Source organism: Nostoc sp., from assembly GCF_036917815.1.
Classification (GTDB): Bacteria; Cyanobacteriota; Cyanobacteriia; order Cyanobacteriales; family Nostocaceae; genus Nostoc.
Genome location: NZ_JBALEK010000102.1, coordinates 57,672 through 115,342, shown reverse-complemented (window position 1 = coordinate 115,342; position 57,671 = coordinate 57,672). Strand labels below are relative to the sequence as shown.

At 41.7% G+C, this 57,671-nt stretch carries 35 protein-coding genes and 3 pseudogenes (2 of these 38 cut by a window edge); 29 read left to right on the top strand and 9 right to left on the bottom strand.

Annotated elements, in window-relative coordinates:
• Window positions 1–791: the 3' portion of a PIN/TRAM domain-containing protein gene (locus V7K97_RS31610; protein WP_334804929.1), read on the top strand. The gene continues 286 nt to the left of window position 1, outside the view; the window shows 791 of its 1,077 coding nt (coding positions 287–1,077); its start codon lies beyond the left edge, outside the window; the stop codon is at window positions 789–791.
• Window positions 792–937: 146 nt separating this feature from the next.
• Here V7K97_RS31610 and V7K97_RS31605 read toward each other — a convergent pair whose 3' ends face one another.
• The 3 genes from V7K97_RS31605 to gloA2 all read right to left on the bottom strand — a co-directional run bounded on the left by V7K97_RS31605 (window position 938) and on the right by gloA2 (window position 2,783).
• On the bottom strand, window positions 938–1,489 hold the full coding sequence (locus V7K97_RS31605; protein WP_334804928.1) for a hypothetical protein: 552 nt from the start codon (window positions 1,487–1,489) through the stop codon (window positions 938–940).
• Window positions 1,486–1,947: a GNAT family N-acetyltransferase gene (locus V7K97_RS31600; protein WP_334804927.1), complete on the bottom strand. Its 462-nt coding sequence runs from the start codon at window positions 1,945–1,947 to the stop codon at window positions 1,486–1,488. The genes V7K97_RS31605 and V7K97_RS31600 overlap by 4 nt, the downstream gene beginning before the upstream one ends.
• 449 nt (window positions 1,948–2,396) lie before the next feature.
• Window positions 2,397–2,783 carry an SMU1112c/YaeR family gloxylase I-like metalloprotein gene (gene gloA2, locus V7K97_RS31595; protein WP_334804926.1) on the bottom strand — a complete coding sequence of 129 codons (387 nt, stop codon included), beginning with the start codon at window positions 2,781–2,783 and terminating at the stop codon, window positions 2,397–2,399.
• 504 nt (window positions 2,784–3,287) lie between these two features.
• On the opposite strand from gloA2, the gene kdpA (V7K97_RS31590) reads away from it, so the two are divergent.
• The 14 genes from kdpA (V7K97_RS31590) (at window position 3,288) to V7K97_RS31525 (ending at window position 20,488) form a co-directional block, all read left to right on the top strand.
• Window positions 3,288–5,033, top strand: a complete 1,746-nt coding sequence (kdpA, locus tag V7K97_RS31590; RefSeq protein WP_334804925.1) for a potassium-transporting ATPase subunit KdpA — start codon at window positions 3,288–3,290, stop codon at window positions 5,031–5,033.
• Between the two features lie 210 nt (window positions 5,034–5,243).
• A complete protein-coding gene (gene kdpB / locus V7K97_RS31585) occupies window positions 5,244–7,382 on the top strand; it encodes a potassium-transporting ATPase subunit KdpB (RefSeq protein WP_334804924.1) in 2,139 nt (712 codons plus the stop codon).
• Window positions 7,383–7,388: 6 nt separating this feature from the next.
• Window positions 7,389–7,658, top strand: a complete 270-nt coding sequence (locus V7K97_RS31580; RefSeq protein ID WP_334804923.1) for a potassium-transporting ATPase subunit F — start codon at window positions 7,389–7,391, stop codon at window positions 7,656–7,658.
• Complete coding sequence (gene kdpC, locus V7K97_RS31575; RefSeq protein ID WP_334804922.1) at window positions 7,658–8,296, top strand: K(+)-transporting ATPase subunit C; 639 nt, start codon at window positions 7,658–7,660, stop codon at window positions 8,294–8,296. The genes V7K97_RS31580 and kdpC overlap by 1 nt, the downstream gene beginning before the upstream one ends.
• A 345-nt stretch (window positions 8,297–8,641) precedes the next feature.
• Window positions 8,642–8,938, top strand: a complete 297-nt coding sequence (locus V7K97_RS31570) for a TrkA C-terminal domain-containing protein (protein ID WP_334804920.1) — start codon at window positions 8,642–8,644, stop codon at window positions 8,936–8,938.
• A gap of 50 nt (window positions 8,939–8,988) precedes the next feature.
• On the top strand, window positions 8,989–9,387 hold the full coding sequence (locus V7K97_RS31565) for a hypothetical protein (protein ID WP_334804919.1): 399 nt from the start codon (window positions 8,989–8,991) through the stop codon (window positions 9,385–9,387).
• 51 nt (window positions 9,388–9,438) lie between these two features.
• The gene (gene kdpA / locus V7K97_RS31560) at window positions 9,439–11,139 is read left to right on the top strand and encodes a potassium-transporting ATPase subunit KdpA (protein WP_334804941.1); all 1,701 of its coding nucleotides are present in this window, start codon (window positions 9,439–9,441) and stop codon (window positions 11,137–11,139) included.
• A gap of 37 nt (window positions 11,140–11,176) precedes the next feature.
• Window positions 11,177–11,713: a pentapeptide repeat-containing protein gene (locus V7K97_RS31555; RefSeq protein ID WP_334804918.1), complete on the top strand. Its 537-nt coding sequence runs from the start codon at window positions 11,177–11,179 to the stop codon at window positions 11,711–11,713.
• Window positions 11,714–11,727: 14 nt separating this feature from the next.
• On the top strand, window positions 11,728–11,982 hold the full coding sequence (locus tag V7K97_RS31550) for a DUF7219 family protein (protein ID WP_334804917.1): 255 nt from the start codon (window positions 11,728–11,730) through the stop codon (window positions 11,980–11,982).
• A gap of 83 nt (window positions 11,983–12,065) precedes the next feature.
• A complete protein-coding gene (locus tag V7K97_RS31545) occupies window positions 12,066–13,526 on the top strand; it encodes a hypothetical protein (RefSeq protein WP_334804916.1) in 1,461 nt (486 codons plus the stop codon).
• A 390-nt stretch (window positions 13,527–13,916) separates the two neighbouring features.
• Complete coding sequence (gene pabB, locus V7K97_RS31540; RefSeq protein WP_334804915.1) at window positions 13,917–16,079, top strand: aminodeoxychorismate synthase component I; 2,163 nt, start codon at window positions 13,917–13,919, stop codon at window positions 16,077–16,079.
• 621 nt (window positions 16,080–16,700) lie between these two features.
• A complete protein-coding gene (locus V7K97_RS31535; RefSeq protein WP_334804914.1) occupies window positions 16,701–18,437 on the top strand; it encodes an iron uptake porin in 1,737 nt (578 codons plus the stop codon).
• 536 nt (window positions 18,438–18,973) lie between these two features.
• Window positions 18,974–19,777 carry an SDR family NAD(P)-dependent oxidoreductase gene (locus tag V7K97_RS31530; protein ID WP_334804913.1) on the top strand — a complete coding sequence of 268 codons (804 nt, stop codon included), beginning with the start codon at window positions 18,974–18,976 and terminating at the stop codon, window positions 19,775–19,777.
• A gap of 342 nt (window positions 19,778–20,119) precedes the next feature.
• Window positions 20,120–20,488, top strand: coding sequence for a hypothetical protein (locus V7K97_RS31525; RefSeq protein ID WP_334804912.1), 369 nt, complete (start codon window positions 20,120–20,122; stop codon window positions 20,486–20,488).
• Between the two features lie 331 nt (window positions 20,489–20,819).
• Here V7K97_RS31525 and V7K97_RS31520 read toward each other — a convergent pair whose 3' ends face one another.
• A complete protein-coding gene (locus V7K97_RS31520) occupies window positions 20,820–21,656 on the bottom strand; it encodes an LssY C-terminal domain-containing protein (protein ID WP_334804911.1) in 837 nt (278 codons plus the stop codon).
• Window positions 21,657–21,843: 187 nt separating this feature from the next.
• On the opposite strand from V7K97_RS31520, the gene V7K97_RS31515 reads away from it, so the two are divergent.
• Together V7K97_RS31515 and V7K97_RS31510 are read left to right on the top strand one after the other, a co-directional pair.
• Window positions 21,844–22,893: a J domain-containing protein gene (locus V7K97_RS31515; RefSeq protein WP_334804910.1), complete on the top strand. Its 1,050-nt coding sequence runs from the start codon at window positions 21,844–21,846 to the stop codon at window positions 22,891–22,893.
• A gap of 377 nt (window positions 22,894–23,270) precedes the next feature.
• Window positions 23,271–23,537 (top strand): Hsp20/alpha crystallin family protein, encoded by a 267-nt coding sequence (locus V7K97_RS31510; RefSeq protein ID WP_442936926.1) that lies wholly within the window; start codon window positions 23,271–23,273, stop codon window positions 23,535–23,537.
• A 165-nt stretch (window positions 23,538–23,702) separates the two neighbouring features.
• Here V7K97_RS31510 and V7K97_RS31505 read toward each other — a convergent pair whose 3' ends face one another.
• Window positions 23,703–24,098: a hypothetical protein gene (locus V7K97_RS31505; protein WP_334804909.1), complete on the bottom strand. Its 396-nt coding sequence runs from the start codon at window positions 24,096–24,098 to the stop codon at window positions 23,703–23,705.
• Window positions 24,099–24,277: 179 nt separating this feature from the next.
• A complete protein-coding gene (locus tag V7K97_RS31500; protein ID WP_334804907.1) occupies window positions 24,278–24,760 on the bottom strand; it encodes a sunset domain-containing protein in 483 nt (160 codons plus the stop codon).
• Between the two features lie 68 nt (window positions 24,761–24,828).
• Here V7K97_RS31500 and V7K97_RS31495 point away from each other — a divergent pair.
• The 3 genes and pseudogenes from V7K97_RS31495 to V7K97_RS31485 all read left to right on the top strand — a co-directional run.
• Window positions 24,829–25,020: pseudogene (locus tag V7K97_RS31495) on the top strand (IS4 family transposase); the annotation flags it as partial.
• Window positions 25,021–25,239: 219 nt separating this feature from the next.
• Window positions 25,240–25,437 (top strand): annotated as a pseudogene (locus V7K97_RS31490) (DNA-binding response regulator); the annotation flags it as partial.
• A gap of 101 nt (window positions 25,438–25,538) precedes the next feature.
• Window positions 25,539–25,895 (top strand): Spx/MgsR family RNA polymerase-binding regulatory protein, encoded by a 357-nt coding sequence (locus V7K97_RS31485; protein ID WP_334804906.1) that lies wholly within the window; start codon window positions 25,539–25,541, stop codon window positions 25,893–25,895.
• Between the two features lie 331 nt (window positions 25,896–26,226).
• Here V7K97_RS31485 and V7K97_RS31480 read toward each other — a convergent pair whose 3' ends face one another.
• The 3 genes from V7K97_RS31480 to V7K97_RS31470 form a co-directional block, all read right to left on the bottom strand.
• The gene (locus V7K97_RS31480; protein ID WP_334804905.1) at window positions 26,227–27,534 is read right to left on the bottom strand and encodes an MFS transporter; all 1,308 of its coding nucleotides are present in this window, start codon (window positions 27,532–27,534) and stop codon (window positions 26,227–26,229) included.
• An 11-nt stretch (window positions 27,535–27,545) separates the two neighbouring features.
• Window positions 27,546–28,667 (bottom strand): PepSY-associated TM helix domain-containing protein, encoded by a 1,122-nt coding sequence (locus V7K97_RS31475; RefSeq protein WP_334804904.1) that lies wholly within the window; start codon window positions 28,665–28,667, stop codon window positions 27,546–27,548.
• A 110-nt stretch (window positions 28,668–28,777) separates the two neighbouring features.
• Entirely contained in the window at window positions 28,778–31,462 is a 2,685-nt protein-coding gene (locus tag V7K97_RS31470; protein ID WP_334804903.1) for a TonB-dependent siderophore receptor, read from the bottom strand.
• Between the two features lie 677 nt (window positions 31,463–32,139).
• Between V7K97_RS31470 and V7K97_RS31465 the strand changes: the two genes are divergently transcribed.
• The 9 genes and pseudogenes from V7K97_RS31465 to V7K97_RS31425 all read left to right on the top strand — a co-directional run.
• The gene (locus V7K97_RS31465) at window positions 32,140–32,298 is read left to right on the top strand and encodes a hypothetical protein (protein ID WP_334804902.1); all 159 of its coding nucleotides are present in this window, start codon (window positions 32,140–32,142) and stop codon (window positions 32,296–32,298) included.
• 153 nt (window positions 32,299–32,451) lie between these two features.
• Window positions 32,452–35,967, top strand: coding sequence for a condensation domain-containing protein (locus V7K97_RS31460; protein ID WP_334804901.1), 3,516 nt, complete (start codon window positions 32,452–32,454; stop codon window positions 35,965–35,967).
• A 40-nt stretch (window positions 35,968–36,007) separates the two neighbouring features.
• Window positions 36,008–36,919, top strand: coding sequence for a hypothetical protein (locus V7K97_RS31455; protein ID WP_334804900.1), 912 nt, complete (start codon window positions 36,008–36,010; stop codon window positions 36,917–36,919).
• Between the two features lie 36 nt (window positions 36,920–36,955).
• A complete protein-coding gene (locus V7K97_RS31450) occupies window positions 36,956–37,996 on the top strand; it encodes a TauD/TfdA family dioxygenase (protein WP_334804899.1) in 1,041 nt (346 codons plus the stop codon).
• A gap of 30 nt (window positions 37,997–38,026) precedes the next feature.
• Complete coding sequence (locus tag V7K97_RS31445; RefSeq protein WP_334804898.1) at window positions 38,027–46,843, top strand: non-ribosomal peptide synthetase; 8,817 nt, start codon at window positions 38,027–38,029, stop codon at window positions 46,841–46,843.
• A 38-nt stretch (window positions 46,844–46,881) separates the two neighbouring features.
• A complete protein-coding gene (locus tag V7K97_RS31440) occupies window positions 46,882–47,646 on the top strand; it encodes a class I SAM-dependent DNA methyltransferase (protein WP_334804897.1) in 765 nt (254 codons plus the stop codon).
• An 80-nt stretch (window positions 47,647–47,726) separates the two neighbouring features.
• Window positions 47,727–50,984, top strand: a complete 3,258-nt coding sequence (locus V7K97_RS31435) for a non-ribosomal peptide synthetase (RefSeq protein WP_334804896.1) — start codon at window positions 47,727–47,729, stop codon at window positions 50,982–50,984.
• A 26-nt stretch (window positions 50,985–51,010) separates the two neighbouring features.
• Window positions 51,011–53,719, top strand: a pseudogene (locus tag V7K97_RS31430) (type I polyketide synthase); the annotation flags it as partial.
• 424 nt (window positions 53,720–54,143) lie between these two features.
• Window positions 54,144–57,671, top strand: partial view of an amino acid adenylation domain-containing protein gene (locus V7K97_RS31425; protein ID WP_334804895.1) — the 5' portion only. Its footprint extends 1,752 nt past the window's final position; the window shows 3,528 of its 5,280 coding nt (coding positions 1–3,528); the start codon lies at window positions 54,144–54,146; its stop codon lies beyond the right edge, outside the window.

Sequence of the window (57,671 nt, the reverse complement as noted above, 5' to 3'; positions counted from 1 at the left end):
CCCCACTATTTTTGCTACCTATACCGGCGGATTTTGGATTTATTAAACCACTAGTGGCAGTTGTCGGCAGTATTATCCTCTCCGTCACGGGGATGAATTTGGCGGATACCCACGGGCGAGGCTTATTGCGCTTTATTAATCCTAACACCGTCGAATCGATGGTTGTGGAAGGAACGCTAAAACCCGCCAATACCAAAGTTTTAGACACCAGTTGCATTATCGATGGTCGCATTGAAGCCTTACTAGAAACAGGGTTTTTAGAAGGGCAAATTCTCGTCCCACAGTTTGTCTTGCAAGAACTCCAACAAGTAGCCGATGCTAGCAAAGACCAAAAACGGGTGCGGGGAAGGCGAGGGTTAGAAATTCTTAACCGCATTAGGGAAGATTATCCCGATCGCATCCTAATTAATGGAGTTGATTACGACGATATTCCCACAGTAGATGCCAAGTTAGTGCGCTTTGCCCAAGAAATTAGCGGCACACTGCTAACCAACGACTACAACTTGTCTAAAGTCGCTAGTGTTCAGAAAGTACCTGTTTTAAATGTGAATGATTTAGTGAATGCCGTCCGTCCCAGTTATTTACCTGGTGACAACCTGGATTTGAAAATTCTCAAGGAAGGCAAAGAACCCAGTCAAGGTATTGGCTACCTAGATGACGGTACAATGGTAGTCGTTGAAGAAGGCCGCAATTATGTGGGTGGTGAACTGCGAGTAGTAGTCACCAGTGCTTTACAAACTACAGCCGGAAGAATGATTTTTGCCAAACCCCAAGCTTCAGCTTTGGCGTGAAGCAATGGGATGTTTAATTCGAGTGACATTTAGTAATCGGTGCAGGTTGACTGCACCGATTATTTATTGATTTGACTAAGGAGACTCACTTGCCTGTAAATACTGCAACTGCTCAATTGATAACCCTGTGACTCTGCCAATCTGTTCTAATGGCATACCAGTATTAAATAGATTTCTTGCCACTTCAACGAAGAGGCAGGGGGCAGGGGGCAGGGAGCGGGGGGGAATGACCCCTGACTCCTGCCGTGTAGCGGAGCGGAACATGGGTCTGAGTCCCCCACTTCTATTAAGTGGTTCTCGTTCAGGTGGGGTCGAATCCCCCTTTCTGTTCCTTCTCCCCAGCTAAGAGCTCCCTGCTCCCCTGCCTCTTTTTCAAGTAAAGCTTCAGCTTTGCCTTCTTCTAAAATATCTTGATAAATCACTGACTCGCGCATAATATCTGACCTCAAAACTCGAAGGGTAACCTCTTTGTCTAATACTAAACCAGCTAAAATCGCTGTGGAAGCAGCAATATTACTTTGATTTCTTGATTCTGTCTCCTCCGACTGTAGCAGAATTAGGGCATCAGCCCGAATGGGTTCGAGAGATAATTCTTTTGGACTTAATTCGGTTAAAGTGATGGGTTCGCCTAATAACCAAGTGGCGAAGTCACTGGAGAAGTTTTCAGCTAAAAATTTGCAGATATTGTCAAAATTCACAGGTATTTTTCCATTACATAGTTTTGAAACCAAACTCCCCGCCGTTCTACTTGCTGTTCCCTGACTATGCTAAATCCCTTATTTTCAAAAAATGGCTTTGCAGTAATACTCGCTTCTGTATATAGCCGTTTAATTCCTCGGAATTTGGCAGTATTTTCTATATGAGTTAAGAGTTTTGAGCCAATGCCCTTTCTTTGGTATTTGCTATGACAATAAAAACAATCAATGTGACCATCGGGTTCTAATTCTCCAAACCCAACTATCTCACCATTATTTTCTGCAATGTAGGGAAGCTTGGCTTGTAATCTTTTCTGCCAAACTTCATAATCCATACTTTCCGGTGCCCAAGCATTGACTTGTTCTTGAGTATAATCGCAAATATTGATTTCATGAACTGTATCGTAAAACAGCTTCATTATTATCTTAGTATCAGATAGTCTATATTCTCTAACGCTCATATAGCGGTTCCCATTCAGATGCAGTACAAGGTTACATCACGAGGTGTAGGGGCACGGCAATGCCGTGCCCCTACGGGTGTACCTCACCTAAATGATAACTGCTATATTAAAGCCTAAGAGGATGTTTGAAAAGTCCTATTCTTGGCAGCAAAACATTCTAGCTCCCCCTAAATCCACGCCACGTGCTTCAAGTCGGGGAACCGCAAGGGCGCAGTGGCTCCCCGATAAATTGGGGGACTTTGATTCTTCCCCCAATTTATCGGGGAGCCAGCGCGGTCTTCTCCCAAGGGGAGACGCTAAAAGCGATAGCGCCGGCGGCAAGCGAGTCCGCGTTCGCTTTTAGCGTCTCGTAGAGAGCGTCTGGGGTCTCCCCAAGTAGAGCGACTGGCGTGGGTTAGGGGGGATCAATCAGTGCCAAAAGTCACAGTGAAACACTTTTCAAACAACCTCTAATGTTCATAAATCTCTAATGGCAAATTATCAGGGTCTTTAAAAAAAGTAAATTTCTTACCTGTAATTTCATCAACTCTGATATTCTCTACTTCTAACCCTTTTGATTTTAAATAAAAAACAGTTTGCTCAACATCATCAACTTGAAAAGCAAGATGCCTTAAACCACAAGCCTCGGGTTTACTAGCCCGTTCTGGAGGATTAGGGAAAGAGAATAGCTCTATTTGAGCATTCTCTGCGACTTTTAAATCTAATTTATAAGAATTTCTCTCGGCACGAAAAGTCTCTTGAATAATCGAAAAGCCTAAAATTTCTACATAAAAATTTTTGGAGCGATCGTAGTCAGAACAAATAATAGCAATATGATGAATAGCAGTAATTTTCATAAATGATATGGAGTTTTATTTAAAAAAAATATTCTATGGTTTTTTACTACTTATTAATAAGTTTATTTAATAATTCTTTAACCTCTCCTGCATCATTAAAAGCATTGACAAATAAGCCAATAAATACTATGAAAAAAAGATGCTACGCTAGATCGTTACTAGGTGAGCGGGATAAACCATGTATAGTTAGTAGTGTTAACGCTGACTCAAATACTTATTTGTTTAGTATTCAGATGTTCTTATATACTTGCAGATATATATCAAGATAAACGCTCTGAAGATTTATGTATATAGAAAAATATATTTCTTATATAGCCTAGTTTAAATATCAATTTATACCTTGTGTTCTTTCACAAAAAGCTTCATGATTGATTGGGAAAGCCCATAATTCTAGGTTAGTTAGTTAATAATGATGCCGATATACTTCATAAACTTTTTCGATTCATAGCAATAAAATATCTGCTCTTAATCTCAAATTTACTCATATTGGAGTTGGATTGACTCATGCTAGAAGGATGGATTCAAATTGGATTAACGCTACTAATTGTAGTAGCAATTACTCCCTTTTTTGGGCGCTACATGGCGCGTGTATTCCTAGAGCAAAGAACTTTTCTCGATGTGATTTTGAATCCCATTGAGCGAGTGCTTTACTCTTTGGTTGGCGTTCAAGCCCAAGAAAATATGACGGGTTGGCAGTATGCGCGAGCAATCCTGTACAGCAATGTAGTCATGATGTTGCTGATTTTCTTCCTGATCGCCAATCAGGGATGGCTACCGCTTAACCCGACCAAGATAGCTGCCCCAACCTGGGATACTATCGTACACACTACCATTTCCTTTATTACCAATACCAACCAGCAGCATTATTCTGGTGAAACCTACTTGAGCTACGGTAGCCAAATGTTCGGGCTGGGCTACCACATGTTCACTTCAGCTGCAACGGGGATAGCAGTAGCGATCGCCTTTATTCGCGGTTTGACTGGTAGATCATTGGGCAATTTCTACGTAGACCTGATTCGCTCAATTACCCGAATTCTACTGCCCATTAGTATTATCGGTGGCATCGTCTTCATGGCCCTTGGTGTGCCAGAAACCTTGGCGGGGCCAGCAGTGTTTCCCACCTTAGAAGACCCGAATGTTAGTCAGGCGATCGCTCTTGGTCCAGTTGCCCATTTTGAAATTATCAAGCAACTAGGAGAAAACGGCGGCGGCTTTTTCGCTGTCAACTCAGCACACCCCTTTGAAAATCCCAACGCATTTTCTAACTTAATTCAGATCGTGGCAATGCTTTCGATTCCCACCTCGCTGATCTATACCTATGGCTTGTTTGCAAATAACATCAAACAAGCCTGGTTACTCTACGGCATGGTCGGTGTAATTTTTCTCGGATTTCTGATTGTCACCGCCATTGGAGAATACAACGGCAATCCGGCTGTCAACACGCTTTTAGGGAGTCAGCAACCGAACCTAGAGGGTAAAGAAGTCCGCTTTGGTTGGGCAGAATCGGTATTATTTGCGGTAAGTACAACTGGCACCATGTGCGGCGCTGTCAACAGTTTCCACGACTCCTTTATGCCCGCCGGTGGTTTTATATTTCTCTCCAATATGTTCCTGCAAATTATGTGGGGTGGACAGGGTACTGGAACAGCTTACTTGTTCGCCTATAGCATTCTGGCGGTATTCGTCACAGGTTTGATGGTGGGACGCACACCAGAATTTTTGGGACGCAAGATTGAAAAGCGTGAAGTCGTCCTTGCTAGCTTCTTAATTTTGCTGGTTCACCCCATCGCCATTTTGATACCGGGGGGAATCGCCTTAGCTTTTCCCGATCAACTCTCAGGTATTAGCAATCCCGGCTTTCACGGATTTTCTCAGGTGATCTATGAATATGCCTCAGCTGCTGCCAACAATGGCTCTGGGTTTGAAGGTTTAGGAGATTCACAACCATCTCCCTTAGCGATCGCCACAGGCACAAAAACTACCGTAACCGCCCTATGGTGGAACCTGAGTACCTGCTTCAGTTTACTGGCTGGACGCTATATCCCCATCATCGGTCTGCTGCTGCTAGCCGATAGTATGTCCCGTAAGCAAGCTGTTCCCTACACAACTGGTACCTTACGAACCGACACCGGACTATTTACAGGCGTTACCGCAGGCGTAATTTTAATTCTGGGCGCACTAACATTCTTCCCAGTGCTAGCATTGGGTCCTATTGGTGAAGCTTTCTTTATCTCCAAAGGTATCGGTTAGAAAGTGGGGAGTGGGGGAGAAATCAATTCAAAATTCAAAATTCAAAATTAAAGAATTTATTTCTGCCTCCTCTTTCCCCATACCCAATACTTCTCTTCTTAGGCTGCGCCAACGGCAACTCTTGGAGACGCTACGCGTAGCAAGATCCCCGGAGGGGTACGCTCAGTACAAGTGCCCAATGCCCCATTCCCAATCCCTAAAATTTAATGTATGCCAACTACTACTGATTCTCCTTCACGTATTCCATCTGGAACTCGTGACTCGCGCAGACACACCCCCAAAGCTGATATGCGGGGACTTTACCAGAGAGCAATTCGTGAGTCATTTGTCAAGCTCGATCCTCGAATTACTGTCAGAAACCCAGTTATGTTTGTTGTTTGGGTAGGGACAATTGTCACCTTCCTTGTTACCCTTAACCCAAATCTGTTTGGCACAATCCATGCAGATATCAACCAACAACGTCTGTTAAACGGGTTAATTACCTTCATTCTCTTTTTCACACTGGTTTTTGCCAACTTTGCCGAAGCTGTAGCTGAAGGACGCGGTAAAGCACAAGCTGATTCACTGAGATCGACGCGATCGGACACGATCGCTAACAAAATTCTCCCCGATGGTTCCATAGTAAAAGTCAATTCTACGGAACTGCGACGGGGCGATTTGGTCCAGGTGGTTGCTAATAACATGATTCCCGCCGATGGGGATGTGATTAAAGGCATTGGCTCAGTGGATGAGTCTGCCATTACTGGGGAATCTGCCCCTGTACTGAAGCAACCAGGTACAGATATTGCCAGTTCGGTGACAGGAGGTACACGCCTACTATCCGACGAGTTGACAATTCGCATTAGTGCTGATCCCGGTCAAGGGTTTATCGATCGCATGATTGCCCTAGTAGAAGGGGCACAACGCACCAAGACTCCCAACGAAATTGCCTTGACGGTATTGCTAGCAGTACTAACACAGGTGTTTTTGATTGTGGTGTCAACAATCCCTCCCTTCGTTGGCTACATTGCGACCTTTATCAGCACAGCCTTTGGTCCTGAGGCAGGAAACAGTTTGCGTGCAGGTGCTAGCGTTGCTATTCTCATCTCGCTACTGGTAGCTTTAATTCCCACAACTATTGGTGGTTTGCTCAGTGCGATCGGCATCGCTGGGATGGACAGAGTTGCCCAATTTAACGTCATCGCTACCTCTGGTCGAGCAGTAGAAGCCTGCGGCGACATCAACACCCTGGTACTGGATAAAACTGGCACGATCACATTAGGTAATCGCATGGCTGATGAGTTTATTCCCTTGAATAACCACTCACTAATAGACGTAGCGCGAGTTTCCCTAGCTGCTAGCTTGTTTGACGAAACGCCAGAAGGCAAGTCAATTGTGATATTAGCAGAAAAGTCTCAAGCTGGGGTAGACTTCAATATCGACAAAGCCGAAGGTGTGGAATTTTCGGCAAAAACCCGAATGAGTGGCACGAATCTACCTGATGGTAAACAAATTCGCAAAGGGGCGGTAGATGCCATTAAAGGGTTTGTCCGTTCTCGTGGCGGCCAGGTTCCTGATGATATCGACGCAGCTTATGAGCGAGTTTCCCGCTTAGGCGGTACACCCTTAGCTGTCTGCCAAGATGCCGATATTTATGGGGTTATTTACCTCAAAGATATTGTGAAACCTGGACTGCGAGAACGATTTGACCAACTCCGCCGCATGGGTGTTCGCACCGTCATGCTTACAGGTGACAACCGAATTACCGCTTCAGTAATTGCCGAAGAAGCTGGGGTTGATGATTTTATTGCCGAAGCGACTCCAGAAGATAAAATTGAGGTGATTCGCTCGGAACAATCTCAGGGTAAGCTAGTAGCAATGACGGGAGATGGTACTAATGATGCACCTGCCCTCGCTCAAGCAAACGTAGGTGTGGCGATGAACTCTGGGACGCAAGCTGCCAAAGAAGCTGCTAACATGGTGGATTTAGACTCTGACCCCACCAAGCTAATTGACTTAGTAACCATAGGTAAACAGTTGCTAATTACCCGTGGAGCATTGACAACATTCTCCATCGCTAACGATATCGCCAAATATTTTGCCATCATTCCCACGATCTTTGCAGCTGCTGGCATCGGCGCACTGAATATCATGGGATTAAAGAGTGCCCAATCTGCGATCATCTCGGCGCTGATTTACAACGCCCTGATTATTCCCGCATTAATTCCGCTAGCACTCAAAGGGGTGAAGTTCTTACCTTTAACAGCAGATCAACTGCTACGTCGCAACATCTTAATCTATGGCCTTGGCGGCATCATTGCTCCGTTTATTGCCATCAAACTGATAGATATTATCCTACCTTTGTCTTAATTGATTATGAAACTCGTTCATCTCCGACGCACTATCGTTGCATCCCAAGTATTAGAAGCAATAACTGAAATCTGGTATCAATGGCGTAGACAAAAGCTACCACTGTATTTGTTCTTGGCGATGTGTTTCAACCTAGTGGTTGCACCTATAGTCTATGCCGCTACTGGTGAAGAACTTTCTCGCAGTCAATCTTGGGGATTGGGATTGTTAGGACTGACGACGCTAGGGCTTTCCATCTATTTATTTTTTGTCATGTTTGTACCGGAGAAATTTTAATGAGTTTTGCACGCGAAGCTAGTAGAGCTGTTCGTTCTACCTTAGTACTCTGGGTAATCGGAGCAATTATTTATCCTTTTGCGATGATTGCCATTGGGCAGACTGTGTTTCCGTTTCAAGCAAATGGTAGTCTACTGAAAAATAGCGCCGGTCAAGTTGTGGGTTCTGCTTTAATTGGTCAACCTTTTACTAGCGATCGCTATTTTAACAGTCGTCCCAGTAGCACCAGCTACAGCACAGCCGATCCCAAAAAAGACGATGGCGGAGTTTTGAAAACTGGAGTTTCTGGTGCTAGTAATTTGGCTCCCAGTAATCCCGCATTACTAGAACGGATCAAAGGTAAAGATGACCCCGATCCCACCAAAAAAATTGAAGGTGACTTGCCTCGTCTGAAAAAAGCAGGTGTGCAGCCCACTGGCGATTTAGTCTACAGTTCTGCTTCCAGCCTTGACCCCCACATTACCCCTGAAGCTGCCGCAGCGCAAATTGCACGAGTAGCTAAGGCGCGGGGAGTTCAGCCGAACCAACTGGAAACTTTGATTTCTCAAAACACCGATGGTCGCTTTCTCGGCATCTTTGGCGAACCTGGAGTTAATGTGTTGAAGCTGAATTTAGCTCTCGATCAGATTAAGAAATAAACGCAGATTACTTACAGCTATTTTCAGTTAAATAGACCACGCGGTAGGGGCACAGCAATGCTGTGCCCCTACGACTGTTCCACATCTAGCAGTCCACCACATCAACATTGCAGGGTAAAATCCTTCTCTCTTCCTCTGTGTTCTCTGCGCCTCTGCGGTTCGTTATTTAACTAAAACCTGTTGGTCTATATCATAACTATATCTCTAAATATATACCTAATTAACTAATCAATAAACATAGTCATATTTGCTTAATACATTTCATATATCCTTAAAATATATCTACAGAAAAACATATTTTTCTTTAAAATATTAGACAATATTATTAGAACTAAAATATGTTTCATGCTAGAAAACAAAAAAGTTTTAGATCCAAGCCTGTTTGGTGTTTTAATCGAAGACAATAGCGTTTACTGCGGTTTTCATTTAGCTGAAATCCAGTTACCTGAGCGATGCGTTTTTGTAGGAATTTTAAGAGAAAGTCAAGTAATTTCAGCAACAGATAATCCGACTATGTTTGCTGGAGACTACATTTTAGCAATAGCAACTCATCCCATGATGATTCCCGCTCTCAAAGTAACTCTCAAGAAAATTCATTCCGTTTACTATTCCCTCAACAATTGCTTACTAGAAGCTGTTTAATTTAGATGAAATTTACGGAATATGAGTTCGATTAACTAAAGGTTTCTAATATGCATACTTCGGAGATTTTCCGACTTGATGTATCAGCCCAAAAAAGTGTTAACCAGTCCACTCTCCTAGAAGCGAACCTGGCGAAGATAACACAGAATGACACAAAAGCACACAACGGAGACATCCCCTTTGTAGCAATATTTTTGGCTCACATTTCCTTCATGATTGTTTGGGCAATGGTCGTTTATCTTGTTTCATCTTTCTCCAAAGCACTAGAAAATCCCTCAGGAAATGCAGCAGAATATAAAGACGAAATAGTAAGCTCCAAACATTTACAGCAATATCCCTGTGAAAACTGCCAGTTTTTTAACAACAACCGTTATCTAAAGTGTGCAGTACAGCCAGCTATTGCTCTCACGAAAGAAGCACTCAATTGCTCTGACTACAGTCCTAAATAGGTGAGTTTCTCGCTACACTATAGCGATCGCTTGATGTCATGCTTACCGATTATGCTCCAAGGTTTTGTGCAAATCTTCCTCACCCTGTTCCTAGTTGTCGTGTCAATACCAATCGTCGGACACTACCTAGCTGAAGTCTTTTTGATGGAAAGAACTTGGCTTGATGCAGTGATGAACCCATTGGAGGGGTTAATTTATCTGCTCATGGGTATTGAACCACAAGAGAGCATGACTGGAAAAACTTATGCGATCGCTGTTCTACTGAGCAATACAGCAATGGCAGTTTTGGCGCTACTACTGCTGATGTTTCAAAGCTTACTACCATTGAATCCCACCAATTTAGGCATACCCACTTGGGACACAGCGTTACACACCACCATTTCGTTTTTAGTTGCTGCCGATTTACAACATTATGTGCCAGAAAGCACAATGTCTTACCTGAGCCAGATCACAGCCTTGGGCTTCTTAATGTTTGTTGCACCTGCTACGGGGTTAGCGGTGGGAATTGCCTTCATTCGCGGCTTAACAGGTAGACAATTGGGCAACTTTTACGTAGATTTGACTCGCTCAATGACGCGAGTACTACTACCCATAGCTATTGTTAGTACGGTGTTGTTGATGTTGGGTGGTGTGCCCGAAACCCTTGCCGGGCCTGTAAATATTACCACCTTAGAAGGAGCAACCCAGGCGATCGCTCGTGGTCCTATTGCCCACTTTGAAAGCATCAAAATGCTGGGTGAAAACGGTGGAGCCTTCTTTGGTGGCAACTCGGCTCATCCTTTTGAAAATCCCAATGGCGGTACAAATTTGGTGCAAGTGGTGGCAATGTTACTGGTTCCTACAGCATTACTTCATACCTACGGCATCTTCATCAGGAACTTAAAACAGAGTCGCCGACTATTGTGGATGGTATTTGCCATTTTTGTCGTCTTAATTGGCGTAACTGCGATCGGTGAATATCAGGGCAATCCCGCCGTCAATGCCCTGCTAGGTAGTCAGCAGCCCAATTTGGAAGGTAAAGAAGTTCGGTTAGGCTGGGCGGAAACTGCGTTATTCGCCATCACCACAACGGCAACCATGACTGGTTCTGCTAACGGTGCCTTCGACTCGCTGATGCCCTCAGGTGGATTTTGTGCTTTGCTCAACCTGTTTTTGCAAGTGATTTGGGGAGCGATGGGCACTGGGGCAGCTTCTTTGGTGGTGTATATGTTGTTGACAGTGTTCCTGACTGGCTTAATGGTGGGACGAACCCCAGAGTTTTTGGGACGAAAAATCGAAAAACGGGAAATTACCCTAGCAAGCGTAATTATTCTGATCCACCCGCTATTGATTTTACTCCCCAGTGCTATTACCCTAGCTTTTCCTGAGCAACTTGCAGGTATGAGCAATCCTGGCTTTCATGGTTTTACCCAGGTGATTTATGAGTATGCATCGGCAGCTGCCGGCAACGGTTCCGGTTTTGAAGGTTTGGCAGACACCCAACCCGCCCCGACTGCCTTGTGGTGGAACCTGACAACAGCATTTACCCTCTGGATGGGACGGTTTATTCCGATCATTGCTTTATTACTGCTAGCAGATAGCCTGGCGTGCAAACAACTTATACCTACCTCAATTGCCACCCTAAATACAGATACCAGACTATTTACGAGCGTGACTGCCGCCACCATTTTAATTCTGGGAGCATTGACATTTTTTCCTGTTTTGGTTCTAGGTCCTGTTGCTGAAGCCTTCCAAATTGCCATAGGAAAATAACTTTTAATTCCTCATTTTTAGACTGGAGTTTGTATTTATGAATCCCCTTTTTCGACTCCTGATTCCGATACCGTTTGTCCTGACTCCCTCCTTAGTTAGCCAAGGTAACGACTTGCTTCGACAGCATGGAATTCAACAGCTTCAAGAAACAAGAAAATGTTTCGGATGTAATTTATCGAAAGTGAATTTTTCCGGGGCAAACTTAGAGCGAGTTGACTTGCGATCGGCAAATCTTCAGGGAGCTAACCTGAAAAATACTAATCTCCGGTATGCAAATTTAGAGTGGGCAGATATTCGGCAAGCAAATCTACAAGGAGCCGATTTAACTGGAGCTATCCTCAAGAATACATTGCTAAGTGATGCTGATTTACAAAAGGCAAACTTGTCAGCATCCAACCTAGAAGGAACCGATTTTAGAAATGCAAATCTTAGTTATGCAAATCTCATGAAAGCTTCAAAAAACCATGATATCCAGGGTCACAATTCTGTCAATTTCTGCGAAACAGTATTACCAAATGGGACTATATCAGGTCGCTGCAATCAGCCCCAAATAAATCAAAAATTCAGCTTGTAATCAGGAGTAAATTAATGCTACAACCAAATGATGAAGATAAAAATCGCTTTCTCTACCCTCGCGATCGCTACCACGGTAAATTTGAGCCAAAGAACTTAGTCTTTAATGCCAACCTCCAAGAGTTTTCTCAAAGAATTAGTTATATTACTAGCTTAGAAACTGGTGGCAAATTATCTCCAGAAGAAGCTTTCAGTAAAATTGAAGCACTTTGGAAACAGTTGGAGGTGAGTAAAAATAAGCTGGGAATTGGTAGCGATCTATCAGTTTAATTTAGTTGACTAATCCTGGATGTAGTGATTGGCTGATCACCTTGAAGTTTTGAAATTTTACTTGAGAAACCTGAACAAATTTTATGAAACAGAAAGAGACGATATTTGTGATTCCGACTCATCGACTGAGAGATGTAGCACAGACCATCGAAAAGTATGACGAGAATTTCTGGGCAAATGGTCATGCTGTAAAAATGATCGTCTTTGATGATTCCAGTATTGCCAACCACGAGAAATATTACCCACTTTTAGAACAGACTAAGACAGTCAATGACTTGTTTTATGTCGGACCTCAAGAGAAAGAGCAATTTATTACATTTTTAAACGAAAGACTGCGCGATCGCAAGCTAGAATCACTAGTCAAAAACTTATTTCGACCCAGCTATGGAGGAAATCGTAACTTCACGCTGATGTATACCCTTGGGCATTTAATGGTTAGTGCAGATGACGATATGCGACCAGATGCATTAATTGAAACTAGCCCAGAATCTTTATCAGGTGATGAAATATGTCGAGGAAAATTAATCAAGTCTAACCAACAAGGTGGCTACGTCCATAAATCTTTTGACTTACTCACGGCTTTTGGTGATGTTTTAGGTAAAAAAGCCAGCCATGTACCAGAAAACTTCGAGGCTGGAGAATTGGTTGTTGATACAGCAATGGATTTAGAAACCAACACCACCAAGGGTTACTTTCGAGAGAACAGTCTGGTATTACAACCAGGGAGAGTATTGAATAATGCCATCGTCAAAATTGCCCAGACTTTTCGCACCGGAACTAATGATATCGATACACTTGATTTTATTCACATGTATCTCAATGATGAAAATCAAATTAGTCCAAATGACCTGAACGATTTTTATATTCTTACTAATTTTAGACCTGTTATTACTAACAAAAACTGGAGAATGGATTGTGGAGTCGCTGGATATGATAATCAGCTAGGTTTACCACCATTTTTTCCCACTCGACTCAGGTTTGAAGATTATATCTATAGAATTTGGATACAGCAAGAGGGCATTGTGGCTGCACACGTTGATGCTGTTCAAAACCATATTAGAAATAACTATATGCGTAATCCTCTCGCTAGTGAACTCTTTAATGAGGAAATATGTAGCCTCCTCAAAAGGAAGATTAAAAGCAGTGTTTATCATCTTGATGACTTGGGAATCAAGTTTGATTATTCTGGCGAGGTGACTTTACAAGACTCTGAGGAAATCCTAGAAAAAATCGCTGCTATCCACAGACAGGTAATCAAAGCCTCAATCTCTGCCCAGAATGAAGAACGTAAGCTATCTCTTCAATTATTTGCTGAGAATTTATCGAGAGTATTTTACGGATTTGAACCAGACTTTTTTCAGCAAAATGTTTCCAGAATTATCGATGATGTCATTAGCCAATTTCACGGTTCTCTAGAAATCTGGCCAACTCTAGTGGAAATCTGTTACTTTTACAAAGATAAAAAGGACTTACCACAAATCCGGGTTAAAAACAAGAAGGTAAAGTCTAGAAATGGCACAAGAGCGAGTGAAATTCTCGTATAAATGCGACCTTTGGCAAACAAGCCATCATTCATGCGGGAAAATTTTCTTAAACCCTTTTCTTTTGAAGATGCGACTATAGAACTTACGCAAAATTACAATATTAGGACTTACGCAAGAAACTTCTTAAACTCCTATTCCTCCGTGTACTCTGCGTCGCGCCAGTTGCTTCTCCCAGGGGGAGACGCTGCGCGAACAAGTCGGGGAACCCGCTAGGGCGCACTGGCTTCTCTGTGGTTCGATTTTCCGTTACCTGTGCGTAAGTCCTGAATATGTAGGGGCAATTCATGAATTGCCCCTAGAACAATAAAGCACAGCCTCACATAGAATTGGTATTATCTAGGTGGTATTCTAGATGCAAAAACCTTCTATGTGCTAGCTAATTGACTATGTATGCAAACGTTAATTATTGATAACTATGACTCTTATACCTTTAATCTTTACCAAATGATTGCCGAGATAAATGGGGAACTGCCTCTGGTAATTCGTAACGATCAGCTTAACTGGGATGAATTGAAAGAAATTGCATTTGACAACATTGTAATTTCACCTGGTCCCGGTCGTCCAGAAAGATCAGAAGATTTTGGAGTCTGCCGGCAAATAATTGAGAATGTGGATGTGCCCTTGTTGGGAGTTTGTCTAGGGCATCAAGGACTTGGCTACTTACATGGTGGAAGAGTGATTCATGCACCGGAAGTTCGACACGGTAGACTCAGTAAAATTTATCATAATAATTCAAAGTTATTCCAAGGTATTCCCAGCCAGTTTTCTGTGGTGCGTTATCACTCATTGTTAGTTGCTGATGAACTACCTGAGTGTCTAGAAAAAATTGCTTGGACTGAAGAAGGATTGGTGATGGGATTGCGTCATCGCCATTTACCTTTTTGGGGTGTGCAGTTTCACCCAGAGTCTATTTGTACAGAATATGGAGAAAGATTACTAGAAAACTTTCGAGATATTACGCTACAATTTCCAGATAAATCCTCAAGAAGTCCAAAAAAACAGTATCGCATTGGATATGAATCTGTTACTCCTGCTATAGATGAACCCTGCGAAGAACAGGAAGAAAAATTTGAATTGTATACGCGCAAGTTAGATATCTGCCCAAATACAGAACAAATATTTGTACAACTGTTTGAAGATGCACCGAATGCTTTTTGGTTAGATAGCAGTCGTGTGGAATTTGGTCTATCTCGCTTTTCGTTTATGGGTGATGGAAGCGGGGTAAACAGTCTATTGGTGCGATATCATACCCAAACGCAAGAAATTATCATCACCCAGTCAGATACCGTGACTCGTCGCAGCGAAAGTATTTTTGAGTATTTGAAGCGAGAAATAGACTGCCGATTTTGTCAATGTGATGAGTTACCTTTTGATTTTAATTGTGGGTTTATTGGCTATTTTGGCTATGAACTTAAAGCCGAGTGTGGATCGTCAGTGGTGCATTCTTCACCATTACCTGATGCAATTTTCTTACTTGCCGATCGCATGATTGCTATCGATCATCAAGAACAGTGTCTTTATTTGCTGCAATTAATCAAAAAAGGACAAACAGAACAGGTAGAAACTTGGTTTGATACTATCCAACAACAACTCGAAACTTTAAATCCTCTTTCTTCTCTTATACCCCAGGAAAATTGTCAGCCAGTTAAATTCCGTTTGAGTCGCAATTACCAAAATTACATTCAAGATATTCACCAGTGCTTGGATGAAATTCACGAAGGGGAAACCTATCAAGTTTGCCTGACGAATCAGCTTTACACCGATACAATCCCCGATCCATTGACGTTCTATCGCACATTACGTAAAATCAATCCTGCTCCTTACTCTACATTTTTACGTTTTGGTGACATTGCGATCGCCTGTTCATCTCCAGAAAGGTTTCTACGAATTGACCGTCAAGGATGGGTAGAAACTAAGCCCATTAAGGGAACTCTACACCGAGGAGAAACCCCCGATGCCGATTTCGTCCTCCGTGAGAGGCTACGCAACAGCGAAAAAGATCGGGCTGAAAATCTGATGATTGTCGATTTGTTACGCAATGATTTGGGACGAGTCTGTGAAATTGGTAGTGTCCATGTACCAAAATTAATGGATGTGGAAACATACCCAACACTACATCAGTTGGTGACAACGGTACGCGGGCGGTTACGTTCAGACTTACAAGCGGTGGATTGCGTGCGGGCTGCATTTCCCGGAGGATCGATGACTGGTGCGCCCAAAATCCGCACCATGCAAATTATCGATCGCCTGGAACAAGAAGCGCGGGGAGTGTATTCAGGTGCGATCGGCTTTTTGGGTTTGAATGGTTCAGCCGACTTAAATATTGTCATTCGCACTGCTGTTTTAACTCCTCATCAAACTTCCATTGGTATTGGTGGCGGAATCGTAGCACTTTCTGAGCCGGAAATGGAGTTTCAGGAAACGCTGCTTAAAGCCAAAGCTTTAATTGATGCTCTGGTTCTGACGATGCACGGAACATCTGAAGCAGATATGTATTCCATTCTGGGATTAGAAACAACAACTGTTGATAGTTATGAAAAATTAACCGCGTAAATCAGGGGCTTAAAAAAGGATGGAAATGTGTATCCATACTGCGTAGGTTTTGAATATTCGTAGGTTGGGTTGAGGAACGAAACCCAACCTACACCTTTTTTTAGGCTTTCTATATCAAGGATTTTGGGCTGAAATGAACGGCATTGATTTATATCCGACATTCCCCAGAGTGGAGGGTCAAAAAAATTAATAATCAATAATTACTAGACATCTCCATCAATTAAATATGTGTTACCCAGAACCCTTGTAGAGACGTAGCACTGCTACGTCTCTACATTCTTTTTCGGAGATGTCTATTGATAATTAAAGCCTCATTCATAAACACACTTTATTGATTAAGGAATAAATTTAAAGAGAAAAAGTATCTACCACAAATCATGGCTAAAAACAAGAAGATAAAGTCAATAAATACCAAAAGTTCGAGCTAAAATCCTGTATAACCGTTATCTTTGGCAAAGAATCCATCTGCAAAACTTTACGATTCTTCATCCGGGAAAATTCTCTTAGATATAGCTGAGGTAACAGCAATCTGATAAGATTTTTAATAAGAAGAATAATCGCTTATTCTCTTTTTCTTCAACCCACTGATTTCGGGTATTTTTTGGAAAAGGAAAATAAAAAATGTCTCATCTATTGTGGAAAACTTTGGTATTAAGTCCAGTAGTTTTGGGAGTGACAGTGTTGGTTTGCGCTAGAGCTATGGCGACTGAAGTAGCAAGCTCTTCTGAAGATACAAAGGCAAAAATTACTCAAACAGAAGCACCAATAGCTTCTGCTGCTTCAATATTCATTCAAACAGAGCAACCAAAAGTTAATCGGCAGTTGGTTGCCCAAAAGACTGATGATAATAAAGTTTTAGAAGAAGTTAACAGCTACAGCAGCGAAGGCAATAACCAGAATTCACTATCTCAAGTCACATCAGTTTCTCAATTTTCTGATGTACAGCCGACTGACTGGGCATTCCAAGCTTTGCAATCCCTGGTTGAACGCTATGGTTGTATCGCAGGATACCCCAATAGCACTTTCCGTGGCAATCGGGCACTGACTCGTTATGAGTTTGCCGCAGGTTTGAATGCTTGTTTAGATCGGGTTAATGAACTGATTGCGACAGCAACTTCGGGCTTGGTGACAAAACAGGATTTGTCAACTCTCCAGCGTTTGCAAGAGGAATTTTCGGGAGAACTGGCAACTCTGCGTGGTCGAGTAGATTCTCTAGAAACACGGACTGCTGAACTAGAAGCACATCAATTTTCTACTACAACCAAGCTGGTTGGCGAAGCAATTTTTGCTGTCACCAACAACTTTGGCAACAACAGCAACAGCAACACTGTTTTCCAAGACAGGGTGCGTTTAGACTTGCAAACCAGCTTCACAGGTAAAGATACTTTGCATACTAGGCTTGCAGCTGGTAATGGACTTCCCTTGAATTTACGAAATGGCACATTTGAAGGGACTCAAACCTTTAACCTCTCCCCTACCACCAACAACGGTGTTGCTATAGACTGGTTGGCCTATTACTTCCCCCTTGGCAAATCCCAAATTTACATAGCTGCTAGTGGAGGTATTCAGAGCGATTACGTTCCTACCGTCAACCCATACTTTCAGGATTTTGATGGCGGTAACGGTGCTTTGTCTACCTTTGCCTCCGAAAGCCCCATCTATCGGATTGGTGGCGGTTCTGGTGCTGGCGTTAACTTAGTCTTTGGTAAAGGCAGTGGTGGTTTCCAACCTTCATTAACCTTGGGTTACTTGGGATCTCAAGCGAATAACCCTGGTCTAAATACGGGTTTATTCAACGGTAACTATGCTGCTTTAGGACAGTTGAACTTAAATGTAGGCAATCACTTCTCTTTAGCTGCAACCTACGTCAACGCTTATAATGCTAGTGGTACTCTTTTATTCGATGGAGGCTCCGCCAATACAACTGCTGTAGTCGGTACTGCACAAGCTAACTTTTTAGGTGGTACCAATCCATATATAAGTAATTCCTACGGTTTGGAGGCTGCTTTTAAACCTAGTGACAAAATCTCTATTAGTGGCTTTGCGGTTTACAGCGACATCACAGGACTTGGTAATCGTGCTAATAATGGCTCTGAAGTTTGGAGTTATGGAGCTGGGATAGCTTTACCAGACTTAGGTAAAAAAGGCAACGTTTTAGGAATTTTCGCAGGTGTTGAACCTTATGTTGGAGGTAGCGCTGGTGATAAGCCATACCACTTTGAAGGTTTCTATAAATATCGCGTGACGGACAACATTTCTATTACTCCTGGGGTAATTTGGTTAACCAATCCTGGTCAAGTTGCTGGCAACAACGATGATGCAATCATTGGTACCCTGAGAACTACCTTCACCTTCTAAAGGTTTACAACAATTTGCTGTAGGGTAGTACGGCTAGAGACATTGAAGAAGGCAGAAGGCAGAAGGTTCGCCTCAGTTGGGGATTCAGACCCCTCCTGAATAGGAGCCACCAAATTAAAAATTTGGTGGGGGTCTTAAACCCTTGTTCCCTACGGTCACTCTCTGTGAGCAGGAATCAGAATTCCCTTCTGCCTTCTGCCTCCAGCGCTGGAGCCTTTCTTGGTAAATGACTCCTTAAATATTTGGTGAAAATGAATAGACCTCTTGCAAAAGTCCCTAATACCCCACCCTAACCCTCCCCGTATGTATTGGGGAGGGAACTAGATTTCCAGTCTCCCCCCAATATATCGGGGGTATTAAGGGGGGTAATTCGATGACTTGTGACACGGTAGTTAGCAAGGGGAGGGGAGACAAAGCGTAGCTTTGGCGGGGTGGGGTTCAAATTGTTTGATTTATGCAAGAGGTCTAAGCTTTGTGAGAAATCCGGGCTATGACTTCTTCGACGTGGTAGCTGTGGAAGTCGGTCAGTAATTCGAGTGCAGATATATCAACGAACAAAGGAGTTACAAATGAAAAAGCTAGAAGGAAAAGTCGCCATTATTACCGGATCGAGTCGGGGAATTGGCAAAGAGATTGCAATAAAATTGTCGCACGAAGGCGCTAAAGTAATCGTCAATTACAGTAGTAGCCCTGAGAAAGCTGAAGAAGTTGTTAAGCAAATTAAGCAACAGGGTGGCGAAGCCACGGCGATCCAAGCAGATATGAGTCGAGTTGACCAAATTCAGCAGTTGGTGACAAAAGCCGTTGAGAAGTACGGTCAACTCGATATTCTGGTCAGTAATGCTGGGATTGAGTATTTCGGCAAGCTGGAGGAGATTACCCCGGAAGATTTCGATCGCGTGTTCAGTTTGAATGTTGCCGGTCAACTATTTGTCACCCAGGCTGCTGCTCGCTACCTGACATCTGGTGGACGGATCGTGCTGACTTCCTCTATCAGTGCGGGGAAGTCGGTCTTGTATCACACGCTCTATGCTGCAAGCAAAGCTGCTGTTTCGGCGATGGTACTCAATTTGGCTCCTGAGTTGGGAGAGCGTGGAATCACCATCAACGCGATCGCACCAGGCGGCACAGCGACAGACATGGCGCAAGAGAATGCGAAGCGTTATACACACCCATCTCTACAGAACGTATCGCCCGATGCTTTGCTCAAGAGCAAGATATCATTGCAGCGTCTGGCTCAACCGCAAGAAATTGCCGCAGCTGTCACATTTTTAGTCTCTGATGACGCTTCCTATATCACTGGCAGCACGCTCGCTGTTGACGGCGGAATACTCTTCTAAAGCTGCTGATAAAGAAGAATTCAGAAGTCAGAATTCAGAACTCAGAATCACTCTTGGTGGGGATTTAGACCACCACTAATTGAAGATTGCCAAATCTATGATTTGGTTAATTGCTCTGTAGCATTCGCATTGATGAATTATCTCAAGAATTAGGATGGATTTTGATCCCATTTCCAGTATTGTCAGCTATGCGATTTTATAAAGAATTTTTAAGAAATTAACATTCTTCAGAAAAGGAAAGACGTAATGCTGAAGTAATCTCCAAATGGCTGGCATCTCTGATGTACTTCATCCATGTCGAAACCTAATTATTAGTTTTTCAATTTTTTGGAGGAGAGGAAAATGAAAAAGTTCACCTGTTTCATGATTGTCGGGGCAATATTGTCGATTAGCGCGCCCGCTGTGGCTGAAAGTCGTGCGGTTAATATCAGTATTGGCAGTATTGGTGGTTCCTTAGATAATGCCGTTTTGCGAACAGTTCGCCAGGTTATCGGGTTTGCAGTTGGCACTAGCACCGTCGATAAATTCATTGTATATAGTCCCAGCGTCGGATCTATTCCCATCGAAGGAGGTTTATCTGCTTGTGCTGAAGCTGGCTTCGGCATAAGCACAAGCAGATTTAATGCTTTTATCCAAGAGTTGCGTTCAATTAATCCCAAACCAGGGACTTTCTACAATGTAGAACTTACCGCAACCTGCAAACCGAGATAAGAATGTCGTTTGCACTCAAGCGCGGTAGGATGGGCTGAGGTACGAAGCCCATCCATCGAGTTACACTCTACGCGATAAATGCAAAACTGCATGTTTTTAAATTGGAGATGTAACATCAATGTTGATTTTAATCAGCGTCATGAAACGGTTAGATTAGTTGTATTAGTCTGTGAACTGAATAGTGCCAATACTTCCAGTATGAAACAAGAAAGAATGTGAGCAATTGAAGCGCATTTTTGCAATCTTGTCTCACAAGCCTTAAGGATTCGTTTAGACCGTTGATGATGTCGCCTTGGGACTAATATTAAAATCCCTGTTTTCTTGAGTTGAGCTATTTAAAATAGTGTCGCAGCCATGACCACAGTTTATTTTTGAACTGAACAGGCTCTGGTGATGGTGAATAAGTTGATGGTTTTGTTTGAGCAATATTATTCATTGAAAGTACACAAATAGTTAGTTCGCCATCTGTATAATATCTGTCACCTCCTCCGTTACGACCAAGCCATGTGGCCCCTATACCTGTGACTTGATATAATTGGGCAATGTGGTGTGTCTTTTCAATACTTTTAATTACGTTATCTCTTTCTTCATCAATGTCTGCATCAATATGGTGAGTAATCTGTCCTGTGCGGTGGCTAAGTTCCACGCTTTGGTCAAATGTTGCTGAACCTAACCATAAGGGTCTACTATCAGCATTCAGGTTGTTTGATTGCCACAAGCGAACGTGATGTCTAGTTTTGGCATTGTTTCCTATAGGTAGTTCAAAAGCTAAATCCTGTTTGCGTCCCCACAGATATAAATTACTTACAGGTGCAGTTGGGTAAGAATTCTTGAGGAGAACACTTTTAGCAATTCCAACACTTGAGCGTAAGGTGATCGGGTCTGCCGGATACCAGCCTGCTGCCAGTAGCGTCTGCACCACTTCTGCTGTTGTACCGACAAATCCAATATTCAAAGGATCTCCAGAGATCCCTTCTGCCGTTTGCGTCGTTTTCGGAGAATGTTCCAGCTTGGGGTTATGTTCGTAGTGACGCCACAGCGCTGGTAAAACGACATAACTCATCAGTCCATATAAGCCGAATAAACCAACTAACGTCCCAAAAATATACCAAAACCAATGTCGATGTTTTGGGCGTGCATCACTATTTGAGTTATGGGCTTGTTGCATTTGAATTCGCTGACCAAGCTATATTGACTTTTTCAATTAATCATCGCACTCTTGTCAACGTAGAACAAGTGCAGCAGTTACAAGCACAGCTATCTCCAGGAAATTAATCTCAGTACACATTCAGGTATCATTATTAAGGTGTCAATTGTCGTTAGAGTTTTTTCCCTTGAAAAAGCATAAATCTTCTATGCCTCGAAAAACCCCACCTTCATCCCACTCGACTGTTACAACTCCACTGGCGCTCTCTCAATTACATATCCGCTTACAGTTTCTAGAAAAATCACACCAATCGCTACTCAAGCAGATTAAGAGAAAACGGACAGAACTGAATAACTTTGTTGAACAGACGCGAATTTTCGCCACAGAAATATTTCATCAAGCTAGTCCCAGCTTTCAAAAAATGGCTGAGTTAGACCAGGATATTCATGCTCTATTTGATGAAATCTTTACTACTAGAAAGTTTGGGAAACAAACTCTAAAAAACATAGAGGCAGTTTACCTCAATCTCCAGTTGACAGGAATCATCAGTCTCAAACCAAATGCCAAACAATTCAATAAAGAGCTAGACGAATTGTTTGACAACCCCGAACCAGAATCAGATTTTTCCAGGGAAACTGCTGAAGGTCGCCATCAACATTGGCAAGCACAAGAATCTGTAGAATCTCAGTCTGTAACTAGAACAGAGTCTAAGAGAAAAATTCGTGAAACATTTCTGAGGTTAGCTGAAATCTTCCACCCTGACAAGGTAAAAGACAGCGAGACACAGACAGATCATACAGAAATCATGAAATCAATCAATCAAGCCTACCAAGAAGGCGATTTGGCAAGACTTCTAGAAATTGAGCGCCTTCACCAAGTGGGAGAAATTATTGATCTTAATAGCGAAGATGATTTAACTCGTAAATGTCGAACTATAGAACAGCAAAATCAAATTCTCCTGACTCAATATGAAAATTTGAAACGGGAACTACGTTTGGTAAAAAATACTCCCGAAGGAACAATGGTTTCTGATTCTCGCAAAGCTGCTAAAAAAGGCATTGACTCGATGGCTATTATGGTAGAAACGATAGACAATCAAATTAACGTTGTTTCTCAGATTCGGGATTTTGTCAAGGACTTTAGAGAACAGAAGATCACTATCAAAGAATTTCTTGGTGGCCCACCAACTCTGCACTCCTTAGACGAGGAAATTATGTCAGATATTCTTGAGCAGATGTTGTCAGAATTAATGAGATAGTAATTGATTTTTCTTAACAAGTTTTAGCTTGGTTTGTAGATTTGTAGCTCATCTAATCAAATTCAAAGGATTTCACAGAACTATGTCAATTAAAAAACATATTAATCTTAATCACGGATGTTTACTTAATTCCACAAATAAAAAGATAGTTGTCAATTTAGCCACGAGTGATAAGCTGTTGCGTATTTAATTTGTATATGCGATGCGCCCATGTTGCCCGCACTACAATAATTTTACGTTTTCGTGTTATAGCGGTTCTCAGTTGAGTGAGGTACAAGAACCCCACCCCCAACCCCCTCCCCGCTCTTCGAGAGGGGGATATGGTGTACCTCATTTGATTAGGAAACGCTATATACAATTTAGCTGCACATCAGCTTATCTTAAATCTAATAACCGAATTTCACCGATGTAATGTTCACATTAGCGGTGAGCGCAAGTCTGAAACTAAAACCGAAAACAATGGCACTACCAAGAGCGAATTCTACTATGGTAAATTCCAACGTGTAATTCCTCTACCTGCTAGGGTTCAAAACACCAATGTCACCGCAGATTATAAAGACGGTATCTTGAACTTGACACTGCCCAAATCCGAGCAAGAAAAGAACAAAGTTGTCAAGGTTAATCTTGAACTTTCTGCTGCATAGTCTGAAATTACTCTACCTCCAATGATTAATTGAGATAGCTAAGAGCTTGGTTATGAGATGACCAAGCTCTTTTGTATGCGATGTCTACTTTTTGGGGCTGCGCCTACGCTTTTTTCCTCGCTTGATTGGGCGGGGGCGATCGCAGAGCAAGTAGAAATTAAAATTTTAGTGATGAAGACGAGCTTGGCGCTCACGTAATTCACGAGCCTTTTGTTCACGAGCTTGGCGCTCACGTAATTCACGAGCCTTTTGTTCACGAGCTTGGCGCTCACGTAATTCACGAGCTTTTTGTTCACGAAGCTGCTGTTCATGCAATTGACGCTCACGAATTAGTTTAGCGTTATTAAAAGCAATAGTATTAGTATTTAAATGTTCATTGCGAAAATTCACAACAGAAGCATTAGCATGAGTTGAAAGAGCAGCAATTGAAACAGAAGCTAATAAACCACCAAGAAGAAGAGATTTTAAGCGGTTCATATATCCTTTAGTCCTTGTTTTACTTAACTTGTATATTGCCAATATATTCTGCATAATCAAGAAAAGATATCTAGCAAATGTCACCAGTTAAACATGACTAAAGTCACTGAGTGCGATTGCTTTTCAGCAGGCAGTTTGCACAATCGCTCATCAATCAGTGCCACTATTTATCTACTACACTTCCAACTTACGTAGCAATAGGAGCGAAAGTAGGATGTATTGATTTGGTCAGTTTTAAAACAACTGCCTTTGCCCTGTTTAGATCACTTAGGCGCACGGAAACCAGCAAGTTGTGCTGTATTCGTATCTTTAAAACAAATATCCGGTTTTACTGTTTCATAATCTAAGGTTTTAGGAACGTGATAAATGTTGCCTCTCTTCTTCGTAATCTTGCCTTTTACCAGTGCATCACTTGGGCAAGTTGTTTCGCTTTGTGGTTTCACCCCTAGATTTTGTGCTGCTGCTAAAACAGCTGTTTTATTCCCCGCCAATGCTGGCTTCTTAGAGCTAGAAGTTGTATTTCCAGGAACAGGACTAGCTGCTGTACTAGGAACAGGACTAGCTGCTGTACTAGACGCAGGACTAGCTGCTGTACTAGACGCAGGACTAGCTGGAGCAACAGCAGTTGGTGTTTGAGACGTAGTACTAGTAGATTCTTCAGGTTTGGGACTACAACTACCTAGCATCAGCACTGTAATTAACGTCACTACCATGCTCAGGTTACGAGCTTTAAGTTGATTGTTCATGCGGTTAATTCTCTAATTCTAATATTTAATTCCCAATATTTTACCCGATACTGACTTCATTACTCCAACTGAATTTACCATTGATGATAGCTGCGGTGTTAATCCTACTGTGGCGAGATGTAGCAGGAGTCAGAGAACTGACAAGAATGTTAGCAAGAGACGGTTTTTTGTGGTTTAATCCCGTAAAAGTTAGTCAACAAGCGGTATCACAACGATTTTTGACATTTCCATCGGCAGTTTTTGAAAAAGTATTTATTGATAATCATCAGGGTGGGTTTGCGATCGCAGACGAATGGCACTAAGAAAAGATACAGCCCTTGCTCTAACTGGTTAAGAGCCTCTAGGCTCTTAACCCACTCTGGGGGGGCTGCCGCCTCCAGTAGCTTGACAAGAGGCAGCAGCCCCTCAGAATACATTCCCAGCCTGGAGGCTGGGAACGAGACGACACAAGCCTTTAGGCTTTTCTTAGTGCTATTCCGATCGCAGACAAAGGATTACCCGAAGATCAAATGCTAATGCGGGTTAATTTGGCACTTCATGGTGCAACTCACACCAAAGACATCAAAAAGGGAATCGAACTCAAACCAGAATGGTTGGAAGTGTTGCGGTTGGCTTTTGAAGAGGGTTTGACAGATAAGGCGATCGCCGATCGAATGTACAAATCAGAAAGAGCGATCGCTAACCTGGAATTTCTACCGCAGATGTTCAAGGGCAGGAGCATTGGTGGCAGAAGTTACGCCAACTATGTCATATATGGAGATTGTTGCTTAATTACTTTATGTCTATTCAAGTCTACGGCATTCCCAACTGCGGCACTTGCAAAAAAGCTTTGACGTGGCTCCAACACAACAACATTGACTATGAGTTCATCAACACTAAAGATACTCCGCCAACCCATGAGCAGATCCAGAACTGGGTAAAGTCTTTGGGCTTTGCCCCCATGCGAAATACCTCTGGCCAATCCTACCGGGCTTTAGGAGATGAAAAGAAGATTTGGACTGATGAACAGTGGATTGAGGCATTCAGTCACGACGCAATGCTGCTCAAACGTCCCCTTTTAGTCAAAGATGGAACAGCAGTACTGGTAGGCTTTAGAAATGAAGGAATAGTTCGAGAAAAATTAGATTTAGCGTAAACCACTGATATCATGTCCGCTTGATTGCTTATTAAACCCGAAGAACCCCACCCCCGCCAAAGCTATGCTTTGTCTCCCCTCCCGAAGAGCGGGGAGGGGCTGGGGGTGGGGTGTATTGACTGTGGTTAGCATAACTAATTATGCGGACATGATATTACCCCAAAGCCTTATCTTTCTTCAACACCGTACTCTGCGATCGCAACCTCAAAAAGAGATTGCAAAAGTCATAAAACCCCCTCCAGCAATAAAAACGGAGGGGAAAACGACCAATCCTGATGCTTTTGATCCCAAACCTTCACTAATTCCAGATGTAACACCAGCACGGTGAACTCTATTTGCGCCCTGCTGTAGTCGCATCATGATCGGGCAGTATGGTTTCTACGTCACGCAAAGTACGGAAAGCATATCCACTTAAGCCAATAAGTAACATACCTACCGAAGAGATGAAGTACAAAACTGCCATACCCGAACCTTTTCTCGTGCCGAATATCCAGCCCAATATAGGTGCAAGACTACCATCTGGCATCATTGCAGGTTCAAAAATGTAGTCGGCAAGTGGCCCAGCTATCAAGTAAGCAACTGCTGAAGCAACCACCGTTACAACCTTTAAAGTCGCAAAAACACGTCCTTGGATCTGAGGATTAACCTTGGTTAGCCAGATAGCATCACAGGAACTACCAAGTATGGGAAAATTGAGAGATGAGCAGAATTGGGCTGGAATCCAAATCAACGGTGTTTTAGCTATGCCAAAAATAATTTTACCCAAACTAACACCGATTATACCAAGTAGCACCCCATCCATACGACGCTTGAAACCACCCCAGCTAGTGGTGAGCAATACCCCAACTATTCCACCAATTCCTGCTGCTGAGGCTAAAGTGCCTAATATCTTAGTGTCATTGCCAGTCAGTGCTAGAACCATCGGTGAAGAGATTGAGAGTCCAAAGTCATAGGCAAATGTAAATGCAAATGCTAACACTAGCATGGCAAACAAACTTGGACGTACAGCAATGTAATGCCAACCAAAGTAAATCTCCTGCTTCCAATTAGTGAAAGTTTGAGTGTTTACTGTTGTCATACTAGGCTGTGGGATATGTACTCCTAAAATTGTGGTGACAGCGAATAAAAAAGTTACAATATCAATAATTAATATCCCAACAAGCCCAATAACTGAGTAGAGGATGCCTGCGAGTGTTGGCGCAATGATACTAGAACCGTAATCAGCTAAAAATCTCAGACTGCTAACACGACTGTAGTGCTGCTTGGGCATCATTGTAGATATGGATGTTGAGTAAGCGAGTTCTTGAATTACCTCAAAAATACCTTGGATAGCGACAGCTATATATAAATGCCATAATTGCAGATGACTAGTTGAATAAAGTAGTAAGACTGCGATCGCTAACATCCCACTCACTGTATCCCCAACGATCATCAGATATTTACGGTTCCAACGATCTACAATCAACCCAGCTATAGGGGCAATCAACATTTGTGGTAGTTGTGCAAACAAACCAAACAACGTTATTGCTGTAACCTGATGTGTTAGTTCCCATACCCAGATAGTGAATGCGAAGCCAGTCATCCCACTACCAATCAGAGAAACGGTTTGACCAAGCCAAATAAGAATGAAGATACGCACTTGTATGAGTCTTAAATTATAGGTTTATGGCGGATAGATTTTTCCTGGTAGCGATGTCGGTACATGACAAAGCCAGTTATAAATAAAATCAATGGTGATAAGCCGATAAATACGTAGAGAATGCGGGTAAACAAACCACCAAATGTACCGTAGTGTAGGGGAGTAAAAGAGTTGAGGACGCGATCGCCCAATGGCATCTTTAAAGGATTCTCAACTCGCAAAACATCACCACTGTACTGGTCGAGATAAACATTACTATTAGCGTCATATGAACTTTCCTGCGGTAGCTTCATGTTAATTCGTAGAGCCTCTTCTGGTTTACTAGGAAAATAAATGCTTTTGGTAACAGCACCAGGTAAGGCAGCATCAGCAATTTTCAGTTGTTCTGTCAACCCTAAGCTTGATTTACTAGGAATTGCCTTGGATACTGGCTCGGATGGTTTTGAGGTGAATGTGACAGCGTAAATAATCGGCTCAGTCAAATCGTAGAAGTTCCAGCAAAAACCTGTAAAGCCAGTAAAGAATAAAAAAACTACAGTGATAATGCCAGCCACTTTGTGAATGTCAAAATTCACCCGCTTGGGATGAGCATCAAACTTGATTTTGAAGCCTGCAATCAATCTGCACCAACCAGGCCAGAGAACTAAACCTGTGATGGTGAGTATACACATTAAAAAGGCAGCAATGCCAACAATTACAGTTCCGGTTTGACCTGCCATCAAGCTGTAGTGAAAATTCAGTATTAGACCAATTAGAGTTTTATCCGATATCCGCTCACCGATAATTTTGCCTGTATAAGGGTTGACAAAAACCTCTGTCCTTTCCACATCAGTTGATGACAACTGCCCCACGTAGGGAGAAGAAGGAGTATCTGGCAAATAAATCCGAAAAAGATGGAAATCACCTCGCGCGGGATACTTCGCCTCAATTGTATTCACCACAGACTCTGGAGATAACTGCACCTGTTGGGGAGTAATGTGTCCATACTGTTGACTAATCATAAAGTGGTCAAAATCTTGCTCGAACACTAACAAGCTACCTGTTAACCCAATGAAAATTAGCAATAGTCCAACAAAAAAACCGATATATCTGTGCAGGTAAAAAACGATAGAGCGTAGTTTTTTCCGATTCATAATCGCCACGAAAGTAAGTTGGATTTTTTACCCCCCTCAATCCCCCCGATATATTGGGGGGAAGAAAAATCATGTTCCCTCCCCTTATAAAGGGGAGGGTTAGGGTGGAATCAAAACTGTACGGAAATCGTCGCCAGAACAGTCAAGGGATCTCCGGGACGCAGATAGTAACCTTGAGAATAGTAATACGTAGTGTCAAAAAGATTCTTGATGTTGAGACCAAATCGCCAATTTTCCTTTTTATAGAAAATAGAGGCATCAGTTCTGACATAGGAAGGAAGGACAACTCCATCGTTTGGTAGATTGGCTTCGACATCGCCGACAAAAAACAGTCCTCCACCAAATCCGAATCCTTTGAAGGAACCACTTTGAATTTCATAGGTTGTCCAGAAGCTAGCAGTATTTCTGGGCACCGCAACCAATCTGTCACCTATAGGTAGGACATTATCCTTGCTGACAAAGGTATCGTTATGGGCAAAGGATGCAATTACATTCCACCCAGGTAAAATTCGCCCAGAAATATCGAATTCAATACCTTGACTCTTGACTTCTCCAGCTGCAATTGAGTAATCAGTATTATTTGGATCGGTTGTAGGTACGTTAGTTTTGGTAATATTGTATACTGCAAGTGTTGCCGAAAGCTTACCATCGAATACCTCGGTTTTAATACCTGCTTCATACTGGGTTCCACGAGAAGGTGGTAATTGTGCTTGGTTAGCTGATAGGGTGTTGTTGGGTGCAAAAGACTCGCTATAACTGGCGTATAGAGAGATTGGTTTTATCGGTTGGTAAACTAGTCCCACACGGGGTGAAAAAGCTTCATCGTAAAAGTTATCTGCATAAGCCAATGCACCATTATTATTCAAGTCTATGCCTCTATCGCCGTAGCTGACAAAATCATATCTTCCACCAACCAGGAGCTTCAAATTAGAAAGTAATGTTACCTGATCTTGCAAGTAAATACCTGTAGTATTGGTCTTAGTCCACCCGTTCTGAGCCGTATCCACGAAACTGGTTGGCAGTGGCGCACCATATACTGGATTGAAAAGATTAATACTAGGAGCGGCAGTGCGAAGGAAATCACCAAAATTGGCATCCCAACTGAACTCTAAACCCAGGAGAAGCTGATGATTAATGGAACCAGTTTTGAACTTGCTGATTAATTCATTTTGCAGGTCAAATGTTTGATGGGAACCGGGACCTGCCGCAAGGGTTCGCGATATTGTCTGACCATCCGCTTCCAGTGAGCTTGGTCGGACAACTTCATTATAGCCAGAAGTAGTAAGGTATGCTGAAAAGGCACTACGCAGCCGTAAATTTTCACTGAAGGTATGATCTAAAGTCAAGTAAAATGCATTAGAGTCAACATTGTACTTATCGGTGCTTGGTTCTCCTAAAAAACGACTGATGGGAACTTGAAAAGATTGAGAAACAGGTAGCAACCCATCCAGAAATGTTCGATTTTGACTAGTATGCTCATATTCAAAAGTCAAATTGGTATTATCGCTGATCTTATAGGACAATACCGGTGCTATTGAGAAATATTGGGCGTTAACAAAATCTATAAAACTCCCAGAATTTTCATAGCCAACATTCAAGCGATACAACAACTTTTTGTCAGGGGTAAGTGGTCCAGAAATATCGATTGAGGATTTGTAATAACTGTAACTTCCCACTGTAAATTCACTTGCATAATAGGGAGTTGCAAGGGGTTGTTTGGTGACATAATTGACCACACCACCCGGTTCAAATTGACCATATAGCACTGAAGCTGGACCTTTGAGAACTTCGACTCGTTCAACGGTGTTCGGATCGATATAGTTATCTCCTGCTTGGAAACCATTTCTCAGGTTATCGTAAGTTAGAAATCCCCGGATAATATAGTTATCTGTGTCAGCACCATAACTACCTAGTAGTGAAACACCACTCACATTGCGTGCAACATCGCTAATCCGGGTGATTTGCTGATCCTTAATAACTTGTTGGGGAATAACTTGAATTGACTGAGGAATGTCACGTTGAGGAGTATCAGTTTTAGTCGCAGTTGTACTATCTGGTACACTATATCCATCCTGTTCACCCGTGACTACCAACTCAATCGGTTCATCACCCGAAGCTGATGGTTGAGTTGGCTGTGTTTGATTCCCTGGCTTTTGTTGTTCAGGAGTTGGTTGGGTTTGCGGTTGTTGTTGCGCCAACGATGCTGCACTAGCCACAGAAAAGATCAGACCCTCATTCGGACTATCAAACAACTCGACTGTTGGTACACTTCCCTCACCAATCACTGTCACTCGAATAGTATTGGCATCAAAGTTAGTAACTGTTATCTCAGTTACACCTGCAATTGGTTTTTCAGAGCGGAATGTGAATGCTTCGCCCGATGCTAGGCGGAGTTGAGCATTGGGAATGTCAGTGATGAAATTGCTACCAGCACTGCGATTGACTAGTTGCAACTGTTCTCCTTTGGTAGTCTGTAAAATAATCTCCAGACCTTTGGCAGTAGGATTTGCCTTAACTGAAGTAACTTGCACAACTGAAGTTGGTGGCGTGTTTGGTGATGTTGGTGACTGCACTAACAAGGAGGCACTTTTGTCAGGATGCACTAGCTCACTGATTCGCTGAATCCCTCTGATTGCTTCGACAGTGAATGGTTGATTGGAATTAGCATCTGTTGGAGTTGACTTGAGATGCTCTGATACACCTATCCCTACTTCTTCACTTCTAGCAGCAGTTGCGATCGATACAGTCAAAGAGCTTGTTAACAACAGGTAGGGAAGCAATTTTTTCAGTTTCATTCCAATTCAGATCCTCACGGTCTACTAGTACCCTTAGGGCTTAATAGAAAATTTTTTCATTTCAAATCTGAAATTAAACTATTTTAGCCATAAAGTAAAGTGAGAATCTATCGCAATATATTTGAGAGTTATTATCAATTTTTCAGTCTCTAAAGCCATAAGACAGATCGTGTCTTGGGTAGATGTGCTTAAATTAATACATCTATCAGACAGGTATTATTAGGCAAAATGCGTTTTTTGTAAACATTTGAAAGACCTTTAAATAATTAGCTCAGTAATCAAAAGTATATTTTTATGCTTTAAAATTGAACATAAAAGTCTGGTTGCAGTAGCAACTATTGGTGTAAAGGCAGTTCATAGCAAACTCCGAGAGCTTCTCTCGTTTCCAATCTCTGACGAGTAATGCCTTTTGAGAGGCAGAAACCTGATCATTTGCTGCGATCGCTGACCAAAAACAGCGTTACTTAAAATAAAAGCTAATTTTTTGCCTAAATATATAAGTATTACCTATCAATTACTAGTTGCATAAAGAGATAGTCTCCTCTAAAGTAAGCAAAGTAGTTGAAAATAGCTCTCAATAAAATTATAAAAATTTATTGAGTTGTGGTTTGCAATAGCATCTAGTATTTCGCTAAAGACTCCCTTCTTTAGGTTCTCCTAAAAGAGGTCAAAAGCGAATGGCACTAAGAAAAGTGCAAAGGCTTGTGTCGCCTCGTTCCCAGCCTGGAGGCTGGGAATGTATTCTGAATGGGCTGCTGCCTCTCGTCAAGCTATTGGAGGCGGCAGCCCTCCCAGAATGGGTTCCTAGCCTAGAGGCTGGGAACCCATCAGGGTAAGGGCTGTATCTTAGTTAATAGAAAGTCCCAATTGTGGGATGAAAACTTACTTGTGAAATGCGATCGATATCCGCGTTCTCATTTTGGTGGGATACAAGTTGAATGTGTCGCAGCAGTGTTTAAGCAAGAGTGCATCTAGTTCTGGAAAGTCAAATGGCTATACAAATCAAGGACTTCAAAGAAATTGACCATAACTTCACAGTTGTTAATCTTCTGCATCAAAGAAGCTTGACGCAGCCAGATACAATTGCTTTCACCTTCCTTGAAGATGGAGAAACCCAACAATCAACACTGACTTATCAACAACTCCATCGGCGCTCTTGTGCGATCGCATCTCAACTCCAAGCTTTAAACTTAAATGGAGAACGAGCCTTATTACTTTATCCACCTGGACTAGATTACTTAACTGCTTTTTTTGGTTGTCTATACGCTGGAGTTGTTGCAGTTCCGGCTTATCCACCTCGCAATCAACGCAAAATACCCAGAATAAGCGCTATTACTACAGATGCACAACCTAGCATTGCTCTGACCACAACAGCGATGCTCCCCACATTACAATCGATATTTGCACAAGGAACAAACCTAGAAAGTCTCAAGTGGTTGACTACAGACGATATAGCGCCAGGTGTAGAAGATGCTTGGCAACCAGCTAAAATCAATCCAGATACCTTAGCTTTTTTGCAATATACATCTGGTTCTACAGGGACACCAAAGGGAGTCATGCTCAGTCACGGCAATTTGCTCCACAACGCCGCCATGACTTACCAAATTATGGAACATTCTCCTAATAGTAAATTTGTTTCTTGGCTACCGGTTTATCATGATATGGGGCTGATTGGTGGCATTTTACAACCTTTGTATGGGGGATTTCCTTGCATCTTCATGTCCCCAACTGCTTTTTTACAACGACCTTATCGCTGGTTGCAGGCAATTTCTCGCTACAGAGGTACTACTAGCGGTAGTCCTAACTTTGCTTATGAATTGTGTATTCAAAAGATTACCCCTGAGCAAAAAGAAACCCTTGATTTAAGTAGTTGGAGTGTTGCATTTAATGGGGCTGAACCCATTCGGCAGGATACACTAGAACGGTTTGCAGAGGCTTTTGCAGAGTGTGGCTTTCGCCCGGAAGCATTTTACCCCTGTTATGGGATGGCGGAAGCAACCCTAATGATTTCTGGCGGGAGCAAGAAAGCTGTACCTCCTTGCAAAACAGTTGTCAAATCTGCACTTTCCAGAAACCGGGTTGTTGAAGCAAATACTGATAGTGAAGATATTCAAAGTTTTGTCAGTTGTGGTCAAATTTTACCACAACAACAAATTGCGATCGCCAACCCAGAGACTTTTACCCGTTGTCAACCTGACGAAGTTGGAGAAATTTGGGTATCAGGTTCTAGTGTTGGGCAAGGTTATTGGCATCGCCAACAAGAGACAGAGCAAATATTTCACGCCTATCTTCAAGACACAGAAGTTAGTACAGCATCAGGGCCATTTTTACGTACTGGTGACTTAGGCTTTTTGCACAATGGAGAACTCTTCATTACAGGTAGAGCCAAAGATTTAATTATCATCAGAGGTCGTAATCTCTACCCACAAGACATCGAACTAATTACAGAATGCAGTCATTCATCATTGCGTTTAGGTAGCTGTGCAGCTTTTGCGGTAGAAGTTGCTCATGAAGAACGGCTAGTAGTGGTGCAGGAATTAGAGTTTCGTGCCAAACCGAATTTTGAAGAAGTTACTACAGCAATTCGTCAGGCGGTTGCAGAAATACATGAGGTGCAAGTATATGCAGTAATCTTAATCAAACCAGGTAGTATTCCCAAAACTTCTAGCGGCAAAATTCAACGCCGTGCAACAAAAGCTAATTTTTTGGCAAACAAGCTAGAAGTTATCAGCCAGAGTATCCTGGATAGTGCAGATGACTTTGAGAATGAGACGAATCTGAGCCGCGAAGCAATTATGGCAACAGCACCAGAAGCACGCCTACCATTGCTGATATCTTACTTACAAAAACAAATTGCTCAGATACTAAAAGTTGCAATTTCCCAAGTTAAACCAGAACAACCACTAAATACCTTGGGACTCGATTCCTTAATAGTCTTCGATGTGAAAAATCGAATTCAGGTAGACTTTGGGGTAACAATATCCATCGAAGATTTTTTCCATGATGCTAGTGTCCTTCTGCTAGCAATGCAAATTCTTTCTCAATTAACAACTACAAAACCCTCAGAACCACCACTAAAGCCTATTCCTCGCAATCAAGAACTACCCCTATGTCTTTCTCAAGAGCGCTTGTGGTTTCTTAACGAATTAGAACCTGATAACCCCTTCTACAATGTTCCCATTGCAGTACGTTTAACTGGGAAGCTTCATCAGGAAACATTAGAACAAAGTCTGAACGAAGTCGTGGAGCGTCACGAAGCCTTGCGAACTAGCTTTTTAGCTATCAAAGGGCGACCGGTTCAGGTGATTGCTCCAAATGTGAAGTTGACACTACCAGTTTTGGAATTACCAGAAGCAACCCTGGCTGAGGCTTTGCGCGTCGCCACGGAGTTTGCTCAAAAATCCTTTGATTTATCAGAGTCGCCACTGCTGCGAGTTCAACTTCTCTATTTGAAACCAGAGGAGCATATATTACTCTTTACCATGCACCACATTATTGCAGATGGTTGGTCTATTGGTATTCTGATTCAAGAACTAGCAGCGATTTACCAAGCCATTTCTCATGGTTTACCTTCACCACTTTCTAAACTTCCCATCCAGTACGCAGATTTTGCTGATTGGCAGAGAAAATGGCTCCAAGGAGAGATTCTTCATACCCAACTTGATTACTGGAAACAGCAGTTGAGTGGTAATCTATCAGTACTGCAACTGACTACAGACAGACCAAGACCAGGGATACAAACCTTCACTGGTAAAAAGCAATTTCTAGCCTTTCCCAAAGCTTTAAGTGAGGCAGTAAAAGAATTAAATCAGCGAGAGGGTGTCACTCAGTTTATGACACTCATTGCAGTATTTAAAACGTTGTTGTACTGTTATACAAACCAACAGGAAATCTTAGTTGGTTCGCCTGTTGCAGGTCGTACCAGATCAGAAACTCAAGGGCTAATAGGGTTTTTTATCAATACCCTCGTGCTGCGTACCAATCTATCGGGTAATCCGAGTTTTCGGGCGTTGTTAGCGCGGGTACGCGAAGTGGCTTTAGGTGCTTATGCTCATCAAGAATTACCCTTTGAAAAGTTAGTGGAAGAATTACACCCGGAGCGGGATTTAAGCCACAATCCATTGTTTCAAGTGATGTTTATTCTGCAAAATGCTCCCATTCCATCTATAGAACTTCCAGAACTAACTCTGCATCCTCTAGAGGTTGATAGCGGCACATCTAAGTTTGATTTAAAATTCAGCATTTGGGAAAGTTCAGAAGGCTTTAACGGCTCATTAGAGTACAAAACAGAGTTGTTTGATCACAAGACTATTGCGAGAATGATTAAAGATTTTGAAATCCTGCTACGCAATGTTGTTGAACAACCAGAAATTAGACTGAATGAGTTAGCTGAAATCCTTGTTGCTTCTGAGAAAGAGCAACAGCAAATTAAAGAGAAAGAAATGGAATACACTTCGTTGGAAAAACTGAAGCTAACTAAGCGTAAATCTATTTATAGAGCATAATAATGCCAAGAGACTCATTTAAATATATGGGAGTACATCAATGAACTTAGTCCAGTTGCTCAATAATTTAGTAAACAACTTCAAAGAAGTAATTTATCGCAAGGATTTAATAAAATTGTCATCTCTATATAACGATGTTAAATGGAGTGATAATCATCGATTTGCTCAACATTATCAAAAGCATTTTGCTCCGTTAAGGCTGAAAAAACTAAAGATACTTGAGATTGGTATAGGGGGTTATGATGATCCTAAAGCTGGAGGCGATTCTTTAAGAATGTGGAGAAGCTATTTTCCAAACAGTATGATTTACGGTATTGATATCGTAGATAAAAAATCATTAGAGTCAAACTCTATTCAAATATTTCAAGGTAGTCAAGAGGATAAAAATTTCTTAGAAAAAATTATAGCTGAAACAGGAAAAATGGATATTATAATTGTTGACGGTAGCTCAGTAAATGAGCATCGGGTCAAAACATTTAATATTCTGTTTCCTTTGCTGAATGATGCTGGTATTTATGCGGAAGAAAATACTCATATATCTTATTGGCCAAGCCTGGGAGAAAAATGGTCAAGCTTAAGTGAAAAAAGTGTTTTTCTATCCAATCATGTGAACGTTGGTGGCAGCATTGATTTAAACGCATCTCACACCATAATGGCTATGTACAAAAGATTAACTGATGGCTTAAACTATCAAGAGTTTTTGAACCCTGGGTACTCTCCGTCCTATCTTGATAAACATATTGTTGCTATACACTTTTACCATAACCTAGTTATTACTTATAAAGGAAATAATAACGAAGGTAGCAACATTATTGAGAATAATACATTACAACCGTCCGTTTTAGAAATACTTGGTGTAAGTTCACTAGAAGAGCTAGGTATAAAATTCCCTGAAGTTGATTTACCAAGTAGGCAAGTAATGGATTTAACTACCAATATTGAAAACAAATAGTAATGGGTAAATAATAAGAACTATAAAAGACAAATTATGGAAATTTCAGAGTCCCCAAAACTTAGCTTCAATGAGTTACGGATGATTAAACGGCAAGGTGTCAATGTTTCTGCAGCCAAATTGATTAAAGCAGTACCTTTAGTGACAGGAAATTCACTTCCTTTGCTTATCGAACCCACTGTAGATGTAGTGAATTTAGTTGCTTGGGCAGCGAGTAATCGGGAGTTGATTACAAATTATCTATTTAAGCATGGAGGAATCCTGTTTCGGAATTTTCAGGTGAAGAACTACTTGGAGTTTGAGCAGTTTATCAAAAGCGTGACTGGGGAGTTGCTGGAATATCGCGATCGCTCTTCACCACGCAGTCCAATCCAAGGTAATATTTATACTTCAACTGACTATCCTGCTAACTCCAGTATTTTTCTGCACAGCGAACTTTCTTACGCCAAAACCTGGCCTTTAAAGATTTTCTTTTTTTGTATTCAGCCTGCACAACAAGGAGGAGAAACACCAATTGCAGACACTCGCAAATTGTGGCAACGGATTGATGGTAAGATTTGCGATCGCTTCAAACAAAAAGGAGTCATGTACGTCCGTAACTTTGGCGACGGCTTTGGCTTACCTTGGCAAACAGTTTTTCAAACAACCAATCCATCTGAGGTAGAAGCATTTTGTCGTAGCAATGGCATTGAGTTCGAGTGGAAAGAGGGTAATCGCTTGAGAACCCGTCAAGTTCGTCAGGCGGTTGCTACACACCCACAAACAAATGAAATACTGTGGTTTAATCACGCTGCCTTCTTTCATGTCTCAACTTTGGAACCAAGCATCCGCGAAGCATTATTAGCAGAGTTTTCAGAAGCAGATTTGCCCCATAATACTTATTACGGTGATGGTTCAGCGATTGAACCTGCCGTGCTAGATGAAATTCGCTCTGCTTACCAACAAGAAATGGTTATTTTTCCCTGGCAAGCTGGAGATATTTTAATGCTCGATAATATGCTCACAGCACATGGACGGATGCCATTTCTGGGAGCGCGAAAAGTCGTAGTGGGAATGGCAGAACAATTTAGTAATTAAGATATTTAGTGCCAAGTACGGAGAATCAAAATGCTAGAGGAAATGCAAGGTTTTCGACTCTCACCCCAGCAAAAACATCTGTGGCAATTGCAAGAAATTGATAACCTTCCTTATCGTTCTCAGTGTGCTGTTTTGATTGAGGGAGATTTAGATGTCAATATCTTGAAATTAGTCTTAGAAAAAGTTGTCAATCGCCATGAAATCCTCCGTACCAACTTTCATTCTTTGCCTGGAATGACTATCCCATTGCAGGTAATTGGGAAGCAGAAGATCAATTTGGATAAGACTTATGATTTGAGCAGTTTGACACCTCAAGAGCAAGAAGACTCACTGACAGCATTATTTCATCAAGTCAGTCAACAGCCTTTTGATTTAGTACAGGGTTCTCCTTTACAACTATCTTTAGTGACTTTATCGGCATCCAAGTATGTATTAATTGTGAGCTTACCAGCCCTTTGTGCAGATATTGCGACATTGAAAATTTTGGTGCAAGAAATTAGTCAGTCTTATGCAGCCTGGTTACAGGGTGAAGAACTAGAGAACGAACCATTGCAATATGCAGACCTGGCTGAATGGCAAAATGAATTGTTGGAAGGAGCAGAGACAGAAGCCGGTAGAGACTATTGGCTAAAACAGGATATTTGGTTGAATTTGCAAGGATTAAAACTTCCTTTTGAAAAAAAGTCTGCTGAGGAATTAGTATTTAAACCGCAAACACAAAGTTTTGCGATCGCTCCTGAATTAATCAAACAAATTGACATCCTAACTCAACATGAGAATACTTCAACGCTTGAGTTTTTATTGGCTTGTTGGCAGGTGTTAGTTTGGCGTTTAACTAAGCAAGAAAATCTCACAATAGGCATGGCTTTCACCGGGAGAAAATATCAAGAATTAGAGACAGCTATCGGGCTATGTGCTAAAAATTTACCGTTACATATTCAGATAAAATCAACATCTAAAATCAAAGAAATTATATATAGAAATAATGAACTTATTCAGCAATTAGATAAATTACAAGATTATTTTAATTGGGAACAGATAGCAGGATTAATACCAAATACATTACGCTTCTTCCCGCTTTGTTTTGATTTTCAGTCACAGCCAGCTAAGTATATAGCTGCTGATGTATCATTGACAATTTATCAACAGTATGCATATATTGAGCGGTTCACACTAAAACTTTCTTGTCTGCGTCAAAATGACAAATTAACAGCAGCATTGCACTACGACTCCAACGTATTCCAGACAGAAGACATTAAACGTTTGATAGAGCAATTTCAGACTTTGTTGGCTAGCGCGATCGCGAATCCAGATGCGACAATCAGTGAGTTGGAAATTCTCAGTCAAATTGAGAGACAACAATTGCTATACGAGGTGAATAATAATCAGCGCAATTATCCCCAAACTAAGTGTATTCACCAACTATTTGAAGAACAGGCACAAAAAACACCTGATAACATTGCCGTTGTCTTTGAAGACGATCAACTAACCTATGCACAGTTGAACAGCAAAGTCAATCAACTAGCTCACTACTTGCAGCAACGAGGAGTTAAGGCAGAAGTTGTAGTTGGACTTTGCACAGAGCGATCGCTAGAAATGATGATTGGATTATTAGGAATCCTCAAAGCTGGTGGCGCATACTTACCGCTAGATCCAACTTTGCCACAGGGAAGTCTCAACTTACGCTTGCAAAATATCCAAGTAGATATCATCTTGACACAACAGCGGTGGCTAGATATCTTGCCAACAGATGCAGCCAAGGTAATCTGTTTAGATACAGATTGGGAAGTTATTGGTCAAAACCAAGATGAAAATCCCAGCAGTGTTGTGACACCTGAGAATCTAGTTTATGTACTGTTCACCTCTGGTTCTACAGGTAAACCCAAGGGAGTTGCGATCGCACATCAACAACTTCTTAATTACGTCAATGCCATTATAGATAGGTTAAACCTGCCAGCCGGTATCAACTTCGCCACTGTTTCCACCTTGGCTGCCGACTTGGGTAACACCGTTATCTTTCCTGCTCTTTGTACAGGAGGATGTCTGCATTTAATATCATATCAGCGTGCTACTGACTCAGCAGCCTTGGCAGAATACTGTCGCCAACATCCAATCGATTGTCTTAAAATTGTTCCCTCTCACCTAGCCTCGCTTTTGACATCTTCTTCGGCTAAGTTAATCTTGCCCCGTCAGCAATTGATCCTGGGTGGTGAGGTTGCTAGTTGGCAGTTGATTGAGCAAATTCAGCACCATACCCCAGATTGTCTAATCTTCAATCATTATGGGCCGACAGAAGCTTGTGTAGGTGTGTGTACCCTAGAGATTGTGCCTGGGCAAGTGGAGCGTTATTTGGCAGCAACAGTCCCCCTGGGTCGCTCAATTGCTAACACCCAAGTATATATCTTAGAAGAAAACTACAAACTAGCTCCCATAGGAGTTAAGGGCGAAATCTATATCGGTGGTGCGGGTCTGGCTCGATGCTATCTCAATCAGCCAGACCAAACAGCTTTGAAGTTTATTCCCCATCCCTACAGCAACTTACCGGGAGAGCGACTTTACAAAACTGGTGACTTAGGTCGTTATTTGCCAAACGGCACAATTGAATTTCTTGGTCGCATCGACAACCAAGTGAAAATTCGCGGCTTCCGTATAGAACTCGGCGAAATTGAAGCAGTACTTTGTCAACATCCATCTGTGCGGGAAGCGGTGGTTGTAGCACGAGAAAATCAATCAGGCGATCGCCGTTTAGTTGCCTATGTGGTGCCTGATGTAGAAACAGTTTCCCAAGATCCAAAATTGGGTGATTTACGTAGCTTTCTACAAGAAAGATTACCTGATTATATGCTGCCCTCTGCCTTTGTGATGCTGAAAGCTTTACCACTGACACCCAATGGGAAGGTAAACCGCAATTCTTTACCAGCACCAGAGCAAGTACAACAAGAATTAGAACAACCTTTTGTCGCTCCTCGCAACCCAATTGAGCAGGTCTTAGCTGACATTTGGGCAGAGTGCCTTGATGTGGAGAGGGTAGGCATCCACGATAACTTTTTTGATTTGGGTGGTCACTCATTGCTGGCTACGCAAGTCATCTACAAAATGCGTGAAGCATTCCAAATAAATTTACCTCTGCGGAGTTTATTTGATGCACCCACAGTTGCGGGAATGGCAGAACGCATTGAAAAGACGAAGGATAAAATCGACTGTACGCTAGGATTGTCAATTGTCCCCAATCGCCACGAGCGTTACCAACCTTTCCCCCTCACAGACATTCAACAAGCTTACTGGATCGGTCGCAATGTGGCTTTTGAGTTGAGCAATGTGGCAACTCATTCATATAGAGAAATAGAATGTTTTAATTTAGATATAGAAAGATTTACCAAAGCTTGGCAGCGCCTGATTGAGCGTCACGATATGCTGCGGGCAATTGTGCAACCTGATGGGCAACAGCGAATCTTACCGCAGGTGCCTTGTTATGAAATCAAAGTTTTGGACTTGCGGGGAAAAAGTTTGGAAATAGTCGCTTCTAGGTTAGCGGAAATTTGCGATCGCATGTCTCATCAAGTCCTACCTGCCGATCAGTGGCCACTTTTTGAAATTTGCGCTACTTTGCTAACTGATCACAAATTCAGGTTACACATCAGTTTTGATTTATTAATTGGTGATGCTTGGAGTTACCAAATTATTGGTCGGGAACTTGCCGAACTGATGCAAAACCCAGACAGCCTGACAACTGCTATTGAACTTTCATTTCGGGACTATGTATTAGCTGAAGTTGCATTGCGAGATTCCCAACTTTACAGCCGCTCATTAGAGTATTGGCAAAACCGTCTTGCTACATTCCCACCATCCCCTGAACTACCTTTAGAAAAAAACTTAGTTGCAGTAACAAACCCTCGTTTCCAACGCCGGACAGGAAAATTAGAGCCAGAAACATGGCAGCAGTTGCAGAGGAAGGCAAATCAAGCAGGTGTTACGCCTTCAGGGATTTTGCTAGCTGCTTATGCAGAAATTCTGACAGTTTGGAGTAAAAGCCCACGATTTACAATCAATTTGACGCTTTTTAATCGTCTGCCTTTGCATCCCCAAATCAATCAGGTCGTGGGAGATTTTACATCCTTGAATTTACTGGCGATCAACAATTCAGCACAGGACTCCTTTGCAGTTCGAGCTAAACATATCCAACAACAACTATGGGATGATTTAGACCACCGTTATGTTAGCGGTGTGAGAGTTCTGCGAGAATTAGCCCAGATCCAGGAGCGAAATTTAGGGGCATTGATGCCTGTTGTCTTTACCAGTACTTTGTCCCAGGACTCACAAGATTTATCTTCTCCGCTTGATTGGCTGGGAGAAACTGTTTACGGTAGCAGTCAAACACCTCAAGTTTATCTAGACCATGTGGTTTCCGAAGCAGCAGGTGGCTTAGTATTTTACTGGAATGCTGTGGAAGAACTTTTCCCGGTGGGACTTTTGGATAAGATGTTTGCAGCTTACTGCCATTTACTGGAGCGTCTGGCAAATGAAGATGAAATCTGGCAAACTCATACAAGACAACTGCTGCCAGCATCACAGGTAGAACAAATAGCAACCATCAATGCTACTGAAACACCAATTTTAGAAACCTATAGAGAGCAATTTGGCCACACGCCCCTACTCCATACCTTGTTTTTTGACCAAGTGGCTTTACACAAAGATAAAGTCGCCGTTATTAGCAACGATCGCACATTAACTTATCAAGAATTAGGCGATCGCTCTTTACAACTAGGACATCAACTGCATCAGGTGGGAACTCGTCCCAACCAGATCATCGCAATAGTTATGGAGAAAGGATGGGAACAAATTGTCGCCACCTTGGGCATTCTTGCCTGTGGTGCTGCCTACGTACCAATCGATCCTGGACTTCCTGCACAACGCCGTTGGCATCTACTCCAAGAAGCAGAAGTTCAGGTAATTATCACCCAATCGTGGCTTGACTCTGCTTTGGAATGGCCAGATGCGATCGCCCGCATCTGTGCAGATACGTTAGAACTTTCTGCCTCTTTGTCCCAACCCCTCTTTGATTTATCCCCAACCTCATTAGCCTACATCATCTACACGTCTGGCTCCACGGGAATGCCAAAAGGGGTGATGATTGACCATCAAGGCGCTGTTAATACCATCCTCGACATTAACCAGCGTTTTCATGCCCAATCAACAGACCGAGTTATTGCCCTATCATCTCTAAGCTTTGACCTGTCTGTATATGATATCTTTGGTATCTTAGCTGCTGGCGGAACGATTGTTATTCCTGATGCCGATGCCGCTCGTAACCCGGAACACTGGGTAGAATTGCTAGTTAAACACCAAGTTACTATCTGGAACTCTGTACCAGCTTTAATGCAGATGTTATTAGAGTATGCAGATGGTCAAAAAGAAGTTCTCCCTACTTCCTTACGCTTGGTGTTGCTAAGTGGAGATTGGTTGCCACTGACTTTACCAAAACAAATCCGGGCAATTTGGGAGAACGCGCAAGTATTAAGTTTGGGTGGTGCTACAGAAGCTTCAATATGGTCGATTTTCTACCCAATTATATCTGTTAACCCGACCTGGAAAAGCATCCCCTACGGTCGCCCAATGGCCAATCAGCGCTTTTATGTACTCAATGAAGTGCTAGATCAATGTCCTGTATGGGTTGCTGGACAACTTTATATTGGTGGTATTGGACTAGCTCAGGGTTATTGGAAAAGTCCAGAAAAGACCAATGCCAGTTTTATCATTCATCCTCAAACACAAGAGCGATTGTATAAAACTGGTGATTTAGGGCGATATTTACCCGATGGCAATATTGAGTTTTTAGGACGCGACGATTTCCAAGTGAAAGTCAATGGCTATCGCATTGAACTGGCTGAAATTGAAGTTGTCTTGCAACAACATCCAACGATTAAAGAAGTAGTAGTCAACGCTTTCGGAGAGTCAGGACAAAATAAGCAATTGATAGCTTATATTGTTCTCGACCAGACTAAATCTCCTGTCAACCTACATTCAACCTTACAAAACTTCTTGCATCAGAAGCTACCAGATTACATGGTGCCTTCTATATATATACCCTTAAATGCCTTACCTCTGACATCTAATGGTAAAGTAAACCGTCGTTCTCTGCCTGTACCAGAAAATCTTCGTCCCCAGATACATACCGTTGAGGTAAAGCCTATAACTGAGGTTGAGCGATTAATTGCCAATCTTTGGCAAGATTTGCTTGGAGTTGGACAAGTGAGTATTTACGATAACTTCTTTGAATTGGGTGGTAATTCTCTCACGGCAACACAACTAGCAACTCGCATCCGCAACAAGTTTGGTGTAGAGTTATCCTTAGTGGAAGTGTTCACATCTCCTACGCTCAAAAATTTATCTGAGACTTTGGAAGCAAATCTTGTTTCTAAAGCATCTGAAAAAGTACGTGTTATCTCTGTGCGATCGCAGTCCAATTTCCTGCCCCTATCCTTTGCACAGCAGCGTCTTTGGTTCCTCGAACAGTTACAACCTGGTAGTGTTATCTACAACTTATCGACAGCAGTGCAGTTGACTGGTAGCCTGAATGTAATCGCCTTAGAGCAAAGCGTTAATGAAATTATCAAGCGTCATGAAATATTGCGAACCACCTTTAGCAAACTGAATGGGGAAACAGTTCAACAAATTCATGACAAATACGATTTGAAATTGGCCATCGCAGATTTAACAACAATCCAAAATTCAGCTTCAGAAATCATCCAAAATCTTATCCTTGAAGAGCAGCAAAAACCATTCGATTTAAGTAATGGCCCGTTATTACGAGCTAGCTTACTCAAATTGGCGGCAACCGAACATATCTTGTTGTTCACGATGCACCACATCGTTTCTGATGGTTGGTCAACGGGTGTAATTACCCAAGAAATCGTACCTTTGTATACAGCTTTTGCTACTGGAGAGGCTGCCACACTCCCGGATTTACCTATTCAGTATGCAGATTTTGCTGTATGGCAAAGACAGTGGTTACAAGGAGAGGTACTAGAAACTCAACTCGCCTATTGGAAGCAACAATTAGGCAACAACCTCACTGTAATGCAGTTATCAGATCGTCCACGTGCAGACATTAAAACCCGTCGGGGTGGTTCTCAAACTTTTGTAATTCCTTCTCAAGAGTCCTTAGCACTGCAAACCCTCTCACGCCAGCAGGGTGTCACCTTATTTATGACCTTGCTAGCAGGATTTCAGGTATTGCTACAACGTTACACAAATCAAGATGACATCGTAATTGGTACTGATGTTGCTAACCGTAACTTAGCTGAAACTGAGTTATTGATTGGCTTTTTTGTGAATCTGCTTGTCTTACGCACCGACTTGAGTGGAAATCCCAGTTTTCGGGAGTTGCTTGGGCGAGTGCGTCAAGTAGCATTAGGAGCTTATGCTCATCAAGACTTGCCTTTTGAGGAATTAGTAAAAGCTCTACAGCCTAAGCGGAATTTAAACAACACTCCGCCACTATTTCAGGTATTATTTGTTCTCCAAAATGCGCCCATGCCACCTTTAGAATTACCAGGGCTAACCTTAAGTTTGTTGGAAATTGAACACAAAGTGGCTAGATTTGATTTAGCACTATTTCTGACTGAAACAGAGCAAGGAATTTCAGGTAAGTGGCAATACAACTCTGACTTATTTGATGCTACTATTATTACTCGCATGACTGGTCACTTCCAGACACTTATTAGCAGTATAATTTCACAACCCGATGCTCGAATTGGTAGCTTAGAAATGCTTACCGAAGCTGAAAGAAAACAACAAGCTATCCAAAAAAAAGAACGCAGAGCCTTTAATCAGAAAAAGTTGCTCGGCATTACTCCTAAAGCTGTTAACTTGTTACCAGAAAGATTGGTAAAAACTAATTATCTCCAACCTGGGCAAACATTTCCCCTCGTAATTCAGCCAGCTACAGACGATATTGATTTAGTCGTTTGGGCTAAAACTAACCAGGAATTTATACAGACAGAATTATTAAAGTATGGGGCAATATTGTTTCGAGATTTCAATGTAGATTCAGTATCAGAATTTGAAAGTTTTGCTCAAACGATTTCTCCAAACTTGTTTGCTGATTATGGTGATTTACCTCGGACTGGAGAAGGTGGTAAAGTTTATGGTTCTACCCCTTATCCATCTGATAAAGCAATCCTTTTTCATAATGAAAGCTCTCATTTACACCAGTGGCCTCTGAAAATTTGGTTTTTCTGTGTGCAACCAGCACAACAAGGTGGAGAAACACCAATTATAGATTGTCGCCAAGCTTACAAAATCATCAATCCCAAGTTGCGAGAAAGATTAGATAGAAAACAATTAATGTATGTCCGTCACTACACCAATGGTCTGGATGTAAGCTGGCAAAATTTCTTTCGTACCGATGACAAATCTATCGTAGAAAATTATTTTCGTCAGACTAAAATTGATTTTGAATGGTATGATAATAATAGTCTAATTACGCGCCAAGTTCGTCCAGCGTTAGCAGTACATCCAAGAACGAGCGAACCTGTATTTTTTAATCAAATTCAGTTACACCATATAGCGTATCTAGATGCAGAAGTTCGGGAATCTTTATTGTCTACTTTTGGAGATAAAAAGCTACCACGTAATGTTTATTACGGAGATGGTACTCCGATAGAAGACTCAGCTATTGCAGAAATAAATGAAGTTTATCAGCAGTCTCAGACTAGCTTTACTTGGCAAAAAAACGATATTTTGATGTTAGATAATATGCTGACTGCTCACGGGCGAAATCCATATATAGGTGATCGCAAACTTGTTGTAGCAATGGCAGAAATGATTCAGAAATCAAAATTTTAGAAATAGAAATAAATTCCATTAACAAGGAGGGTAAATACTTGATATCTTCAAAAGAACGCAATACTAATCATGATGCGATCGCTTCCATCTACGACTTGAAAAGTCTACTAGAACGCCACGACATGGCGCTGGAGTGTATAGACAAATTAATCCTCAAAAATATTCCCGAAGGAGCGCATATTTTTGACCTGGGTTGTGGGACAGGACAAATTGCCCAACGGCTCCTAAAAAGAGGTTATCAAGTAACTGGGCTTGATAGCTCTGAAGGAATGCTTAATGTTGCTCGTGAGAATGCACCAGATGCTAAATTTATTCTAGATGATGTCCGCTTTTTTAAATTACCGCCAACTTTTCATGCAATTATTTCGACAGATGGTGTTTTGAATTATGTCCTCAGCACTGAAGAATTACACAATGCCTTACAAAATGTTTATAATGCTTTGTTGGGAAACGGTATTTTTGCCTTTGAATTGTATCTAAAAGAATTGTGTGAATCAAGTTGGAAAAATAGTGAGTCTGCTGGAGGTGTCAAAGATGATAATGTCTGGGTTGATATTTTAAGCTACGATATAGAAAATAAAATAGGTCGAAAAGACACTACCAGATTACAATTGATAAATGGCATCTGGGAACGTTCAGATAAAAGTTTTTACTTAAAACTGCATTCAGAAGCAGAGGTTAAATCGGCTCTGGAATATGCAGGATTTACAGAAATTAACATCTATGATATAAACCGTGATTTGGGAGTAGATAAAGCATCTGAAACTACCTGCTTCGTTTGTCGTAAACCGCTAAATAAGTAGGTATAAGCTAATCGGCATTTAAGTTGCATAAAAGCAGAGCTAGAGCCGCTTACTACAAGCAAATCATTCTGGAAAAATGAATGGCGATTAGCTTAACTCAGCGAGATAGTGTTTTCTTGGTAAGGAATAATGATAAATATATGCCAAATCAAATAATTCAGGGTTTTCGGCTTTCCCCTCAACAGAAGCGTATTTGGTCATTACAGCAACATAGTTCAGCTTATTTTGCTCAATGTGCCATTCTTATTGAAGGCAATCTCAAACAAGAAATATTAAAAGCTGCTTTACAACAAGTCATTATTCGACATGGAATTTTGCGTACAAATTTCCATTGTCTACCTGGAATGAAAATTCCTGTGATGGATGTAAAAAATAGCAGTATTCTATCGTGGGATAACATCAATCTTAGTCATTGTGAACCTAAAGAAATCTCAAGCAAAATTGTAGAGCTTTTCCAAGCAACATCCCTTACTTTTAACTTTGAGCAAGGGACACTGTTGCATATATCTCTACTGACGCTATCAGTAGAAAAGTATATTTTACTTATTAGTCTGCCTTCACTTTGTGCTGATGCTTGGACACTCAAGAATCTGGTAACTGAAATCAGCAATTCATATTCTGCCTGTTTAGAAGGTGAGAGAGTACCAGAAGAAGTTGTACAATATCTGCAATTCTCAGAATGGCAGAATCAATTACTCTTAGATGAGGATGCAGAAACAGCTAAAAAATACTGGCATAAGCAAAAGCTTTCTCCACTCGCTTCGTTGAAGTTACCTTTTGAAAGCCAGCCATTACAGCCATCAAAGTTTGAGGTAAACTGCTATGGATTAGATATTACCCCTGATGTGACAGCCAAAATTGCCAACTTAGCTCAAAAAGATGATACTTCCACTGCTATCATCTTACTAGGTTGCTGGCAAACACTGATTTGGCGACTGACAGGACAGCCAGATATCGTTATTGGGATGGCTAGCGATCGCAGAGACTATGAAGAATTATACAACTTATTAGGACTCGTTGCTACTTGGTTGCCAATTAACAGCCATTTGACACCAGATTTACGCTTTCAAGAAGTTGTAGAACTAGCCAATCAGACTATAGAAGCTAGTGCAGAATGGCAAGATTATTTTGTGCCGGAACCCATAGAAAATAACGATCAACTAGCTTTTTCTATCGGTTTTGAATTTGAGCAACTACCAGAAAAATTTGTTGCTGGCAATGTATCATTTTCTCTTGAGAAATATTACAGTTGTATTGAACAATTTAAAATAAAACTCACTTGTACTCAACGCGAGCATTATTTAACTACAGAGTTTTACTACGATATCAATTACTTTGCAGCCGATACTATTGAACGTATAGCCAGACAATTTCAAACTTTATTAACGAGTGTAACGGCTAATCCCCAAGAGAAAATTAGCCGATTAGAGATTCTGAACTTTAGCGATCGCCAACAATTACTAGTAGAATTTAACCAAACACATCTTGACAATTTACAAGACAAATGTATTCACAAACTATTTGAAGCCCAAGTACAAAAAACACCAAATAAAATTGCCGTTGTCTTTGAAGATCAGCAACTAACTTATGCACAGTTGAACAGCAAAGCCAATCAACTTGCTAATTATTTACAGCAACGCGGAGTTAAACCGGAAGTTTTAGTCGGACTTTGCACAGAGCGATCGCTCTTGATGATTATTGGACTTTTGGGCATCCTGAAAGCTGGTGGAGCCTATCTACCGCTAGATCCAACCTTACCCAAAGAAGGTTTTGCTAGCCGATTGCAGGATATGGAAATACCAGTGATCTTGACACAACAGCGATTAGTCGATAACCTGCCAACAGATGTAGGGCAAATAGTCTGCTTAGATACACATTGGGATATCATTGCCGATCGCCAAGATGAAAATCCCATCAGTGAAGTCACAACCCAGAATTTAGTTTATGTCTTGTTCACCTCCGGCTCTACTGGTAAACCGAAAGGAGTTGCGATCGAACACCGACAACTGCTGAATTACCTTCACGGAATTACACAGAGGTTAGACTTATCAACAACAACTAACTTCGCCACTGTTTCCACTTTAGCTGCTGACTTGGGTAACACTGGAATCTTTGCCGCTCTTTGTACTGGCGGATGTTTGCACATCTTATCTATCGAGTGTGCTACTGACTCAGCAACCTTAGCAAAATACTGCCGCACCCATCCCATCGACTGTCTTAAAATTGTCCCCTCCCACCTTGCCACTCTTCTTGCCTCTGCACCATCCGATTCCATCTTGCCCCGCCAGCAGCTAATTTTGGGTGGCGAAGCTGCAAGTTGGCAACTTATTGAACAGATTCGGCAGCAAGCGCCATCCAACTTAATTTTCAATCACTACGGCCCTACAGAAGCCACTGTGGGGGTTACTACCTTTGCAGTTGAGAATCAGCAAATTAGTACACAGACAGTACCCCTTGGTCGTCCACTTGCCAATACGCAGATTTATTTGCTGGATCAGCAACTGCAACCAGTACCCATTGGCGTAACTGGTGAACTGTACATCGGCGGTGCGGGATTAGCTAGGGGTTATCTGAATCGGCCTGATATAACGGCAGAAAAGTTTATTCCTAATCCTTTTGCAGAGATGGGTTCGCGTTTATACAAAACTGGTGACATCGCTCGTTACTTACCTGACGGCAATATTGAATTCATTGGGCGAGTTGATCATCAGGTAAAAATTAGGGGCTTCCGCATTGAACTTGGAGAAATTGAAAGCGTACTGTGTCAACATCTGCAAGTGCAACAGGCTGTAGTTTCTGTTCGAGAAGACAATGAGAACAAATCCTTAATAGCCTACGTTGTTCCTAAACAAACACTCAGTGTTAGCGAACTGCAAAGATTCCTCAGAGAGAAACTGCCAGAATACATGATGCCCTCAACTTTCGTCATATTGAAGGCTTTGCCATTAACATCTAATGGTAAAGTTAATCGTAATGCACTCCCAGAATCAAATAGCGATCGCCCAGAATTGGCAGCAACTTATGAACCACCACAAACTGAGGTAGAGCGAGCGATCGCTAATATCTGGCAACAGATGCTTCCTGTTGAGAAAGTGGGCATTCATGATAACTTCTTTGATATCGGTGGTCATTCATTACTGCTTGTTCAAGCTCACGCCAAACTCCGAGAAATTTTCTTCAACAATATATCTGTAATTAATTTATTTGAATATCCAACTATTAACTCCTTAGCTAAATATTTAACGCGAAAGCAGACTGAAATATCTTCTTTTGAAGAAAGCACTCAACGCGCCGAGAGCCGCACCGCTTCCAGGCAGTCAAGAGCGCAATCCCGGTAAAATTATTTGACGAAGTACTGAAACCAATGAAAAATGAAGACTTTAGTGAGAATCAAATAAGCGATTTAGATATAGCTATTATCGGTATGTCTGGACGCTTTCCTAAAGCTAGTAACTTGGACACATTTTGGCAGAATCTCAAAGATGGTTTGGAAGCAATTTCATTTTTTTCAGACCAAGAGCTAGAATCTATAGGGGTAGATGCAACTACACTGAATAACCCAAATTATGTCAAAGCAAATGCTGTATTGGAAGATATAGAACTATTTGATGCTGAATTCTTTGATTACTCTCCTAAAACAGCAGAAATAATAGACCCACAGCAGCGTCTATTTTTGGAAACAGCTTGGGAGGCTTTGGAAAGTGCTGGCTATGATTCTAAAACTTATCAAGGTCGAATTAGCGTTTATGGGAGTGCCAGTATTAGTAGTTACTTTTTATTCAATCTTTTTTCTAATACCGAATTAATAAACTTAGTTGGTCTTGACCAAATTAGACATCATAATCGTACAGATAATCTGACTACGCGAGTTGCTTATAAATTAGATTTAAAGGGTTCAGCTATCACTGTCCAAACTGGATGCTCTAGTTCATTAGTTGCGGTTCATTTAGCCTGCCAAAGCTTAATAGATCGTGAATGTGATTTAGTCTTAGCAGGTGGAGTTTCTATAACTAACTTAAAAAAGACTGGCTATGCTTATCAAGAGGGAGGAATTTTGTCTCCCGATGGACACTGCCGCGCCTTTGATGCCAAAGCACAAGGAACTGTTGGCGGTGATGGTGTCGGTATAGTCATTTTAAAACGATTAGCAGATGCGATCGCTAATGGAGATAATATTCATGCTGTAATTAAAGGTTCAGCCATTAATAATGATGGTTCTGCCAAAATTGGCTATACAGCTCCTAGTATCGATGGTCAAGCCAAGGTGATTGCTGAAGCTCTTGCCATCAGCAGAATTGAACCCGATATGGTCAGTTATGTAGAGGCTCATGGCACCGGCACAGTTTTAGGAGATCCCATTGAAATTGCCGCGTTAACTAAATCTTTTCGCGCCAGAACTCAGAAAAAGAATTTCTGCGCCATTGGTTCGGTAAAAACGAATATCGGCCACCTAGATACCGCATCTGGTGTGGCAGGTTTAATCAAGACTGTTCTTGCACTTAAACACAAGCAAATACCACCAAGTCTGCACTTTCAAGAGCCTAATCCCCAGATTGATTTTGCTAACAGTCCCTTTTACGTTAACGACAAGCTTTCAGAATGGAAATCAAACGGACATCCCAGGCGTGCAGGGGTTAGTTCCTTTGGTATTGGCGGCACTAATGCTCATATAATTTTAGAAGAAGCCCCGGTAGTGGAGCAGGGGGAGCAGGGGAGAAAACATCATCTGTTGGTTGTTTCTGCGAAAACGGAATCAGCATTAGAAGCAGCTACGCTAAATCTGGCTAATCACCTCAAACAGCATCCCGATTTAAACTTAGCTGATGTTGCTTACACTCTTAAAGTAGGTCGTCGAGCTTTTGATTATCGTCGGATGGTAGTTTGTCAAGATATTGATGATGCAATCAAAGTTTTAGAGACAAAAGACCCGCAACGAGTTTTCACGCACTATCAAGAACCAGCTGAACCAGAAGTTGTGTTTATGTTTCCCGGTCAAGGATCTCAGTATGTAAATATGGGTCGAGAATTGTACCAAACTGAGCCAATTTTCCGGGAACAAGTTGATTATTGCTGTGAACAACTCAAAGCTATTTTAGGGTTAGACTTACGTACTATTCTCTATCCCAGCCAAGAACAAACCCAATGGGCGACACAGCAGTTGACACAAACTTATATTACCCAGCCGGCATTGTTCGTAATTGAATATGCTTTAGCAGAGTTGTGGTTATCTAGGGGAGTACGTCCTAGTGCAATGATTGGTCACAGTATAGGAGAATATGTTGCCGCTTGTTTAGCTGGAGTATTTTCTTTAGCAGATGTATTGATGCTAGTTGCTACTCGTGGGCAACTGATGCAGCAACTACCTTCAGGCAAAATGCTGGCTGTAGCGCTACCCGAAAAAAAAGTTATGCAGATGCTAGGTGATAAACTTTCCTTAGCAGCAATTAACGCACCAGAGCGTTGTGTAGTTTCTGGCCCAAGCGCAGAGATTGAAGATTTGCAAAACCGCTTAACTGAGCAAGGGATTGATTGCCGTTCTCTGCATACCTCCCACGCCTTTCATTCTCAAATGATGGACTCTATTATTGAGCCGTTTACCAAATTCTTAGCCAAAGTCAATCTTAATCATCCAAAAATTCCTTTTTTATCTAATTTAACTGGCACTTGGATTACTCCAGAGGAGGCGACAGATAACAATTATTGGGCTAAACATCTGCGGTCATCAGTACGCTTTGCTGATGGTATTAGTGAATTGTGCAAACAGCCAAATCGGATTTTTTTAGAAGTTGGATCTGGTCATGCTTTAAGTACTTTAACTAAGCAAACAGTTCAGGAAAAGTTGGTACTTTGCTCTATAAGTCATCCTCATGAGCAACAATCTGATGTTGCATTCTTATTAAATACTCTAGGACATTTATGGCTGTATGGAATACAAGTGGATTGGTCAGGATTTTATGCCAATCAAAAACGTCACCGAATTCCTTTACCGACTTACCCTTTTGAACGAAAAAAATACTGGGTTGAGTCTGCTAAAGCTAATGAGTCAAATCGATTGAATGGAAAAAATTCTCCTAATCACCAAAAGTTAGACAATGAACAAATTAGTAGTCAGCCAAATTATCTGGGAGAGAAATCACAACATTTGTTTGTTGAATCTCAGCAAAATAATATCCTCCATCTAAGTAAAAAAAATGAACACCGGGATCATCCTGCCAAAAAAATAATAACTAGTCAAATCTCTATTATGTTTCAACAGCTAGAACTATTAGAAAAAGATATGTAGTTTCATATAACCCAATACAGTTCAGTTAAGCAATTTTTTCCTCCTCCTCCTCTCTCTGTGTCCTCTGCGCCTCTGCGGTACCCTGCGGGAAGCCGAATCGTCTACGTTAAAAAAATGACCTTGACTCATAGTACTAGCCTTAACCCAACCGTATTGTCATATAACAGTAATTTATTTTTTTAGCTAGCAATAATTTCAATAAATCTAAAATATTATGAATAAAGATTCTCAATATAAAAAATTAGTATCAACACTTAAATCCATTGTTAGTGAGTCATTGGGAGTGAAATTATCTGGAATTGATATTCATACTCCTTTTCTCCAGATGGGTGTTGACTCTCTAATTTTATTGCAAATTAACCGTGCGATTCAACAAGATTTAGGTATTAATCTTCCTTTTCGCTTATTACTTGAAGATTTATCAACAATTCATGCCTTAGTAACTCATATAGTTCAAAAAATACCTTCAGAAAATCTGATTATAGAGCCTTTTTTTCATGAGCAAACACTTGATATAAAGACTTCAGATAGACAAGAATTACAGCAAGAAGATGAAATATCTGTAACAGTTACAGTACTCGAACAGGTAATCGAACAGCAGCTTCAGTTGATGTCCAAACAGCTAGAGATTTTGCAAAAAGCAGGTTCATCTAAGAAGATATTACCTTTACAAAAAGCAATCCCATCTACCCCTATTGAGCATGAGGTAAGACAAGTTGCTCAATCTTTAATTAATAACTCTGGTTTTCCAGAAAGTTCATCAGCGATTCAGGCTGAGTCTAATCAACAACTCATAAACCAAACAATTGAGCCTCTTCAGTTACAATCAAAGACTCTGTTAACTCCCCGTCAACAAAAACATTTAGATGCTTTAATTGCACGTTTTGTCAAGCTTACTCCCGAATCTAAACGACTTACTCAAGCTTATCGTTCCGACCATGCCAATAGCAGGGCAATAACAGGCTTCCTACCCTCCATTAAAGAGATGTTGTATCCCATTCACGGACAGCGTGGTGAGGGAGCGAGGCTCTGGGATGTTGATGGCCAAGAGTATGTAGACATTTCTATGGGGTTTGGTGCGCTTTTATTTGGTCATTCACCATCTTTTGTCATCGAAGCTATTCAAGAACAAATAAAACAAGGTATATTACACGGACCACAATCACGTCTTGCCGGTCAGGTTGCAGAGTTAATTTGTGAGTTGACAGGCGCCGAACGGGCAGCTTTTTGTAACGATGGCACAGAAGCGGTGATGGGAGCAATCCGCCTAGCACGGGCTACCACAAGACGCTCTAAGATTGCTTTATTTGCTGGTTCTTATCACGGTATCTATGATGGGATTTTGGTAAGAGGAGTAACAACTAGCGAAGGAAAGCGGCGTTCTATCCCCAGAGCTATAGGTATTCCATCATACATTGCTGATGATGTCATTGTACTTGACTATGGGCAGCCTGAATCCCTAGAGATTCTGAAAACTCATGCTCACGAACTGGCGGCAGTTTTGGTGGAACCAATACAAAGCAGTCGCCCAGATTTGCAACCTCAAGAGTTTCTACTCGAACTTAGACAATTAACTCAAGTAACCGGAACCGTATTAATTTTTGACGAAGTGATTACCGGTTTTCGGATGCATCCAGGTGGGATTCAGGGATTGTGGAATATTCAAGCAGATTTGACTACTTATGGTAAAACCGTTGCGGCTGGGATGCCAATTGGAGTCATAGCTGGTAAGGCAGCTTTGATGGATACCCTTGACGGTGGAATGTGGAACTATGGAGATGAATCTTATCCTCAAGCGGAAACCACAGTATTTGCAGGTACTTTTTTCAAACATCCTTTAGTAATGGCTGCGGCTTGGGCTGCACTCAATCATATTAAAAATAGTGGTCCGAAATTACAGCAGGAATTATCTGAAAAAACAACGAAATTAGCCCAGACTCTTAATAGTTACTTTGAACAAAGGCAAGTTCCAATTAAAGTAGTCCATTTTGGTTCGCTGTTTCGTTTCATAGCCTCATCTCCTCTCAAGTTTGGTCAGTTGTTTTTCTACCATTTACTGGAAAAAGGCGTTTATGTCTGGGAAGGACGCACATTTTATCTGTCTACGGCGCATACTTATGCAGATATTGAACACGTAATTAGGGCTGTCAAAGAAAGTGTAGTAGAAATGCAACAAGGAGAATTATTACCACCTGCTCCGATTTCAACAGCGCTCAAAATTCCCCTAACGGCAGCCCAAAAAGAACTGTGGTTTTTAGCACAGATGGGAGATGAGGTTTCCCGCGCCTATAACGAATCCAGGTCTATCCATCTGCGAGGGACTGGGAATTTATTGGCAGTGCGTCAGGCTGTTCAGGAAATTATCAATCGTCACGAAGCGTTGCGAACTACTTTTAGCCCAGAGGGGGATAATCAATTGATTCATCCCACCTTGACTATAGACATTCCTCTAAGTGATTTTTCCACTTTAGATAAAAGTCAACGAGAAACAGAGCTATCGGAGTTATTAGTACGAGAAGCTCAACAAATTTTCCATTTAGAAAAAGGGCCATTACTGAACTGCCACATAGTCAAGTTGCAGGAAGATCATCATATTGTGGTTTTAACGAATCATCACATTGTTGCTGATGGTTGGTCAATTAGTATTTTGTTACGAGAATTAGCAGCAATTTATTCAGCAAAGTGCCAAGGTGTTGCTAGCCAACTTCCACAACCGATGAAATGGAGTGAGTATGCTCTGTGGCAAGTAGAAATGCAGCAGAGTCCAGAAATGGCTAAAGCTGAAGTTTATTGGCTGAGTCAATTTGCCAGTTCAGTGCCTGTATTGGAATTACCAACTGACCGTCCTCGACCAGCGATATTTTCGTACACTGGGGCGCGAGAAAATCTCAGCCTCGATTCCACTTTGTATAATTCGTTGAAAATCTTAAGTGTACAACGTGGTTATACTTTATTTACGATTCTTTTAACAGCATTTATCACCTTATTGCAACGATTGACGAATCAACAAGATATCGTTGTTGGGATTGCTTCGGCTGGACAATCTGCGATCGCAGATGAATATCTCGTTGGTCACTGTGTTAATCTGTTACCCATACGTAGCCAAGTTATTGGCAACCCAAGATTCACAGACTATTTGAGTTCAATCCAGCAGGTATTGTTAGATGCTTACGAGTATCAAATTTATCCTTTTATTAAACTAATTGAAAATTTAAAGTTACCACGAGACCCTAGCCGCACCCCTCTTTTTACCACAGGGTTTAATCTGGACAAAGCTCAATTGGAGTCAAAGTCTTTAAAACAAGAGTTTGAGGTAGCTAAAAATTCCACTAGTGCTACTAAGCTGGATATTAATTTAAATATTCTTCAGACAGACAGTGAACTAGTAATAGAACTGGAATATAATACAGATTTATTTGATACTCAAACAATTCAGCGTTGGCTCGGACATTACGTAACCTTGCTAGAAGGCGTTGTTGCTAACCCAGAGCAACCCCTTGCAGAATTGCCTATATTAACACAAACTCAACAGCATCAGTTGTTGGTGGAATGGAATAATACTCAAGTTGACTATCCTGGTGAGTATTGTATCCATGAGTTATTTGAGGCTCAAGTGGAGCGATCGCCCGATGCGATCGCTGTAGTCTTTGAAGATGAGCAGTTAACCTATGGAGAGCTAAACCACCGAGCCAATCAACTTGCACACTACCTCCAAAAGGTTGGGGTTGGATCAGAGGTATTG

What these genes read in the sequence shown, in the direction of transcription:
- V7K97_RS31600 (WP_334804927.1), bottom strand. Translation starts at nt 1,947, where the DNA reads ATGAGCGTTAGAGAATATAGACTATCTGATACTAAGATAATAATGAAG.
- gloA2 (WP_334804926.1), bottom strand. Translation starts at nt 2,783, where the DNA reads ATGAAAATTACTGCTATTCATCATATTGCTATTATTTGTTCTGACTAC.
- kdpA (WP_334804925.1), top strand. Translation starts at nt 3,288, where the DNA reads ATGCTAGAAGGATGGATTCAAATTGGATTAACGCTACTAATTGTAGTA.
- kdpB (WP_334804924.1), top strand. Translation starts at nt 5,244, where the DNA reads ATGCCAACTACTACTGATTCTCCTTCACGTATTCCATCTGGAACTCGT.
- V7K97_RS31580 (WP_334804923.1), top strand. Translation starts at nt 7,389, where the DNA reads ATGAAACTCGTTCATCTCCGACGCACTATCGTTGCATCCCAAGTATTA.
- kdpC (WP_334804922.1), top strand. Translation starts at nt 7,658, where the DNA reads ATGAGTTTTGCACGCGAAGCTAGTAGAGCTGTTCGTTCTACCTTAGTA.
- V7K97_RS31570 (WP_334804920.1), top strand. Translation starts at nt 8,642, where the DNA reads ATGCTAGAAAACAAAAAAGTTTTAGATCCAAGCCTGTTTGGTGTTTTA.
- V7K97_RS31565 (WP_334804919.1), top strand. Translation starts at nt 8,989, where the DNA reads ATGCATACTTCGGAGATTTTCCGACTTGATGTATCAGCCCAAAAAAGT.
- kdpA (WP_334804941.1), top strand. Translation starts at nt 9,439, where the DNA reads ATGCTCCAAGGTTTTGTGCAAATCTTCCTCACCCTGTTCCTAGTTGTC.
- V7K97_RS31555 (WP_334804918.1), top strand. Translation starts at nt 11,177, where the DNA reads ATGAATCCCCTTTTTCGACTCCTGATTCCGATACCGTTTGTCCTGACT.
- V7K97_RS31550 (WP_334804917.1), top strand. Translation starts at nt 11,728, where the DNA reads ATGCTACAACCAAATGATGAAGATAAAAATCGCTTTCTCTACCCTCGC.
- V7K97_RS31545 (WP_334804916.1), top strand. Translation starts at nt 12,066, where the DNA reads ATGAAACAGAAAGAGACGATATTTGTGATTCCGACTCATCGACTGAGA.
- pabB (WP_334804915.1), top strand. Translation starts at nt 13,917, where the DNA reads ATGCAAACGTTAATTATTGATAACTATGACTCTTATACCTTTAATCTT.
- V7K97_RS31535 (WP_334804914.1), top strand. Translation starts at nt 16,701, where the DNA reads ATGTCTCATCTATTGTGGAAAACTTTGGTATTAAGTCCAGTAGTTTTG.
- V7K97_RS31525 (WP_334804912.1), top strand. Translation starts at nt 20,120, where the DNA reads ATGAAAAAGTTCACCTGTTTCATGATTGTCGGGGCAATATTGTCGATT.
- V7K97_RS31520 (WP_334804911.1), bottom strand. Translation starts at nt 21,656, where the DNA reads ATGCAACAAGCCCATAACTCAAATAGTGATGCACGCCCAAAACATCGA.
- V7K97_RS31515 (WP_334804910.1), top strand. Translation starts at nt 21,844, where the DNA reads ATGCCTCGAAAAACCCCACCTTCATCCCACTCGACTGTTACAACTCCA.
- V7K97_RS31500 (WP_334804907.1), bottom strand. Translation starts at nt 24,760, where the DNA reads ATGAACAATCAACTTAAAGCTCGTAACCTGAGCATGGTAGTGACGTTA.
- V7K97_RS31485 (WP_334804906.1), top strand. Translation starts at nt 25,539, where the DNA reads ATGTCTATTCAAGTCTACGGCATTCCCAACTGCGGCACTTGCAAAAAA.
- V7K97_RS31475 (WP_334804904.1), bottom strand. Translation starts at nt 28,667, where the DNA reads ATGAATCGGAAAAAACTACGCTCTATCGTTTTTTACCTGCACAGATAT.
- V7K97_RS31470 (WP_334804903.1), bottom strand. Translation starts at nt 31,462, where the DNA reads ATGAAACTGAAAAAATTGCTTCCCTACCTGTTGTTAACAAGCTCTTTG.
- V7K97_RS31465 (WP_334804902.1), top strand. Translation starts at nt 32,140, where the DNA reads ATGGCACTAAGAAAAGTGCAAAGGCTTGTGTCGCCTCGTTCCCAGCCT.
- V7K97_RS31460 (WP_334804901.1), top strand. Translation starts at nt 32,452, where the DNA reads ATGGCTATACAAATCAAGGACTTCAAAGAAATTGACCATAACTTCACA.
- V7K97_RS31455 (WP_334804900.1), top strand. Translation starts at nt 36,008, where the DNA reads ATGAACTTAGTCCAGTTGCTCAATAATTTAGTAAACAACTTCAAAGAA.
- V7K97_RS31450 (WP_334804899.1), top strand. Translation starts at nt 36,956, where the DNA reads ATGGAAATTTCAGAGTCCCCAAAACTTAGCTTCAATGAGTTACGGATG.
- V7K97_RS31445 (WP_334804898.1), top strand. Translation starts at nt 38,027, where the DNA reads ATGCTAGAGGAAATGCAAGGTTTTCGACTCTCACCCCAGCAAAAACAT.
- V7K97_RS31435 (WP_334804896.1), top strand. Translation starts at nt 47,727, where the DNA reads ATGGCGATTAGCTTAACTCAGCGAGATAGTGTTTTCTTGGTAAGGAAT.